Origin of the sequence: Burkholderia sp. BCC0097 (genome assembly GCF_902832985.1) — a bacterium.
Classification (GTDB): domain Bacteria; phylum Pseudomonadota; class Gammaproteobacteria; order Burkholderiales; family Burkholderiaceae; genus Burkholderia; species Burkholderia orbicola.
In genome coordinates this window covers 172061-224728 of sequence record NZ_CADFDM010000005.1, presented here as the reverse complement: position 1 = coordinate 224728, position 52668 = coordinate 172061, and the positions used below count along the sequence as shown (strand labels likewise).

General features: G+C 67.6%; 70 protein-coding genes (2 of these 70 only partly in view). 12 read left to right on the top strand and 58 right to left on the bottom strand.

What is annotated here, in order from left to right; all coding sequences use genetic code 11:
- From HWX07_RS18570 to HWX07_RS18560, 3 genes are all read right to left on the bottom strand, one after another.
- On the bottom strand, window positions 1–397 hold the 5' portion of the coding sequence (locus tag HWX07_RS18570; protein WP_175877268.1) for a hypothetical protein. Its footprint begins 179 nt before the window's first position; the window shows 397 of its 576 coding nt (coding positions 1–397); it begins with the start codon at window positions 395–397; its stop codon lies off the left edge, out of view.
- A 146-nt stretch (window positions 398–543) separates the two neighbouring features.
- Window positions 544–711 (bottom strand): hypothetical protein, encoded by a 168-nt coding sequence (locus HWX07_RS18565; protein WP_175877267.1) that lies wholly within the window; start codon window positions 709–711, stop codon window positions 544–546.
- A gap of 4 nt (window positions 712–715) precedes the next feature.
- The gene (locus HWX07_RS18560; RefSeq protein ID WP_175877266.1) at window positions 716–1177 is read right to left on the bottom strand and encodes a hypothetical protein; all 462 of its coding nucleotides are present in this window, start codon (window positions 1175–1177) and stop codon (window positions 716–718) included.
- A gap of 479 nt (window positions 1178–1656) precedes the next feature.
- On the opposite strand from HWX07_RS18560, the gene HWX07_RS18555 reads away from it, so the two are divergent.
- Window positions 1657–1887 (top strand): hypothetical protein, encoded by a 231-nt coding sequence (locus HWX07_RS18555; protein ID WP_175877265.1) that lies wholly within the window; start codon window positions 1657–1659, stop codon window positions 1885–1887.
- A 138-nt stretch (window positions 1888–2025) separates the two neighbouring features.
- Complete coding sequence (locus HWX07_RS18550; RefSeq protein ID WP_175877264.1) at window positions 2026–2328, top strand: hypothetical protein; 303 nt, start codon at window positions 2026–2028, stop codon at window positions 2326–2328.
- Between the two features lie 315 nt (window positions 2329–2643).
- Here HWX07_RS18550 and HWX07_RS18545 read toward each other — a convergent pair whose 3' ends face one another.
- Window positions 2644–2961, bottom strand: coding sequence for a hypothetical protein (locus HWX07_RS18545; RefSeq protein ID WP_175877263.1), 318 nt, complete (start codon window positions 2959–2961; stop codon window positions 2644–2646).
- Between the two features lie 60 nt (window positions 2962–3021).
- Window positions 3022–3696 carry an LPD29 domain-containing protein gene (locus HWX07_RS18540; protein ID WP_175877262.1) on the bottom strand — a complete coding sequence of 225 codons (675 nt, stop codon included), beginning with the start codon at window positions 3694–3696 and terminating at the stop codon, window positions 3022–3024.
- A 631-nt stretch (window positions 3697–4327) separates the two neighbouring features.
- On the opposite strand from HWX07_RS18540, the gene HWX07_RS18535 reads away from it, so the two are divergent.
- Entirely contained in the window at window positions 4328–4831 is a 504-nt protein-coding gene (locus HWX07_RS18535; protein ID WP_175877261.1) for a hypothetical protein, read from the top strand.
- A 69-nt stretch (window positions 4832–4900) separates the two neighbouring features.
- Here HWX07_RS18535 and HWX07_RS18530 read toward each other — a convergent pair whose 3' ends face one another.
- The gene (locus HWX07_RS18530; protein ID WP_069744955.1) at window positions 4901–5224 is read right to left on the bottom strand and encodes a type II toxin-antitoxin system RelE/ParE family toxin; all 324 of its coding nucleotides are present in this window, start codon (window positions 5222–5224) and stop codon (window positions 4901–4903) included.
- Window positions 5224–5499: a ribbon-helix-helix protein, CopG family gene (locus HWX07_RS18525; RefSeq protein ID WP_069744954.1), complete on the bottom strand. Its 276-nt coding sequence runs from the start codon at window positions 5497–5499 to the stop codon at window positions 5224–5226. The genes HWX07_RS18530 and HWX07_RS18525 overlap by 1 nt, the downstream gene beginning before the upstream one ends.
- 343 nt (window positions 5500–5842) lie before the next feature.
- Here HWX07_RS18525 and HWX07_RS18520 point away from each other — a divergent pair, with 343 nt between their 5' ends.
- Together HWX07_RS18520 and HWX07_RS18515 are read left to right on the top strand one after the other, a co-directional pair.
- Entirely contained in the window at window positions 5843–6154 is a 312-nt protein-coding gene (locus HWX07_RS18520; protein WP_105820694.1) for a hypothetical protein, read from the top strand.
- Between the two features lie 201 nt (window positions 6155–6355).
- Window positions 6356–8023, top strand: a complete 1668-nt coding sequence (locus HWX07_RS18515; RefSeq protein WP_175877260.1) for a hypothetical protein — start codon at window positions 6356–6358, stop codon at window positions 8021–8023.
- A gap of 55 nt (window positions 8024–8078) precedes the next feature.
- Here HWX07_RS18515 and HWX07_RS18510 read toward each other — a convergent pair whose 3' ends face one another.
- From HWX07_RS18510 to HWX07_RS18375, 28 genes are all read right to left on the bottom strand, one after another.
- Entirely contained in the window at window positions 8079–8861 is a 783-nt protein-coding gene (locus HWX07_RS18510; RefSeq protein WP_105840042.1) for an ankyrin repeat domain-containing protein, read from the bottom strand.
- A gap of 1159 nt (window positions 8862–10020) precedes the next feature.
- A complete protein-coding gene (locus tag HWX07_RS18505) occupies window positions 10021–10584 on the bottom strand; it encodes a hypothetical protein (RefSeq protein ID WP_175877259.1) in 564 nt (187 codons plus the stop codon).
- Window positions 10585–10681: 97 nt separating this feature from the next.
- Window positions 10682–11395, bottom strand: a complete 714-nt coding sequence (locus HWX07_RS18500) for a hypothetical protein (protein ID WP_175877258.1) — start codon at window positions 11393–11395, stop codon at window positions 10682–10684.
- Window positions 11396–11410: 15 nt separating this feature from the next.
- Window positions 11411–12664, bottom strand: coding sequence for a hypothetical protein (locus tag HWX07_RS18495; protein ID WP_175877257.1), 1254 nt, complete (start codon window positions 12662–12664; stop codon window positions 11411–11413).
- A gap of 128 nt (window positions 12665–12792) precedes the next feature.
- A complete protein-coding gene (locus tag HWX07_RS18490; protein ID WP_069744946.1) occupies window positions 12793–13146 on the bottom strand; it encodes a hypothetical protein in 354 nt (117 codons plus the stop codon).
- 5 nt (window positions 13147–13151) lie between these two features.
- The gene (locus HWX07_RS18485; protein WP_175877256.1) at window positions 13152–13640 is read right to left on the bottom strand and encodes a hypothetical protein; all 489 of its coding nucleotides are present in this window, start codon (window positions 13638–13640) and stop codon (window positions 13152–13154) included.
- Between the two features lie 272 nt (window positions 13641–13912).
- On the bottom strand, window positions 13913–14236 hold the full coding sequence (locus tag HWX07_RS18480) for a hypothetical protein (RefSeq protein ID WP_175877255.1): 324 nt from the start codon (window positions 14234–14236) through the stop codon (window positions 13913–13915).
- Window positions 14237–14247: 11 nt separating this feature from the next.
- The gene (locus HWX07_RS18475) at window positions 14248–15078 is read right to left on the bottom strand and encodes a hypothetical protein (RefSeq protein ID WP_069744943.1); all 831 of its coding nucleotides are present in this window, start codon (window positions 15076–15078) and stop codon (window positions 14248–14250) included.
- A 16-nt stretch (window positions 15079–15094) separates the two neighbouring features.
- Complete coding sequence (locus HWX07_RS18470) at window positions 15095–15334, bottom strand: hypothetical protein (RefSeq protein ID WP_069744942.1); 240 nt, start codon at window positions 15332–15334, stop codon at window positions 15095–15097.
- Between the two features lie 262 nt (window positions 15335–15596).
- Window positions 15597–16292, bottom strand: a complete 696-nt coding sequence (locus tag HWX07_RS18465) for a hypothetical protein (protein WP_069744941.1) — start codon at window positions 16290–16292, stop codon at window positions 15597–15599.
- Window positions 16293–16440: 148 nt separating this feature from the next.
- Window positions 16441–16998, bottom strand: a complete 558-nt coding sequence (locus HWX07_RS18460) for a hypothetical protein (RefSeq protein WP_175877254.1) — start codon at window positions 16996–16998, stop codon at window positions 16441–16443.
- Window positions 16999–17259: 261 nt separating this feature from the next.
- Complete coding sequence (locus HWX07_RS18455; RefSeq protein ID WP_175877253.1) at window positions 17260–17472, bottom strand: ankyrin repeat domain-containing protein; 213 nt, start codon at window positions 17470–17472, stop codon at window positions 17260–17262.
- The gene (locus tag HWX07_RS18450; RefSeq protein WP_175877252.1) at window positions 17469–17693 is read right to left on the bottom strand and encodes a hypothetical protein; all 225 of its coding nucleotides are present in this window, start codon (window positions 17691–17693) and stop codon (window positions 17469–17471) included. Before HWX07_RS18450 ends, HWX07_RS18455 begins: the two co-directional genes overlap by 4 nt.
- A gap of 141 nt (window positions 17694–17834) precedes the next feature.
- A complete protein-coding gene (locus HWX07_RS18445) occupies window positions 17835–18452 on the bottom strand; it encodes a hypothetical protein (RefSeq protein WP_175877251.1) in 618 nt (205 codons plus the stop codon).
- 116 nt (window positions 18453–18568) lie between these two features.
- Entirely contained in the window at window positions 18569–19573 is a 1005-nt protein-coding gene (locus tag HWX07_RS18440; RefSeq protein WP_175877250.1) for a hypothetical protein, read from the bottom strand.
- Window positions 19574–19700: 127 nt separating this feature from the next.
- Window positions 19701–20480, bottom strand: a complete 780-nt coding sequence (locus HWX07_RS18435; protein WP_175877249.1) for a DUF5710 domain-containing protein — start codon at window positions 20478–20480, stop codon at window positions 19701–19703.
- Window positions 20481–20587: 107 nt separating this feature from the next.
- Window positions 20588–21631, bottom strand: a complete 1044-nt coding sequence (locus HWX07_RS18430) for a hypothetical protein (protein WP_175877248.1) — start codon at window positions 21629–21631, stop codon at window positions 20588–20590.
- 8 nt (window positions 21632–21639) lie between these two features.
- Complete coding sequence (locus HWX07_RS18425) at window positions 21640–21987, bottom strand: hypothetical protein (RefSeq protein WP_175877247.1); 348 nt, start codon at window positions 21985–21987, stop codon at window positions 21640–21642.
- Between the two features lie 240 nt (window positions 21988–22227).
- Window positions 22228–22806 carry an ankyrin repeat domain-containing protein gene (locus tag HWX07_RS18420; RefSeq protein WP_175877246.1) on the bottom strand — a complete coding sequence of 193 codons (579 nt, stop codon included), beginning with the start codon at window positions 22804–22806 and terminating at the stop codon, window positions 22228–22230.
- A gap of 67 nt (window positions 22807–22873) precedes the next feature.
- Window positions 22874–23719 (bottom strand): N-6 DNA methylase, encoded by an 846-nt coding sequence (locus HWX07_RS18415; RefSeq protein WP_175877245.1) that lies wholly within the window; start codon window positions 23717–23719, stop codon window positions 22874–22876.
- A 45-nt stretch (window positions 23720–23764) separates the two neighbouring features.
- Window positions 23765–24136 (bottom strand): hypothetical protein, encoded by a 372-nt coding sequence (locus HWX07_RS18410; protein WP_175877244.1) that lies wholly within the window; start codon window positions 24134–24136, stop codon window positions 23765–23767.
- Window positions 24137–24249: 113 nt separating this feature from the next.
- Window positions 24250–24795 carry a hypothetical protein gene (locus HWX07_RS18405; RefSeq protein ID WP_175877243.1) on the bottom strand — a complete coding sequence of 182 codons (546 nt, stop codon included), beginning with the start codon at window positions 24793–24795 and terminating at the stop codon, window positions 24250–24252.
- A gap of 175 nt (window positions 24796–24970) precedes the next feature.
- Entirely contained in the window at window positions 24971–25531 is a 561-nt protein-coding gene (locus HWX07_RS18400; RefSeq protein ID WP_175877242.1) for a hypothetical protein, read from the bottom strand.
- 47 nt (window positions 25532–25578) lie between these two features.
- Window positions 25579–25983, bottom strand: coding sequence for an ankyrin repeat domain-containing protein (locus tag HWX07_RS18395; RefSeq protein ID WP_069744931.1), 405 nt, complete (start codon window positions 25981–25983; stop codon window positions 25579–25581).
- A 129-nt stretch (window positions 25984–26112) separates the two neighbouring features.
- A complete protein-coding gene (locus HWX07_RS18390) occupies window positions 26113–27249 on the bottom strand; it encodes a hypothetical protein (protein WP_175877241.1) in 1137 nt (378 codons plus the stop codon).
- Window positions 27250–27370: 121 nt separating this feature from the next.
- Window positions 27371–28342, bottom strand: a complete 972-nt coding sequence (locus tag HWX07_RS18385) for an ankyrin repeat domain-containing protein (protein WP_175877240.1) — start codon at window positions 28340–28342, stop codon at window positions 27371–27373.
- A gap of 81 nt (window positions 28343–28423) precedes the next feature.
- Window positions 28424–28714, bottom strand: coding sequence for a hypothetical protein (locus tag HWX07_RS18380; RefSeq protein ID WP_175877239.1), 291 nt, complete (start codon window positions 28712–28714; stop codon window positions 28424–28426).
- Between the two features lie 208 nt (window positions 28715–28922).
- On the bottom strand, window positions 28923–30404 hold the full coding sequence (locus tag HWX07_RS18375) for a hypothetical protein (RefSeq protein ID WP_175877238.1): 1482 nt from the start codon (window positions 30402–30404) through the stop codon (window positions 28923–28925).
- A 182-nt stretch (window positions 30405–30586) separates the two neighbouring features.
- On the opposite strand from HWX07_RS18375, the gene HWX07_RS18370 reads away from it, so the two are divergent.
- Window positions 30587–33079, top strand: coding sequence for an N-6 DNA methylase (locus HWX07_RS18370; RefSeq protein WP_175877237.1), 2493 nt, complete (start codon window positions 30587–30589; stop codon window positions 33077–33079).
- A 62-nt stretch (window positions 33080–33141) separates the two neighbouring features.
- Here the strand turns inward: HWX07_RS18370 and HWX07_RS18365 are convergent, their stop codons facing one another.
- Window positions 33142–33429 carry a hypothetical protein gene (locus HWX07_RS18365; protein ID WP_175877236.1) on the bottom strand — a complete coding sequence of 96 codons (288 nt, stop codon included), beginning with the start codon at window positions 33427–33429 and terminating at the stop codon, window positions 33142–33144.
- A 278-nt stretch (window positions 33430–33707) separates the two neighbouring features.
- Between HWX07_RS18365 and HWX07_RS18360 the strand changes: the two genes are divergently transcribed.
- The 4 genes from HWX07_RS18360 (at window position 33708) to HWX07_RS18345 (ending at window position 37092) form a co-directional block, all read left to right on the top strand.
- Window positions 33708–34529: an endonuclease NucS domain-containing protein gene (locus tag HWX07_RS18360; protein ID WP_175877235.1), complete on the top strand. Its 822-nt coding sequence runs from the start codon at window positions 33708–33710 to the stop codon at window positions 34527–34529.
- Complete coding sequence (locus tag HWX07_RS18355) at window positions 34526–35269, top strand: hypothetical protein (RefSeq protein ID WP_175877234.1); 744 nt, start codon at window positions 34526–34528, stop codon at window positions 35267–35269. The genes HWX07_RS18360 and HWX07_RS18355 overlap by 4 nt, the downstream gene beginning before the upstream one ends.
- Before the next feature lie 89 nt (window positions 35270–35358).
- Window positions 35359–35808 carry a translesion error-prone DNA polymerase V autoproteolytic subunit gene (gene umuD, locus HWX07_RS18350; protein WP_069744923.1) on the top strand — a complete coding sequence of 150 codons (450 nt, stop codon included), beginning with the start codon at window positions 35359–35361 and terminating at the stop codon, window positions 35806–35808.
- Between the two features lie 3 nt (window positions 35809–35811).
- Entirely contained in the window at window positions 35812–37092 is a 1281-nt protein-coding gene (locus HWX07_RS18345) for a Y-family DNA polymerase (RefSeq protein ID WP_175877233.1), read from the top strand.
- Window positions 37093–37145: 53 nt separating this feature from the next.
- Here HWX07_RS18345 and HWX07_RS18340 read toward each other — a convergent pair whose 3' ends face one another.
- From HWX07_RS18340 to HWX07_RS18325, 4 genes are all read right to left on the bottom strand, one after another.
- Window positions 37146–37859 (bottom strand): ankyrin repeat domain-containing protein, encoded by a 714-nt coding sequence (locus HWX07_RS18340; RefSeq protein ID WP_175877232.1) that lies wholly within the window; start codon window positions 37857–37859, stop codon window positions 37146–37148.
- Window positions 37860–38001: 142 nt separating this feature from the next.
- Window positions 38002–38337 carry a hypothetical protein gene (locus HWX07_RS18335; protein WP_069744918.1) on the bottom strand — a complete coding sequence of 112 codons (336 nt, stop codon included), beginning with the start codon at window positions 38335–38337 and terminating at the stop codon, window positions 38002–38004.
- Window positions 38338–38341: 4 nt separating this feature from the next.
- Entirely contained in the window at window positions 38342–38785 is a 444-nt protein-coding gene (locus HWX07_RS18330) for a hypothetical protein (protein WP_175877231.1), read from the bottom strand.
- 93 nt (window positions 38786–38878) lie between these two features.
- On the bottom strand, window positions 38879–39502 hold the full coding sequence (locus HWX07_RS18325; RefSeq protein ID WP_175877230.1) for a helix-turn-helix domain-containing protein: 624 nt from the start codon (window positions 39500–39502) through the stop codon (window positions 38879–38881).
- 195 nt (window positions 39503–39697) lie between these two features.
- On the opposite strand from HWX07_RS18325, the gene HWX07_RS18320 reads away from it, so the two are divergent.
- Window positions 39698–40078: a hypothetical protein gene (locus HWX07_RS18320; protein WP_175877229.1), complete on the top strand. Its 381-nt coding sequence runs from the start codon at window positions 39698–39700 to the stop codon at window positions 40076–40078.
- Window positions 40079–40146: 68 nt separating this feature from the next.
- Here HWX07_RS18320 and HWX07_RS18315 read toward each other — a convergent pair whose 3' ends face one another.
- Complete coding sequence (locus HWX07_RS18315; RefSeq protein WP_069744914.1) at window positions 40147–40401, bottom strand: hypothetical protein; 255 nt, start codon at window positions 40399–40401, stop codon at window positions 40147–40149.
- Between the two features lie 126 nt (window positions 40402–40527).
- On the opposite strand from HWX07_RS18315, the gene HWX07_RS18310 reads away from it, so the two are divergent.
- Entirely contained in the window at window positions 40528–40755 is a 228-nt protein-coding gene (locus tag HWX07_RS18310; RefSeq protein ID WP_175877228.1) for a hypothetical protein, read from the top strand.
- Window positions 40756–40833: 78 nt separating this feature from the next.
- Here HWX07_RS18310 and HWX07_RS18305 read toward each other — a convergent pair whose 3' ends face one another.
- The 17 genes from HWX07_RS18305 to HWX07_RS18225 form a co-directional block, all read right to left on the bottom strand.
- Complete coding sequence (locus tag HWX07_RS18305; RefSeq protein WP_244130011.1) at window positions 40834–41475, bottom strand: uracil-DNA glycosylase; 642 nt, start codon at window positions 41473–41475, stop codon at window positions 40834–40836.
- Between the two features lie 2 nt (window positions 41476–41477).
- Window positions 41478–42044, bottom strand: coding sequence for a helix-turn-helix transcriptional regulator (locus tag HWX07_RS18300; RefSeq protein WP_175877227.1), 567 nt, complete (start codon window positions 42042–42044; stop codon window positions 41478–41480).
- A 129-nt stretch (window positions 42045–42173) separates the two neighbouring features.
- Window positions 42174–42749, bottom strand: coding sequence for a hypothetical protein (locus HWX07_RS18295; protein ID WP_175877226.1), 576 nt, complete (start codon window positions 42747–42749; stop codon window positions 42174–42176).
- A 127-nt stretch (window positions 42750–42876) separates the two neighbouring features.
- Window positions 42877–43485, bottom strand: coding sequence for a helix-turn-helix domain-containing protein (locus tag HWX07_RS18290; protein ID WP_175877225.1), 609 nt, complete (start codon window positions 43483–43485; stop codon window positions 42877–42879).
- A gap of 81 nt (window positions 43486–43566) precedes the next feature.
- Window positions 43567–44010: a hypothetical protein gene (locus HWX07_RS18285; RefSeq protein ID WP_105840006.1), complete on the bottom strand. Its 444-nt coding sequence runs from the start codon at window positions 44008–44010 to the stop codon at window positions 43567–43569.
- Window positions 44011–44083: 73 nt separating this feature from the next.
- Window positions 44084–44767, bottom strand: coding sequence for a hypothetical protein (locus HWX07_RS18280; protein WP_175877224.1), 684 nt, complete (start codon window positions 44765–44767; stop codon window positions 44084–44086).
- 249 nt (window positions 44768–45016) lie between these two features.
- Window positions 45017–45475, bottom strand: coding sequence for a hypothetical protein (locus tag HWX07_RS18275; protein WP_175877223.1), 459 nt, complete (start codon window positions 45473–45475; stop codon window positions 45017–45019).
- Window positions 45476–45491: 16 nt separating this feature from the next.
- Window positions 45492–46097, bottom strand: a complete 606-nt coding sequence (locus tag HWX07_RS18270) for an antirestriction protein ArdA (protein ID WP_105840003.1) — start codon at window positions 46095–46097, stop codon at window positions 45492–45494.
- Between the two features lie 494 nt (window positions 46098–46591).
- A complete protein-coding gene (locus HWX07_RS18265) occupies window positions 46592–47020 on the bottom strand; it encodes a hypothetical protein (protein ID WP_146121784.1) in 429 nt (142 codons plus the stop codon).
- 71 nt (window positions 47021–47091) lie between these two features.
- On the bottom strand, window positions 47092–47730 hold the full coding sequence (locus tag HWX07_RS18260; protein WP_175877222.1) for a hypothetical protein: 639 nt from the start codon (window positions 47728–47730) through the stop codon (window positions 47092–47094).
- 404 nt (window positions 47731–48134) lie between these two features.
- Window positions 48135–48683 carry a hypothetical protein gene (locus HWX07_RS18255; RefSeq protein WP_175877221.1) on the bottom strand — a complete coding sequence of 183 codons (549 nt, stop codon included), beginning with the start codon at window positions 48681–48683 and terminating at the stop codon, window positions 48135–48137.
- Between the two features lie 3 nt (window positions 48684–48686).
- A complete protein-coding gene (locus tag HWX07_RS18250; protein WP_175877220.1) occupies window positions 48687–49040 on the bottom strand; it encodes a DUF2591 family protein in 354 nt (117 codons plus the stop codon).
- A gap of 65 nt (window positions 49041–49105) precedes the next feature.
- Window positions 49106–49660 (bottom strand): DUF6876 family protein, encoded by a 555-nt coding sequence (locus HWX07_RS18245; protein WP_244130010.1) that lies wholly within the window; start codon window positions 49658–49660, stop codon window positions 49106–49108.
- 374 nt (window positions 49661–50034) lie between these two features.
- Window positions 50035–50466, bottom strand: a complete 432-nt coding sequence (locus HWX07_RS18240) for a hypothetical protein (protein ID WP_105839997.1) — start codon at window positions 50464–50466, stop codon at window positions 50035–50037.
- Window positions 50467–50597: 131 nt separating this feature from the next.
- Window positions 50598–51389, bottom strand: a complete 792-nt coding sequence (locus HWX07_RS18235) for a hypothetical protein (protein ID WP_175877219.1) — start codon at window positions 51387–51389, stop codon at window positions 50598–50600.
- A 300-nt stretch (window positions 51390–51689) separates the two neighbouring features.
- Complete coding sequence (locus HWX07_RS18230) at window positions 51690–52331, bottom strand: hypothetical protein (RefSeq protein WP_175877218.1); 642 nt, start codon at window positions 52329–52331, stop codon at window positions 51690–51692.
- Window positions 52332–52425: 94 nt separating this feature from the next.
- Window positions 52426–52668, bottom strand: partial view of a DNA topoisomerase 3 gene (locus HWX07_RS18225; RefSeq protein ID WP_175877217.1) — the 3' portion only. The gene runs 1926 nt beyond the window's last position; 243 of the gene's 2169 nt are visible here — the last part of the coding sequence; its start codon lies beyond the right edge, outside the window — the gene reads right to left on this strand; its stop codon occupies window positions 52426–52428.

Genomic DNA, 52668 nt, shown 5'->3' with positions numbered 1-52668 from the left:
TGGAGTCGATGTTCGTGGTGACCGTCATGCTCGTCACCGTCGGATGACCGTCATCGTCCTTGCGCGCCCCGAAGCCGTACACGTCCGCATTCAGCTCCTTGGACCCATCGTAGGTACGCGTCAGCGGCGTGTGGCAGAGGGACGTCGCGCTCTGCGGGTCTCCCTGGCAGGCCGGCATGGCGTCGTCCAGAGGCACCCCAAGGGCAACCCCGTTCAACGTCTTGTGACCGTCGCTGTCGTGCCCGATCAGCGCTTCACGGACGGTGTGGTTGCTGTGGTCGCCGTTGACGGCGTGCTCGATGGTCCCGACCAGGAGCACAGCTACGAACACGAGCCCGAGGCCAATGAGGATGCCTTCCGTAACACTGACGACCGCTTTTGGAATGTAGATCTGCACGATGGGTCTCCCCCTGTATATGGCGTTGAAGTGGTCCTGCTCTGTCCCTAACCTAGCGGGTCTTGCACGCTGGTCAAGCCCCGCCGGGTGTTTTTTAGCTGTGCCATGGCACGGTCACGCCGAAGCGATCAGGGCCCGGGCCGTGGTCAGAGCCGTACCCTCGGTCGCCGCGCCTGCTCCTCCTGCACCAGGGCGGCCAGGGCCTCGCGCTCGGCGTGGATCTGGTCCGCCCGGTGCGCGTCGTGCTCCGCGAGGATTCCTGCGAAGCCCTGCTGCAGGTCGTCGTTGGCGAGGAGGTCGGCCGCGGTGGTCATCGGGTCAGGCCGCTTCGAGCACGGGTTGAGCGAAGGCCTGGGCCGCGCGTTCCGCAACGCCGTCCAGGCGCGCGAGGATCTGCGCCGCGAACTGGCCCACGGGGCTGGTGCGGCCGGAGCCGCGGAGGTAGTGGTACTCGAGCTGGTCCTCCTGGTGACCGTCGCCCTCGAACCGGAAGCGCTCGCCAAACATGAGCGTGAGCTGGAACAGAACCCAGGCCAGGCCGCTCTCGTCCGCCGGTGCCCGCGACACGCGGCCCTGGTCGTCCGTCTGGTAGGTGACGCCGTAGGTCTTCCCGCCGATCGTGAGGGTGGTCTCGATGCTCAGGCGCGTGGCGTTCAGGGTGAACACACCCCCGTCGTCGTACCCGTGGTCGCGCTCGTCAGCGGGGACGGCGATCGAACGGGCCCAGGCCAGTTTGGCACTGGACAGGATGGCTTGAAGCTCTTGCGGGTTGGTCGGCATGGTGGGTCTCCAGAGGGCTGGGCTTGGCGGTTCGCGTGCCCTATCCATTCAACCTAGCGGTTCGATCGGGGTGTGTAAAACGCACCTGTCATAAACTCGGGCCCGCCTGCCTGGTTCCCCGATGGTATTTCTTCATCGGGTACGGCGAGGCTATAGCATGGAGCCGTGCCAAGGCACGGGTTGAGGTCGGGCGGGTACGCGGGAGGAGAACCGGAGGATTCAGGCGGGAAAGGCGGTGCTGACGCCCAGGGTGCGGAACGCGAACGATGGCCCAGGCCCACGGCGCGCAGCGGGGTTCCCTGCCCTTGCCTCCGGCGGGTTTTGATGTTGGCGCCTGGTGCCGGCTTTTGCCCGTGAGGGTCTTGCCAAGCCCGTAAATGCTGCTAGGTCTTGAGGTAGGTGCTCGGTGGCTCCCCACCGACGTCATCGGACCCGCCCATCCGTCGCACCGTCCCGGGCTCACGCAATGGGAGGAGACCATGCTCAACGTTTTGTCCTCGCTCGACCACCTTCTGAACCTGGTGCTGCCCTTCGTGGCCGTGGCGCTGTTCGTCCTGTTCACCGTGCTGAACGTCGTGAAGCAACGCCGGGAGCGTGAGCGCCGCGAGGCGGCGATGCTGGCCGCCCTGGCGCAGGCCCGGTCGAACCCGGCGCAGAACGAGGCGCGCGGTTTCATGGGGATCCAGGCCCGCGTCAACGTCCCGTTCTGATCGCCGATCGAGCGATCGTCCAGCGGCCCACCCGGGCCGCTTTTCGCTGGTCACGCCGCCGTGTTGACTTGTCGCCAGGACCCGCTAGGTACAGGGAGACGGCCCCACGGGGGGCCACCCACTGGAGGAGATAAGCCCATGCTCGCATACGTCGGAATCGTTCTGGCGGTCATCGCCGGACTGTTCGTGCTGGTCACCGCGTTCGGCGTGTTCCTGAAACGCCTGAGCGACAAGCGCCAAGCACTCGAGGCCCGTGCCGCGCGTGCTGCGTTCGACGCAAAGACCGCCCGTGTCAACGCGGACGTCGAGGCGGCCAAGGCCACGAACGCCCAGGCCAAAGCTGCGGTGGCTGAGGCCCAGCAAGGCATGGCCCAGGCCCTTGCCGATCACGAGGTCGATGGCCGGCCGATCGTGATGGGCAAGTACGACCCGCGCCACTGAGCGGGAGGGATGCCACCATGTGCCGCAGAGCCCGCAAAACTGTTCTGATGGAGGTCGACGCCGCGATCCTGGACGAACTTGTTCGTGCAGGATTGGGGGAAGATCGTCTATCCGTCGTCTCCAACTCCCTGCAGTTCTCCATGCTCCTGATCCGATTCGCGGACAAAAACGGGTGCGTCCACGTGCAGGAGCATGACGCTAACGGTGAGCCCACGAGGATGATCCCGGTGCATGCCTTCGAGGTCTAATCTCGCCTTCTTGCCCTGAATCGACAAGCGGCCCACCCGGGCCGCTTCGTTTTGCTGCTGGTGTTGCTCACCCGTGGCACGGGCACGGGTCCCCCCGCTCGTTGTTGCAGCCCGAGCAGTTCTGCATGTCCACCAGCTCGTCGTAGCGGTTCCAGCCGTCGAGCCATTCGCGTTTCAGTTCGGGGACGTCCGCGAAAAACGCGGGCACGGGGATGTCCTCCCCGGTTTCGTGCGCGCGTGCTGCGTCTTGCGAGCCCAGGGCCTGGGCGTCGACCAGCGGGGACCAGGTCTCGTCCTCGCCGTCAGGGTTGCCGATGAGGGCGAGCTTCGCGAGGACGTACTCGCACCGTGCGTTGAGGTAAGGATTCGTGCTGGTGTAGGCCATGATGGGGATCTCCGGATCTGGTGGGTGGCGCCCCGAAACCGTAGCGTCGGGGCGTGGTGGTCACGCTTTCAGGGGCTTGCGCACGAACAGGCCGGCGGCCGTGGCGCTGCGCGGGTAGCCCTGGACGTCGGTGTGGTCGTGCAACGCGCTCTCGACGTCGGTGTGCAGGCTGTTGCCGGCGTCGGCGAAGTGGACACCGTAGAGGGCCACGGCCACCAGGGCCCCCTTCTTGAAGCTCTCCACGGTCAGCAGCTTGCGGGTCTCCGGGTCCAGGCGACCGACGTGGCGGTGGGCCAGGCGTTGCAGGACACTGGTCACCAGGCCGTCCGAAAAGCGGCGGCGCACGGTGATCCGATCGGCCGTGAGCTGCACCCGTTGCGGACCCTGCGCGGTCAGGCGGAAATGCTCCACCGGGGTCGTACCGCCCCACTGGCCCGGGGTCGACGATTGCAGCGGGAGGAGGAGCTTCTTGACCTGCTGCTCCGTCGGGCCGTCGGTCCACTCCACGTGAATCCGGGTCTGGTCGTCCGCCTGACGGGTCTTCACGAACACGGGCACGCCGGGGAACGCTTCGGCCATGACGTCGAGCACGAGCTGGGCCGTCTCGACCAAGGTCAACACCGTATTCAGCGCTTCCGGGGTGGTCTTGCTGTGAATGCTTGCTGTCTGAGGAGCCTGGGGTGCGGGGAACGCGCGGTTTGCGTTGGTCGTGCGGGTCTGTTGCGTCGTGGCCATGCTGTTTCTCCTTCGCTGGTTGTCTTGCCATCCGTTTCGCCTGGCGCCGAAAGAGACCGGGCGGGCCCCGGACCATGGGTGAGACCAAAGCCGCAGCCCGACCAACGGGAGGGACCGGGTGCCGGCGAAAGCGAAGCGCGCCCATGGGCCATGAGGGGAACGACGGGTCTAGGCGTCCGGGTAAGGCGAGACGGAAGGCAAACCGGCGAAGGGTTGGGTCACGACGCAACGGGGTAGACCCGCACGGCGCCACCGAGCGGCCTCTCCGGGAGGTGGTGCTCCCATCGCGTACGCGACGCGTGCGCGATCGGTCAGGGGCTGGGAAACGTCAGGTGCCCAGCGCCCAGGTTGGGGTTGGTGGTGGTGTCGGGGTCGCCCGCGGTGCGGACGAACCGTCCTCCGGCTTTTCCCCACTGTCCATCAGGCCACCGGCCAGCGCGTGCGACGCGCGCCCGTCCGGTGGTGCCGCCTGGGCACGCTTCTGCCGTGCGAAGGGGCGGCAGAACCTGTGCGTCAGAGGGGGAAAGCCGTGCCGATCGGGATGTGCCAGGGCACGGGTTGACTTCAGCCTCAAACCTGCTTGGTTGAGGGGCAACGGTCCCGGCCTGGGGCCACCTTCTGGAGGAGACCCATGGACTGGACCTTTCGCATGTACCTGGACGCCGGCCTGCTGCTCGTCGGCTGGGCGTTTTTCGTGAACCTGTTTGTGTTGAGCCGGTGCTACCCGGTCACCAAGATCGCCGGACCGGTCTCGCGCGTGATCGCCCTGGTGACCACGGGCTTTGCGCTGTTCGCACCGCCTGTCCCCGGGTCGGGGAGCGCGGTGATGATCACGGTGGTGGCCGTGTGGTGGGGGCTCTACGCGGGCGGTGTGTTGTACCGCCTCTTCACGTACGTCGCCATCGTGACGGGCCAGCCGCCCCGGGCGCTCGAACGCATGGTCGTGCAGGAGGAGTTCGAGCGCACGATGATCAGCCTTGGCCGGCAGGACCTGGTGACCGACACCGCGCTGAAAGTCGGCGGTTTGACGCCCGACGAGCGCAAGCAGGTCTTTCGGGCGGGGGCCAGCGCGATCAAGGCGATGCGCGCCGAGTGGGCGGAGAACTACGAGAAGCGGCGCCGGGAAGAGCGTTGATCGTGGCCCGGGCCACGCTGTACAGCGAAAGCGGGGCTTCGATGCCCCGCTTTTTCTTGGTCGTTCGCTTCAGCGGTCTTGCCGCGTATCCCACACCCGGAGAATCGCGATGCTGGTGGGGTTCGGCTCGTAGGGCGGGATGATCTCGTAGTGGATCTCGTACTCGCCGCCCAGGCAAATGTCCTTGTGGACCTCACGGGCCGGGGGCCCTTCCCATCCGTCCAGTTCTTCCCCGATGCGGTGGCGCAGTTGGATCCCAAGAGCTTTGGCCTCGGCGGTCAGCGCCTTCACGATCTCCCGCGCCTTCGGGGCCCCGTTGATCATCTTCTCGAACTCGAAAATGTTCTGCAGGTCCGACCCAGCTTTGCTGGTGAAAACGACCGGGACGGCCATCACTCACCCACCTTCGGCAGCGGCAGCTCGTGGTCCGTGCCCAGGCTGTCCGCCCAGCGTTCCATGGCATCCATGGAAATCAGGCGGCCGGCCGTCACGTCGTCCAGCCCCTCCTGGATCATCGCGCGCTCGCGCTCGGCCCGGGCCAGGTACGCCACCACCGCCTTGCGGACGATCCACTGCTTGGAGCGGTCCAGCTTCGTCGCCAGGTCGTCCATGCGGTCCACCAGATTCACCGGCAGTTGCGCCGTCACGGTTTTCAATGCTTCAGCCATCGCCCACCTCCGTCTCTTGCGTTTCAGTAGGTTCTATTGTATCGCAATAGCCTAGCTTTAGGTGGGATTTTTTGAGGGAAAATCGCCCGAAAACCCTTACCCCATAAGGCTTTCACGGGATCGCCCGAGGATCACCCCTCCCCTGCAAAACCTGGGTTTCACGGGGTCCCGCCGTCGCTTTGGCCCTGCACCCACCACCAGGGCCCGACCGTTCGGTGAGCCCTTACGGGAACCACGGTGAGCCTTTCCGGGATGTACCACGGGGCCCGATGATGCCGTAACATCGCCGGAGCGCGTCCCGCCGAGCGCCTGCGGGGTGCGACGACCTTGGCGACGAACGACCATGCGAAGCGAGAACGAGACCCAACGCCCCGATCCGGTCCTGCTGGACGACGGGGCTTACTACGTGACCTACCAGGCCGGCGCGGCCACCGGTTTCCTGCTGCGCCGCTGCGATGCCCCCGAGGGGTTCGAGTGCGTCGGTGGGTTCTCCCACGACCCGGCCCAGGGTTCCTGGTACGCGGCGATCACCACCACCTACGACGAAGAGCGGGACCGCGATCACCGAGTGGTGGGCGACGGGAGCCGCCTGGACGCGATCGGCGCGTTGTGGCGCCACCGGCACGAGGCCCTGACGAAGTACCCCGCGCGCTGACGGGTCGGGTCGACCCCGTCTCGCGGAACACCCCTCCTGGGCGGAGGGCACGAACCCCGCCTTCGGCCTCATCGGCGTCAGCACCGGGGTTGCCGCTCACGCCTCCGGCGTTGTCCTGGGTCTGCGATCCCCGATCGCCCCACGGGTCGAGGTAGACTTTCCGCTCCTCGCCACCCTCACGCCCTGATGGACCGCCCTCGCATGCCCACGACCACCACGACCGACCTCCGAGCCCTGCTCCGTGATTTCCGCCTCAACGATCGGCCGCCGTACGCGTGGGACGACGAGGACGCGGTCCTGATCCGGTCCATCGTCGCCGGGTTGCAGGCCCAGGCCGCTCGGGAGCGGGACCCCTCGCGCTACCAGGCCTGGCTGGTCGATGAGGTGGGCGTGCCCAAGACCGCTGCCACGGCGATCGCCGTCGAGCTGCACCCGCTGCTGGACGACGCGCACGCGCTGCTACGGTTGGTCCATGGCGCGATCGCCAACGGTTCGGACGGGAGCCTCGCTGCGATACGGGCGTTCCGGGAGAGCGCCGACGCCGACGACCTGGTGCATCGTCGTCGTGCGTACGTCGCGCTCGGCCCACGCTTCAACATCGGGCGCTGGGACGACACCGTGGCGTCCGTCCGCCACGTCGCCACGCGCCTGCGCGTCACCCTGCTCGCCCTGGTCGAGACGTATTGCGAGACCGGCTGGGCCGCCCACGACCTGCTGCCGCGTGCCACGGGCGATCAAGCAGCATCGCCCGGTGAACAGGCCCTGCGGGCCGCCCTCGAACGAACCGATGCGTCCGCGTTCGAGGTGGTCGACGCGTTCGACCGCCGGACCCAGGAGCTTGGCGTGGCCATACGGCTCACCCACCGGTTCGTGGTCGTGGAGGGCAAGGCCATGGTGTGGTTCTTCGCCGCGACGGACCGCCCCTGGACGTGCTCGATCACCGCAGGATCGCTGAACCCGGAGGACGTGCTGGACGTCGCCATGCCCTGCGCACCGGACGCCCACGACCACCAGCCGCGCCTCGTGGTGGCGTCCGTCACCCCGGAGCCCGCGCACCTCCTGGTCCGGGCCACCGAGTTCGACCTGGGCCGGCGGTTTTCGACGGTCCAGGGCGCGTTGTCCTACGGGCGGCTGGCCTGGACCCCACCCGGGACGGGCGACCCGACGGTGTTTCGACGGGCGAGCTTCCGGACGTACAGCGCCGCGCTCGTGCCGAGCGTCGCGCCCGACGATTCCGCCCGGGACTTCGCCAAGGCGTTGGGCGAGGCCCCGGACGTGCGGAACGCGATCAACGCGTTGCCCATCGTCGCCGATGGGTTCGTCGTGCAGGGGGAGCACCAAGGGGCACTGGACCACGTTCTCCTCGCCGACCTGCGCGTGGTGGGTGCCGTGTCTCCCTGGCAGGACGTCGAGCGCCTGTCGCCCGCGGAACGGTTTGAGCGCGTCAGCGATCGGGTGGTGCGTGCCGCCCAGGCCCTGGCCGATGCGATCGTCCGGGACTTCTTCGCGTTCGCCGACGTCAAGGACGAGGAGGACGGGCGCCGCCCGAGCGCGGCCGGCGTGGCGAGCCAGGTCCTCACGCACGCGGTCCGCGCCCTTGCCCATGCCCCGCAGATGGAGGGCGAGGCCCTGGCCCAGCTTCGCGCGCTGCAACCGGCCGCCGACACGTTGCGCGAGGCGTGGGCCCGCCTGGGTCGTTGGACGTTGAGCGAGGAGCTGAAACGCGCGATGACGGACGCGGAGGAGCCCCGCCTGAATCCCGAGGACGTCCACCGCCAGTTGCCCGACGCCCTGACGATTGGGTACGCGGATCAGGCCGCCGGCCTTGCGCCGGACGAAAGCCTTCGGGACACCCCACCCGGCGCCTGACGGCACCTTGAGCGGGAAAAGCGAGCCTGCGGCCGGGTGCGCGGGACCCGCGGGTTCACAACCTCCGGCGCGCGCTCGGTTCCGCTCCTGCGGGTGGGTCACCGGCCGCGCCGGCCAGCACCTCGCGCTCGTGCGCCAGCTCGACCAAGTGCATGGCCTCGCGCACCAGCTCCGCATGATCCTCTGCCGGATTTGCCCAGCCCGGGTGGTGCAACGCATGCGCGGGGTCCGCGCCCCGGTTCAGTAGGTAGCCGGTGGCGTTGACCTGGCCCGAGGTCGCCGCAACGAGGAGCGCGCTCTCGTCGTCGTCCGTGCGCGCGTTCAGGTCGGCGCCCCGCTTCACCAACCGCTCCACCAAAGGCATGACGTCCACGGTGGTGTTCTGGTACAGCGCACTGAGCAGCGGGGTCCACCCGTTGCCGTCCCGGGCGTTCACGTCCAGCCCTGCGTCGAGCAACGCCTCGACCGCCCCGATGGTGTCGTCCAGGTCCGCCTCCGCGGACCCGCAACGCACGTGCAGGAGCGTGCCGCCGTTGACGACCTGCTGCGGGTTCGCGCCCAGGCGCAGCAGAAGCTCGATGCGCCGCCGATCGTGGGCGTAGCGCAGGGCCACGTCCACGCTGGCCCCGGCCGCGATCATCGCCAACGCCGCGTCCAGGTTCCCCTCGGGCCCGATCGCAACACCGATCAGAGGCGTGTGGGCCTCCACGATCGCCCGGTTGAGGTCGACGCCAGCGACGCGCACCTCCCATGCCAAGCTGGTCATGGACCCGTCGCCCTTGGCGAGCAGGGTCAAGGGATGGTCGTGATCGAGGTCGTGCAGGGCGTCGTAGGTCATGGCGGGATCGGTGTGTTGGTCAGGTTGTGCCCTGGCACGGGTTACGCCAAGACGCCGTCCAACCTACCAGGCCCTGCCCGTTGCACAAGCCCGGGGGCCCGGATCGCCAACCGGCCCGCGGTCGTTTTTGCGCAAAGCCGGGCGATAAAGTGGGGCAACGCGGCGCGCGCCCGCTTTTCCGTTCCAACCTCCTGGCTTTGCGTTCAAACCCTGGATGGGCGTTGCGGTGTCCCGTGCTGCAGCTCCACCGTGCCCTTCGGGTGGCTTCGCCCTGTGTGTCCTTCGGACGCCTCCGGCCTGTGCCTGGGTAGGGTGGCCCTGTACGCGGTACGGGTACGGTTTTGCTTCCCCTGTACCCGGCAAGTCCCAGGGCTGCGCCCCGGGCCAAGCCGGGCAAGTCTCTCCCCTGCACGGACCACGCATCAGACCGGCACCGGGCTCAACAGCCTGTGACGATCGCGTGGCGCTCGCAGAGAAGACCTTGCACCGACTCGGCCCGAGCCCGTCCAGAGGACGAGGGGCACATACCGGGGTTGCGATAGAAACGCTCCGCAACTACGGACCCTTCAGGGCTCGTTTCGCCCCCGGTGCCGGGTGGGTCCACCGCCACAAGGGCGGCGTCTCTCCGTCGACGCTGTGCACCGTGGCCCGACCGTCGCCGGGCGCTTTCCCGCTCTCGCGTCAAACCCATTGCAGTGCCGAGCCGTCGGGGCAACACGAACCAGGCCAGGTTGAGCACGCCTGGTGCCTTCCGCGGGACGAAGCACTGCTGGGCCGGATCGCACGCATGGTGTGCGGATCAAGATGCGTTGTCCCCGGGGTCGCTGGTCCAATGATGGGCGAGGCCGGTACCGCTCGACAAGCCCGGGGTTGGTTACCCGGCGTCCTTGCACGATCTCCGACGGCTCGACGACGGACGGAGTACGAGAAACCGGATGGTGGGGAACGCAAGAACTTGACCTTCGCTCGGGACCCGCTAGGATGATTTCCGCGGGGCCGAAGTTTGGGTTGCTGTAGGTGCCTTCTACTCAATCCAGTTCCTCGATGTTTCCAGCATCGGGAGCCGCAACCCCAGTCTACGTCGTGCCCCCGCCAGGTCAAGTGGCGGGGGCGTTTTTCTTTCAGGGACCGTGAATCGCTGCGTTGGCGGCCCCTGAGATCAGCCGTGCAGCGACACCCGCACGTCGGTGCCCTGCCCGTCGTTCGGACGGTTCACCGTCAGCGTGGCACCGTTCGGCAGGACCCAGTGCCCCTCCTCATTCCAGCCATCCTCGGCCCTGTGCCCTGGCACGTAGGAGGTCGCGCCGAACGTGCGCGCGATCGAGCGCTCCGACGCCGGGTCACCGTAGGCTTGGTCGAGCCTGTATGCGACGGCCTGGACCGAGCCGTGCACGACCTCCACGGTCGTCACGCGTGCGCCCTGATTCGGCGTCGTGCCGTACACGTTGTAGAAGCCGTCCCCGGCGATCGCGTCGGTCCGGGGTGGCGTCACCCGGTCGAGCACCACGCAGGGCCTGAGCGCCGCGTACGGGTCCCCCGAGCAGGCGGGGCCGATGGCGGTGAGCGGGACGCCCAGCGTGATCGTCGGGGCGGTGACCACGCCCGCCGCGTGCGCACGCGGGGCCGTGGCCGCGGTGGCGATCAGGGCAGTGATCGCCACCAGGCTCGTGGCCAGGGTGCCGAACAGGAAAGCGTTGAAAAAGCGCGCGTGACGGTTGGGCATCGGGGTCTCCTCCTCCGGTTGGGTCGTGAGGCCAACATGACGGGTCGTGCGGGCCTGTCAACCCCAAGCCGTGCCGTGGCACGGGACCCGCCCAGCGTCACAACCGGCGACGGCCCCGCTCTGCGCCGCCGGTGCCCACCGCCTCGCCCAGCACCATACCTTGGTAGCGGACCAGCGCCTCGGTGAGCAGGTCGGTTCGTCGCCCGGTGCGTACGAGCAGCACCGGATGGTCCAGGTCCGCACCGGCTGCGTCCAAACGAGGCAGGACAACGTTGACCAGGAGTGCCACGCCCTGATCGTGCTCGTGCGCGTCCCCGTCAGGGATGCCAGCCACGACGGTTTCCCAGACCGAGAGCCCCATGTCGTTCGACACGCCGTTCAGCCGCTCTGTGGTGCAACGGGCGAGCACCAGGTCCAGCAGGTCCGCGCTGGCCAGCACGCCCTTGACCATCAGCAGCGGGTATGGTGACGCCCCCAGTTCCAGGCCCGCGGCCAGCACGCACGCGTTCCCTTCTTGGGCGCCCAAGGTGGCCAGGCGCGTGCCCAGCCTCGCCTGCGCTTCGAGGGACAACGCGCGCAGCTTGTCCAGGGGGACGTGCTGGGCGTACTGAACGGCGTGGGCCACCGCCAAGCGATGGTCGTGCTGGGCGTAACCGCGCACGGTTTCGAACGCGTTCTCGTCGTCCGCGGACATCTCGTGGGCGCCCTGCACGTCGTTCTGCAGCTTGCGCAACCGGTGCAGGGTTTCGGCCCGACGCGTCGCCCTGTCATACAACCCGTTGAAGGCGGTGAGCCAGTCGATTTTCATCATGGTAGGAGACTCCAGTTAGAGGCGACGCCGTGCGGTTTCCGCCTGGGTCTCGTCAGCGATGGTGGAATCCTCGATGAACTGGCGAAGTTCAGCGTTTTCCACGTGGATGCGCACCTCGGGGAACGCGTCGAAGCACGCCTGGACCAGCCCCTGGGGATCGTAATCGGTGTGGCGCGCAATGCCCTCGCGGGTAACGTCGGCCCCGCGGGCGATCAGCCGCTCCAGCTCGGCCTGACGCCCGGATTCCGGCATACGGAACAACAGGTGGACCCACAAGGGGACGAACTGCACCGGGGCGCTCAGGTCGGCCGGCAACCCGCTGTTGGGAAAACCGTGGTTGAGGTCATTCGGCGACGGGATCCACGGACCGTTCAGCATGTCCGCGGTGATGCGGCCCGGGACAGCCCGGCGCTTTGCTTCGTCGATCGCGGCCCGCATGTCCTGCGACACCGGACCGTAGCAATGCCCGAGTTCGAGCGCATACCGATCCGTCTGCCCCCCGCCGGCGGCCAAGATGGCCAGGTCCCGGCTGACGATCGAGCTGTGCTTGATCTTCAACCAATCCGGGAGCATGGACCAATGCCCATCCTCGATGTTGTCCACGTCCCCGCCCGCGGTGAGGAGCAAGTCCACGCTCGCCAGGACGGTGGGATCGCCGACCGCGTCCTGCGCAGCGTGCTTCACCTGGTGAAGCCCAGGTTCGGCCCCCTCGGCCAACAGGGCTTTCACCAGATCCGGATTCTCGTAGAGGTTGCGCAGCGCAAAGTTCAGCACCTGCTGCCGCATCAGAGGATCGGCCAACGACAAGGGGACGAAGTTCGTGCCCATATGAGGGTCGATGTACGTCCCATCGGCCAGTGCTCCGCCGTGCATGAAGCCTCCACGGCAACCACGGCCTCCGAAGACCACGGACATGGCCGCGCCTTCGACCAAGGCCTGGTTGCGCGTGGCCCCCGTGGCGCCGGCTGCCAGGTAGGCGTCGAGCATCGGGGCCCACTCCGCGAGGCTCGCGTCCGACAGGCAGAAGCGGTTGAAGGCCCCCTGCCAAGCAGGTCGGCCGCTGCGCAGGACGGTGTTGAGCTGTTCCGGCGTGCTGTTCGCGTTCAGACCGTCGAGGAAACGATCGTCCAGGTACGTGTCCATGGTGGACCACGTAGCGCCCAAGGCAATGGCGGCGTCGATCACGTCGTGGCGCTTCTCGCGCAGAGCTGCGTGGATGAACGGTTCGAGGTGGGCCTGCAGTTCGACTCCAGGCTTGATGTTGCGCATCCGCGCCGGCCGCGATGACCTGGGCCACCCAGTCGGTATTGCCCGCGTTGATCGCGGCTTCCAGGGCCCAGTCGTCGAGCGGGTAGCCGGGGGCGGTGCTGGTGGTGGTCGTCATGGTGTGGTCCGATTCAGAGGCGCCGGCGGCCCTTCGGTTGTTCGCGTTCCGAGGCGTGCGCGGCCTGGTCCACCGCGGCGCTCAGTTCCCGCCGCTCGTGGTCCAGCTTGGCTTCCGCCCAATCCTCAAGGAGGATGACCTCGCTGAAAAAGCCCAGCCGTCGGCGCATCCCGGCGTAGTGCGGGTCCGACGGTCGGTGCCCCCAGCGCGCGAACACCTGCTCCACCGTTCGAACGGGATCCCCCGCATGAACGACATTCCAACCGAACGCGTCGTCGTCCACGTGTCGCGCGGTCGCCCTCACGTCGTCCATCGCGTCCGGGCGGGTGAGCCAGTCGTCCGGATGGGTTTCACTGGGATGGGTCATGGCGATTACTCGGACAGGTCCACGTCGTCCTCGTCGGACACGTGGTGGCGGGACGGGTAGGCTTTGCGGTGGGCGGCGTTGGTCCGGGCTTCGGTCCAGTGCAGGAGGCCGGCGCTCGCGACGAAGAAGAACAGGACCAGTGCCACGCTGCAGGCCAGCGCGCCAAGGTTGAAGGCCAGACCGTGCAGGCCCATCGCCAGAAGGGCGTACTTCGTCCCGCAGACCAGCAAAAACATCGCGCATAGGGTGGTCGTCCAAGCGAACGCAAGCGACCGGATCCAACAATCGAACGACCCGTGGTCCTTGTCGAGCATCCACCGCTGAAACGGTGCGGTCAGCCAGAAGCCCAGGAACAGCGAGAGCCAGGCGGCCACGCCGATGACGTTGGACTCCGTCGCGGACCAGAGTTGGACGAACGGTGGCATGTTGGCCACCGACAGGACCAGCGTCGGGATCAGGGCCAGCCAGCGGAGGGGCAAGCGATTGTCGTTCATGCGGGAAAGGTCTCCGGAGGGTTGCGAGCCCCGCGATCGCGTTGCCCATGACTTCAACCTAGCGGGATTTTCAGCCCGGTCAATAGCCGTGCCAGGGCACGGGTTAAACTGGGGCTCTCGCCCCACTCCAACCCCTTCCTGACGGCCACCTTCCCCACGCACCGCTGCACCTGCCCCACGGCCCTGGGCCCCGCTTCCTGCCGCTTCGCGGTACCGGGGCGAGTGGGCCTTGTGCCCAGGTCTTGGTTGGCGCGGGGTCGGGCCTTCCCCCGTCAGGGCAACCGGCTGTCGTCGTGCGTGGCCGTGGCGTCGTCCCCCGTGGTGCCGTCCAGATCCTCCTGGTCGAGCGCCGAGCGTTCGGCGTCCTCCTCCATCGCCAGGCTCCAGTCGATCTCGACCATGCGCTGGTGCAGTACCGCCCGTAGGGTGGCCAGGTCCAGCACCACCTCGCGCCGGGCCACGGGCTCCGGGATCGCGCCCACCACGACCAAGGACCGGCTCCATCCCGTGGGGCCGATCATCGGCACCGGCGGGTCCTCCGGTTCGTCGACGGCGCGGCCGGTCACGCGGTTGAGCAGGTTGCGAAGGAACGCCATGCGCCCCCCCGTCAAAGGCGCCGACGGGCGCGGGTTTGATCGGCGGGTGCCGGTGCCGCCTCGTCGGCGACGGCGCGCAGTTCTGCGACCAGCACTTGGTGGCGGTAAAGGTCGAGGGCCTGGACAGCCTGCGAGGTAGCGACAGTGCTCACGATCCGCCATATCTGGTCGTCGACTCCGAGACCGACCGTCCCACTCGCCATCAGTTTGGCCCCGGCCGCGTGGAGCTTGGGGTAGACGACGGTCAGGAATCGTTCCATCGGGACCCAGGCCCGCATGAACTGCATCCAGTAGTCACAGGACCCGGTTTTCTTGTTCAAGCTGTCCGCGTCGTGCACGGACAGCAGAGCGTCCAGGCAGGTGTCGTCGCCCACCACCACCTCGGACCTCGCCAGGTGCCCAACGTGAGCACGGCCCAGTCGGCGGATCATGCGCGCCACCACGTCCTTGCGGCCGTAGCTCATCGCTGCATTCAGGACCTGCTCCCCCATCACCTCCTGGTCCGCGGCCCCGGAGACCATCAGGGCGTCGATGTCAGCCAGCGGGGCGTGCTGGAAAAAATGCGCGACCTCGCGCAGCCGAACGCCCGGGTCCGGCGAGACCTCGGCGTTGACGAGCAACGCGGTCATCAGACGGCTCGGCCCCTTGGTCTTGGACGGGCGCCCCACCCGTTCCGGATGGGCGTCCCCGATGCGCTGAACAGCCGCCACAAGACGGTCGTACGCGCTCGAAAGGGGATGGCCCTGGCCCCACTGCATGGTGCAGCGATCCATCGCCATGAAGTATTGCCACATCCTTGCGGCGTCGTCGTTCGAGGATTGAAGGGGTTTCATGATGGACATGGCTCTGCTCTCCGGTTCAGTGAACGACTGCGTTCAGGCCATGGACCAGGACAGGCTCGCCCCGGAGCTGCCGAAGGACGTCCGCGGTCTCGTCGTGCCCATGGGCCAGCGCGATCTGCACCGCGTCACGGCCCTGGTCGTTCCGTGCGAACACGTCCGCCCCGAACCAGGCGCACACGAGGACGCCCGTGCTTTCGCCAGCAGCGGCGTCGATGAACAATCGGGCGGTGGCATCAGCCGGGGTAACGGGTCGCATGGTGGGGTCCTGGGGTGGTGGTGGCGTTGCGTCGAACGCGCGTTGCCTATACTTCCAACCTACAAGGTCCACCAACTAAAGCAACGGTTTGGCGATCGACGAACGCAGAAACTTCGTGCTAGTCGACGAACGGTCGACCCTCGTGGACGAACGGTTGATCCGCCTGGTGGAGCCGTGCCTTGGCACGTCGAGAACCCGGGGCTCGCGCCCCACCGGCCCCTCCGGGCCATGGCCTGCGGATCGGGTGCTTCCCCTCCAGCGCTTACAGGCGACGGCGGGCTCGCGCTTCAGCGGGTGCTTGGGCTTCTGCGTCCGTTATCGCGCTGAGTTCCGCGGCGAGCACCTGCCGACGGTAAGTCGCCAGGGCCCGCCGCCCGGGCGTGTAATCCGACCCGATGTCCCACTGGTCGAGCGCGATCGCAGCGTCCTCCTCCTCGAACCGGACGTCCATCACGTCGGCACCCGCCGCGTGCAGCTTCGGCAGGATCACCGTGAGGAAGCGTTCCTGCGGGATGGCCTGGTCGTGGGCGATCCAGATTTCCCATGCGACGATCTGGCGTTCCTGGCCGACGTCGTCGGCGTGGTGCATCCGGGCGTTCAGGACGTCCCGACCGACGTGCGCGAGGAGCGCGTCGATGGCGTCGTTCTGCATCAGGACCTCGTTGCAGGTCAGAAGTCGCCACGGGTCCTTCTCCGCCCCCATGGCGCGCTGCATCACGTCCCAACGCTTCGCTTCCACGGCCAGGCCCATGATTCGGATGACGGTCGTAGAGCCGATCAACGGGATGATCCGTGCAACGTCCACGGTTTCCATCGCCACGATGGCCTCGACTCGCGCGATGAAGACGTTGGGGTCACGGCCAGCGATCCATTTCCGGATCGCCTCAACGTCGTCTTGCCGCGTCGCCTCCAGCATCTCCTTGATGCCTGGCCAAAGGTGGTCGGTGTAGCTAGTCATGGTGGGGTCCTGGGGTCATGGTGGCGTTGCGTCGATCGTGCGTTGCCTCTCCATTCAACTTAGCGGGCTGTACGGGTGCGTCAAGCGTTCTCGCCAAACAAAACCGCCACCCTGGGGTGACGGTCGTGCGTGCTGGGCGGTGGCCCGGTCAGTGGGTCTTGAGCGCGGTGCGGAGGAGCCGCTCCGGGTCCACGTGGTCGCGCCAGTTTTCCTTGGTGACGGTGGTGGTGCCGCGGCGCTCGATGCCCTTGAACGCGAGCACGCCCTTGCGGTTGAGGACGTTGTTGGCCGGCGTGATGTTCCAGAAGCGCACGAAGGCGGTGACGGCCTGGCTGCTCGCGGGGTCGCCGATCTTCTCGATCAGATCCGGGTGGGCGTGGATGAGCGCGGCGAACGGGATGCTGAACGACCTGCCGTGCGAGATCGGCGGGAGCGGGTCGACCTGGTGAAACCCGAGGGTGTGGCAGTGCTCGCCGGCGATGTGGCCCAGCCAGACGTCCTGGCGTTCGAGCAGGTGGCCCATCGCGTCCTCCCACTCGATGCCGGGCTGCGGCATGTAGACCCCGTACGTGACGTACAGGGGGCCGTTCTCGTCGGGCTTGGGTTCCACGTCCTTGATGCTGTCTTCGAACGTGTCCAGGGCGCTGTACTCGTGGGCATCGACGATGAACTGCTTGCCTTTCAGCGTGAAAAGGGCGTATTGCATGCGGTCTCCTCCGGTGGTGCGACCTCGGCGAGGTCGTCGGACCACCATGGCAGGTCAAGCGGGCTTGTCAAATGCCTACGGGGAGGATTCCAGGCTGTGCCGTGGCACGGGTCGAGGTGGTGCGGTAGGGCCAACAAGATGGGGAGCCTGTGGCTCCCCTGGCGGTAACCCCGTGCCTCCGGCCCCGTTGGCGTCAGCACGGTTTTGGGACCTGGCGCTCCGCGGCCAGGTGGGTGTTCACGCTCCTCCAGCCCTACCCCTTCATGCGGTGCGCGGGGCCCGCATGGCCAGGAGCCATTGCACCACCTGGGTGTGGCCGTTCTGCTCCGCGAGCTGTACCGCCGTCTGGTGGCGCCCGTCCGTGGCGTGGAGGTCCGCGCCGTATTCCAGCGCGAACCGGATGCCCAGGGCGTTGCCGGCCGCGGCGAAGCTCAGCAGGTCCAGGTTGAGGTCCTGGGGGGTGACGGTGCTCACGGTTGTGCTCGTTCAGTCGAGCTGTTGATGAGCTGGGCCAAAACGAGCCAGAGGACCAAGGCAACGACCAGGTCTACGATCGCGCCCTGGATGGGGAGGTACGCGACCACCACGACCGTGGTCACGGCGGTTAAGACGTTGATGGCGAAAGTCTTCTGGGTGAAGGGGCGCAGGGACGCTGCGGCCAGGATCCCCAAGATGATTCCGATAACTTCCAGCATGGATCTCTCCTCCCGGGTGGTCGGCGACCACCTGGCCGCCCCTCTCCTCTGAACTTAGCGGGTCTTGCACCCCTGTCAAGCGTCTACCCGAAAAGAAGCCCGTGCCAGGGCACGGGCTCGAAGCCATGTGTTGGTTCGGATTCAGTCCTCGTTGGTCCCGGTGGCCTTCCTCGCTTCTTCCAGCGTGGCGCCTGGGTGGGCGGCCATGTAGGCGTCCTGGGCCATCACCTGTTGCGCCACTTTCATAAGCTCCTCTTCGAAGAGTTTCCGCTCACGCTCCTTTTCCTCGGGGGACTTGGCCATCTCTGCCGCCCTCTGTTCGGCCTCGACGTTGGCCACGAAACGCTCCCTCGCCTTGGATGCGGCAAAGGGATTATGGAACGCACGGTAGAGGAACCACACCTTGTTCAGCGCCCACAACACCACCACGATGCTCAACAAGGCATTGCCGTGGAACAGTTGGGGTGCCCAAAGCAAGGAGACTCCAAGGGGCGCTGAGACCACGGTCCTAACGGCGATCAGCGCGACGGGCACGATCGTGCTGCCCATCGTCGAACTGATACCGACCAGGCCCATGACGGCCCAAAGCAGCACACTGTCGGCCAGCATGTAGAGCAAAACATGGTCGAACATCACTCGCGGCAGCCCACTGGATACGCTGAACCACGTCCCCAGAGCGATGATCGTGAACATGCAGATCGCGAATAACACGAATAACTTACGGGCCGTACGGATCGCCGGGATGTTCGAATGGCTCATGGTCTCCTCCAGTGGGTGGCCCCAGGGCCGGGACCTTCTCCTCTGAACTTAGCGGGTCTTGCACCCCTGTCAACCGCCTACCCGAAAAGAAGCCCGTGCCAGGGCACGGGCGTACCTTACAGAAGCCCCTTATCTTCCAGCTCGATCTCCCGTTCCGAACGCCTCTGCATCTCGGCCTTCTGCTCGGGTGAAAGCGTTGCCTGGTAGGCGCGGATCAGCTCTTCGTCCTCGCCACCATCGTAATCAAGGGCGTACCACTCGTCCTTGTCCTTGCCGTCCCGGGTGAGCGTCAGCCTGTCGATCATGATCCGTTGGGCCCGGTTCGGTCGGCGGATCGCCTTCAGCGCTGCCAGCGACGTAGCCTTGAACGGGCTGTGCTTGACGCCCGTGGAGACCCTCGCGTCCATGAGTTCGATGGCCGACTCGGGCTTCCGAGCAACGATCGACACGAAGCTAAACGTGGGGAGGATGGACCACGGGTGCAGTCGTCGCATGAACGAGACCGCGTACACGTTTTCGTCGGGATAGGGATGCTGGCCTTTGCGGCAAACCTGTTGCGTACGGTCATCCAGGGGATCGGAACCGTTGCCGGCAGCAGCGGCCTCTTCCTCCGTCACGCCCGGGTGGGCGTCCATGTATGCCGTGATTTCAGCCTTACGCTCCGCCTGCCAGTATTCCTTGGCCCTCTCGCCCATTTCGCGCAGACGCGCCTGACGCTCGATCTTCTCCTCGGGAGTCAAATCGCGATTGACGTCACGACGCTTAACGGACTTCGCCCCACCGGTCAGGGTCAACACGGCCGCCCCACTGATCGCTGCAAACAGGGTCACGATCATCAAGACGGCGAGCAAAAAGAGAAAAGCCAGATCAACGACGGTCAAATATGAGGTGATCACCACGAGAATCAGATTCCAGCCAATCCCCGGAAATGGAGGCGCCGACAGGAGCACGGCGAAGACGCCGATGAGGATAAGGTTGGTCACAACCTTCCAGATCTTGACGGGGGACTTAGAGCGAAGAATCCCGAAAATCTCCATCAGGTGGACCCAGAACATGACGATGGCCGCCAGATAAACGATACGAAGCTCGGCATGAAAAATGGCTTGCAAAGTGTGCAGCACGATGATCTCCTCCCGGGTGGTCGGCGACCACCTGGCCGCCCCTTTCCCCTGTACTTAGCGGGTCTAGCACCCCTGTCAAGCGCCTGGGCCAAAAATAAACCCGTGCCAGGGCACGGGCTACAGCCAATCAAGCGGGCACTTCGAACGGATCGTCGTCGAGCACGCTGCGGGGGCCCTGCCCCTCGTGCGCGTGTGCGTCGCGGATCGCCTGCTGCTCCGCGGTGATGTGCCGCGCACCCAGGCCCTCGGCGTGGCCCAGGATCGCTTCCCGGGTTTCATCCGGGAGTTCGATCTTGCCCAGCAGCCAGCGGGCGTCGAGCTGCCAGTCCTGCCGGTTGCTGCGTCGCGCGTAGTCGTTCATCGCCTCCTGGACGTGCGCGCGCACCTGGTCGCGGGTCCAGCCGTTGACCGCCATGAGGTGGGCCGTGGCCTCCGCCTCACGACCGCGCACCCGCGCCAGGCCGAAGTGCGTGACCTCGTGGCAGGCCGGGCACAGCGCGTCGGTCCGGACAAGCGTCTGCACGCCGTTCTCCTCGTTGTACGCCCAGCGCTCGTGGCATTCGACCGGCCACTTGGGGCCCTTGCAGGTGCAGATTTCGCACACCCAGCCGGCCGCGTCGAACGTCTGGCGCTTCAACGCCTTCCAGTGGTCCTCGCCCAGCTCCGACCGGAGGTTGGAGAACCATGCCGTGCGCGGCACCAGGTCGACGTACAGCGGCCACTTCGGACCCTTCCCGGGCACCTGCGGCGGCGGGACGTAGTTCGGGTCCGTCCACTCCGGGCGGGCCAGGAACGGTGCCGGGTCCACGTGGTCGGGCACGTACCACTTCTTCTCGGCCTGATTCCAGCGCGCCCCCAACGCCTTGGCTTCATCCTTCTGGGAAAACGGAACGTTGAGCAGCAGCACGGCGCACCTCCTGGATCGGTTCTGACGCGGTCCAGGCTAGTGGCTAAAGCGGGCCCGTCAAGTACGGGCCCGGGTGCTTCGTTGGATGTGCCGTGGCACGGCTTACGTTACAGGCGTTTTCGAGGCCCGGATACCGGCGGGACCTGCCGGGATTCCGCCTGGGCTTCCTCGACGGCGGCACGCAGCGCGATCTCCTCCATTTCCATCGGGGTGTAGGCGTTGGCTTTGTCGATCACGGCCTGCTTCGCGCGGTTGGCGGCCACCACCTGCACCCTCGCCCGGGCCTCCTTGAGCACCTTCTCCGTCAGCCCCCGGCGTTCGCCATCGTCGATGCTCGCAACGTATTCGGCCCCGGCGTCGACCAGACGGTTCAAGGCCTCGCCAAGACGCCTCGGTGGCACGTCGACCCCCAGGATCAACCCATGGCACAAAGTCGTCGCGTGGGTTCCATACCTGATCGCCAAGTTGAGCAAGTCCCTATCGGCCTGGCGTACCACCTGGTCGAACAGATTTTCGGGCAACGATCCCTGCCCACGGAGAACGTCAGACGGATCCAAGGGCAACGTGTCGATGGTTCGCCCAGGGCCGTCGAGCAACAGCATGGCCACCAGGTCGTAGCGCCGAAACGCCATCGCCATTTCAGCGTAGGGCTTTACGACCTTCTCCTTGGCCCAAAAGCCGTCGCTCTCCGATTTCTTGGCCACTTGCTCCTCCGCGAACAGCAACCCGATGGGCGTGTTGTCGTACCAGTCCCTCCCATCGACGTAGCCCAAACGCTCGCGCACCTCCTTGGTGGTGCCGTGCTTGAACAGCGCCTCCGCGGCGTCCAGGTCCAGCACGGCCCCGTTGTAGAGCTGCCGCAGGGCCGCGTAGGCGGCGTCGGGGATGGGCCGCACGGGTTCGCCCGGAGCCGGTTCGGCGACGATGGGTTCGGTAACCGTGGGCTCCGGAGCGCGCGCCGCCGGCGCCTGCTTCTGAACGGCGGCGGGTTCCTGAACAGTGGGACGCGCACTGCTGTGCAGCGGCCGGACGACCCTGCGGGTGATGGTGGTCAGCCCGCTCATGTCCAGCAGGCAGGCCAACCCCAGCACCGAGCAGGCGGTGCAGAACCCGGAGAGCGTGCTGACGGCGATGATGTAGATGGTTTCCATGCCGATCATCACATGAGCCCGCGGGCTTCCATGCGCTTGAGGCTGGCCGCGTGCTGCTCGGGCGTCACCTCGGCCAGGCGGTCGCCCAGCTTCACCGCGCACGTGCGGACGTAGTGCGCACGCGTCAGGATGATCGGCGAACCCAAACCCTCGTTCAGGATCGCATCAAACTCGGCCTCGGTCAGTGCCCGCTGCTCACCAGCCTGGCGGTCTCGAAGTGCGGCCAGCGCAATCTTGGCCGCGGTCTCGAAGAAGTTCGGTTCCGTGGTGGGGAGGCTCTTCAGCGCTTCGTCGATCTCCTCGGGTGTGAGCCCGTCGAGAAGGGGTAGCGGATTGGTCTGGGCATGGGTGGACATGGGGTCTCCGGGGCATGGGTTGGTGTGCAGCGCTGCCTGCGCCGTCTCATTCCTCAACCTAGCGGGATTCCACGGTGGGTCAAGCGAGCGGGCCGCCTTTCGGACGAACGGTCGACCCGTGCCAGGGCACGCCCAGAATGGGGTCCCGCCCGTGTGCGCTGAAACCCCCGGGGCCGGAGGCCCCTGGGCACGAACCCCGGCCTGCGGCCCCATCGGCGTCAGCACCGGGTTTTGATCCCATCAGGGCCGGTTGGCCGCCTGTTGTTTTTCACGCCGCGCACGGAGGATGTCGACCTGCCGGAGTGCGCATGCCCCAGCTTGGTCGCCCACGGCGACACATGCGGCCTGTACGTCGGCGCCGGCGCGCATCATCGCGCGCACGCCCAAGCCATGGTCCTCGCCGAGGGCAAAGGTCAGGCCCAACGTCGGATCAGCCCCACCGTCAAGCAGCAGCCGGATCACGCGCAGATCGTTCCGCCGGGTGGTCTCAACCATGTTGTCAACAAAGAGATGATCGAGAATGGAGCGGTTCGATTCATCCCATGCGTTCGCGTCAGCCCCCGCCTCGATCAACACCCGTACGGTGTCGACCGAGCGCTGCTGCACGGCAAAAAGAAGCGGCGTGTGCCCGTCGAGCGTTTTGGCATCGACCTCCGCCCCCAGCTCGATCAGCGCTTGCGCGGCTTCGGCATTTCCTGCCCAGGCGGCGTAGTGAAGCAACGTTTGCTCGTGTTCGCTCTCGTACTCGTTCGGGCTCACCCCAAACACGTTGACGAGCATTTTGAACATCGCCCCGTTGGCGTACGGCTTGTCGTTCATGCAGTTCTCCAGGTTTGATGTTTGTGCGTTGAACAGGGCGCCCATCGCGCCCCGTGGTTCGGATTGGTTAAGCCACCGTGCTCGTCGTCGCCTGACCTGCGTTCGCGGCCTTGCGGGCCGCCTCATCACGGACGTGCTCCACGCTGCGGGCCCCGTCCGGGCAAATCTGAACCGCCACCGTGTCGGCCTTCGCGTCGTGGTAGTGGCGGATCAGGTCCGAGCAATGCACACGCAGCCCGCCAAACGGTACGTTGTGCACGATGCTGGACAGCACGATCTGCACCACCGTGGCCTTCATCATGGCGGGGTCGATGTCGTTCGCGAACACGTACATGCGCGCCACGCCTTCCTTCCCGTGGGACGCGAACTCTTGACGCAGCTTTGCCAGCAGCAGCGCACCATTGCCGCACGCGGGGTCGCAAACGATCTGCCCTTCGTTCGGGTTGAACGGGCGGGAGGCCTCCCCGGTCGTTGCGCCCTGGCCGCTCTGGGCCGCGAACCGCGCGAGCCCGTCCGCCAGTCCTTCCGGCGTCAGGTGTTGACCCATCGCCTTGGCCTGCTTCGGTTCGATCGCGGTCCCGTAGACGTCCCCCATCACGTCGGTGAACGGTGCCGAGGTCTTCACCAGCTCCAAGTACATCGCGCCAAGGGCCAACTGCTCCGCCCATGCCTTCGGGTGGTCGCGGTACTCCTCCAGCGCGATCAGATGATCCTTGTTGAACCATGCCGAGCCCGCGGTCAGCGCGTACGTCATCGGGGCCGTGACCGACAACACGTTGAACTGCAACTGGATGATGTCGTCGAGAATCGCCTTCGCTCCCGAGCGGATCGGGTTGGTCTGCGCGAAGCGCTCCACACGGTCGGTGAACGCCTTCATCGTGGTGGTCGTGCTCGTGCTGGTTTTCTGGGCCATACGGTTCTCCTGGTGGGTTTCGGGTGAGGTGGTCAGGGGCTGGGGTTACAGGACGCCGGAGATTTCCAGCTCGGCGAACTCGATGCAGTCGGAGCTGAAAGTGGCCTTGTAGGCCCACGTGGTCGCGCTGGCGCGCAGCACCATGTCGAACGTGATGCGGCAACGGGAGCCGGCGCCGATGTGCTTCGCGACGGTCTTGAAGCGGCCGGCCATCAGCTTGCGGGGCGGAGCGCCCGAGTCGCCCAGACCGCGGAACAGGTCGTCGACCAAGCGATTGACGATCGGCAGGTTGTCCTCGGCCGCTTGATCCAGACCGACGTTCGAGACCGTCCACGACAGCGAGGTGCCCGTGTCCCAGCTCAGGTCCTTGCTGGCCGTGCGGGTGGCGTTGATCCGTTCGATGGGGGTGTAGCGCATGGTGGTGTCCTCGTGGTTTGGTTTCGACCGGTCCAGTGTCCTGGCCCGGGTCTCCCCGGGTGAGTCGCGGACCGCTCGTCGAAAACGCGGCACGCGACTCAACGGGATCGCCCCTACCCCGCGCGGCCGGACAGCGCCGCCACCACCGCGTGGTGGCCACGGCGTTCTGCCAGGTCGCGAGCGGTCTTGCCGCACGCCGTGCGCGCCCGCGGATTCACCCCCGCTTTGAGCAGCGGACGGACGAACTTCGCCAGGCCGTGCATGGCCACCACGTGCAACGGGGTGAGGTCCTTGAACCCGACGAACGCCCCGCCCTGATCGTCCTGGTGGTAACGCACGCGGTGAAGGTGCTCCACCGCCAACGGGGAGGACAGGGTCTCGCGGACCTCGACAATCTCGCCCGAGGCGATGTCGACCAGCAGCGCCATCCCCAGCAGGTCGACGGTGTGGGCCTTGCGCACCAGGTCGAGCGCAAGCACGGCCCCGCGCTGGTTGGCGGTCTGCACCGCGAGCAGGTACGCCGCCGCGTAGTAGTCGTACGGGACCCCGTGCGGCGGCATGGGGATCGACACGGAACGGGCGGCCGACGCTTGGACGGCGATCGGGTCGAGCGGACGGCGCGCGTACGGCGTGCCGAGGATGCGGTGGTGCGTGGCCATGGGATCTCCCGGTGATGGCGGTTTGGGGGTGAGCGAGGTGGGACGGTGGGTTGCCCCCGACGAACCGGGGCGATTTCTCCGGTGGGACCCGGACGTGTCGCGTGGGAGAGCGCCGTGGCGCTGGGTGCTGCGGGTGGAGCTGGGTGATGCGGTGCTGCGGGTGGTGGTGCCGGACTTACCAGCGGCGGCGGACCGGGCCGCGCAGCTTTTCGAACTGCTCGAGGTCCTTCACGCGGAAGCGCATGTGGCCCGCCACCATCGTGGGGGTGATGCGGCGCTGCCCGATGTGCAGCAGCAGGCCCGACGGGTTCTTGTAGCCCACCAGCTCCGACGCTTCGGACAGGCTGAACGTCTCGCTGTACAGCTTCTTCAGGGCCAGCACCTTGGCACGGTCGTAGTAGTTGTTGCGCCCGCGCTGAATCGCCGGGATCTCGGCGCGCTGCATCAGGTCCGCCACCGCCTGCGGCGTGGCGTAGCCGAACAGCTCCATCACCTCCGCCGTGCCCATGGTCGACGCCTGTTCCACCGAGGCCACGGAAGCCACCGGGGCCACAGGCGTGGGTGCCACCACTTGCGCCACCGGAGCGGGAACCGCCGGCTGTACGACCGCCTGAGCGGCTTGGGCCGCCGTGGTGATCGCCGCCGGGATCACGTTCAGCGTGAAATCGGTCAGCGTGGCGAGCAGCGGCATGAGGTTCGGCAGCTCGGCGGACGTGCATTGGATCTGGGTGGTCATGCTCTTCTCCTTGGGGTGAAAAACGGGTGGTTGGGACGATTCAGGGTTCAGCGGCTCAGCAGCGCGTGCGCCGCCGTGCCCGGTTTGGTCAGGTCGATGGGCGTCACCAGCTCGGTGCCGCGGTTGTGGTCCGCCGCGGCGGTGCGGTCCGCCCCGTAGACCATGAGCACCGCCACCGCTTCCGGCTGGTTGGCCATGGCCGCGCAGTGCAACGCCGTCACGCCGGTTTGCGGGTCGGTGAAGGTCGGGGATGCCCCGTTGGCGAGCAGCAAGTACATCGCTTCGAGCCGGCCGCCGGCGCTGGCCCACATCAGCGGGGTCAGCGCTTCGCCGGCGTTGTTCGTCAACGTGCCGTTGATGTCCGCCCCGTCGTCGAGGTGCGCGCGGATCGCGTCGAGGTCGCCGAAAAACGCCGCGCAGCAGAGGGACGCGTTGGCGATGCTGGTGGTCATGGGGTTGCTCCGTGGGTGTGTGGTGTCGATGGGTTCAGTATCGCGGGGGGGTCCGCCCTGGTTGAGTCGTGAGCCCAAGGTCGCCCCGGGGTGTCGCGACTCACGCCCAGGGCTGGCCTGCCCGCTGGGCTACAAACGGGCGCGCACCCGTGCCGGTTCGGGCGCTGCAGCCCCGTTGGCCTCGGCGAGCGCTGCGTCTGCCACCACGGCCAGCTCCTCAACTTCCAGCGCGATGAAGCGGCGACGCACCCCGAGGTACGCCTGACGCCCGGCCTGCGTCACCCATCCGGAGGGCCGGTTGAACCACGCCATCCACCCGCCGGTGTTGTCGTCGAACTGCTCCCGGAGAATCTGGAGCGACGCCTTGCCCTGCTCACCGGTGCCGATGAAGCGGTCGATCGCCACCTCATCGCCCTTGACGATCGCCGTGAGGCACGCAGTCGTCCACGGGGGACCGCTGTAAGGCGTCACCCCTTCGTGCGGATCTGCACCGGCGGCCAGCAGCAGGTCCAACGTCTTGGCGCGCGCCGCGTTCGGACGGATGCGATCCACCACGTCCACCAGCACCTCGGGATCCACCTCCGCGCCCGCGGCCAGCAGGATCGGCACGAACCGGTGAATCGTCACGTGCTTGTGGCTGGCCAGCGTGTCCCCCAACCTCGTCAGCGCAGCGGTGGCGATCGGGGTGCGCACCCATTCCTCTTTGATGCGAGCCAGCAGATGCTCCACCAGGTCGACATACGGCAACTTCCAGCGGAAGAACCCCAAGACCATGGCGCAGGTCATTTCAAGCGCTTGCAGCTCGGCGGCGCCCGCCAACGTGTCCAGCAGCGTGTCGACCATCTCGACGCTGGGCTCCTTCCCCATGCGCAGCAGCGCGCGGTACGGCCGCTTGTTGATCGCCTGCTCGTTCAGAACCATCGGATCCAGCCCCGCCTCGAACAGCGCCGTCACCAGACCGATGTCTTCGCGCAGCATGGCTTCCTCCAACGCCGTCAGGGTGAACGCCGCCGGCGTGCCGTCCACCACGTCCCGGAACGGCTTGTTCAGGTCGACCCCGCCGCGCCCGAGGAGCTGAAGCGCCGCCAGGTTCCTGGTGCGCACCGCGTGGTGGACCAACGGCACGCCGTGGTGACGGTAGGTCCCCGGCTTGGCCTTGGGGTTGGCCAGCAGGTCGGTGACGAGCTGGCAAAACGACGCGCGTTCGTCCGGGTCCGACGGGATCTCAGCGGGGATCGTGATGAGGTCCAGATGGCAAAAGGGCATGGTGGGTCCTTGGTGATTTGAAACCGGGGAAGTGTTGCGGCCCGAGCGGGTCGGCTTGAGTCGTCGGGAGGGGGCGCCCAGCGCGTGGCGTGACTCAGGCGCTGGGCGATGCGGCGAGGGGTTAGGCGTCGGCCATCGGTGCGAGCTGGTAGTTCAGGCTCTCCAACACGTGGCGCAACTCCGCGCTGATCGCTGCAAACTCCTCGTCAGTGATCGGCGAGAGCGTCGGGTTGAGCTTCTGTGCCTTATGGTCCCAGAGGATCCGTGCGGTCGAACCGTGGCCGTTCAGCAGCGCAACGAGCAGCGGCGTCATGCCGCTCTCGGTCGTTACGTCCGGGCTCGCCCCCATCTCGAGGCACTGGTTCACCAACGCGTCGCTCCCCATCGCCGCTGCGTTGTGGAGCATGGTGAAGCCGCGACCAACGGTCTCGTAGGGCGACTGACGCAGGCACGGCGCCTGCACCGTCGTGACGTGCGCCAATACTTGCTCGATGGCGTGGTTTCCGGTCAACTGGGCAACGCTCAACGCGCTTTCCTGCATCACGCCACCGATCACGTCCGGATCGGCGCCGGCGGCCAGCAGGGCATGCACGGCGTCGAGCGAATCTGCCGCCGTCGCGATCATCAGGGCGCTCATGCCCGTGTTTTCGACGGCGTTCACGTTCGCCCCCGCCGCGACCAACGCCTTGATGATCCGCGGGTCGCCGGTGTGGTGAAGCGGCACCGTGCCCGTGGTGGTCCGAGCGTCCGCGTCAAAACCGGCGTTCAACAGCACCTCGACGCTCGCGAGGTCGTCGAAGTACGCCGCCACGTGCAACGCGGAGAGGCCCCCGACGGGCCCGCTCCCGGTGTAGCACGCCATCTTCAGCTTGTTCAGGTGCGGCAGGTCCAGCGCAGCGGCCACGGCCTTCGCGTCGCGGTTGCGCAACGCCGTCGCCAGCGCAAAGGGGCCAGCGCCCGCATCGATCGGGGCGTCCACCTGCCACGTTTCCCCAAACGCGCCCAGCGATTGGTTGTAGCGATTGCGGATCGCCTTGCCCTGCTTCTTGGCATGACCGGCGGCCTTGCGGGGGTTCTTCGATTTCTTGCTCATGGTGTCAACTCCGTATAAATGAAAGACAGGACTACTGATGGACAAGCGGTCTGTTCGGGTGTGGGTGGGTGTCGGTCCTCCTTACGCGTCGTTGTCGTCGGGGAGGACCTGCCGGACCACGAAGCGGCCCGAGCCGTCCCGGAGGATGCGCAGCAGGAGCGACCACCAGAGGGCTTCGGCGTAGTTCGCGCTGGCGATCGGGAGGTTGCGGTCGACCTGCTGGCCGCACTGCTCGAACGTGGCGTGCGGCACGAGCACTTGCGCCACCCACGCCGGAACGCGGGTACAGGACTGCTCGATCAGGGGTTTGACGTCCACCATCGGGACGGGGCGATCGCTCGGGAAAGCGGAGGACGTGGTCTGCAGGGTCATGCTGGTCACCGTGGTTGTGTTCGACGGAGACCAGTGTCGGTGGGCGGGTCGGCCAGGCTGAGTTACGCCCGCGTCCTGGTTTGGACGCCGCGCAACTCACATGGTGAGGATGGGGTCAGCGGTCGCGGGGCGGAAAACCCCGGGGAACCCGCGCTGGGGGCTGGGGTGCGGATCGGTGGTCGGCCCCAGGGTGCGGAGCCGCCGGACGTCAGGCCTTGCGCCGACGGGAAAGCCGCTGGTCGCCGCTCAAACGCCCCGGGCGGGCGCGCTCGGCGGTGACGGTGGGCACGTTGTCCTCGTGCGCGAGGTACTCCGCTTCCGGGTCGTCGCGGTCGTACTCCAGCTCCTCGTCGGGCCGCGCCGGCGTCTCCACCGGCAGGAACGCGTAGCCGTTGCGGTCCAGGTAGTCGCTGTGCAGCGTGCGCAGCCAGCGACGCACGCCGGCCTCGATCCCGAACGCCTGGGCCCATCGGACGATCGCGCGGTGCCGCTCGCGCAGCGCCGTAAAGACCGGGTCTTCCAGGCGGCTGCGCAGGTCGCCCCGCTCGCCTTTGGCGAAGGTGGTGGCCAGAGCCAGCGCGATCACGTCGCTCACGCTGAGCGCGCACCCCTCGCCCGCCGGGTCGGTGCTGCCGACGCCCATCAGGTGCAAAAAGCCGTCCGCGCCCAGCTCGCTGAGCTGCTGCGCCTGGTGGCTGGTGTTCGCGTTCAGGAGGGTGACCTGCTCCGCCGGCGAGAGGTCGGGGTTGAGCAACGGACGCCGGTTCAGGCGCAGGTTCGCGGCGCGCGCCGGGCCGTCGAACGCCGACGGTGCCGCGTCGGGCGATGGGGTAAAGCCAGGTTTGGGGAACATCGAGCGCCCGCCCGCCGCATCGCCAGCCGTACCATCACCGCCCGGCTCGGCCGAACGGTTCAGCAACACCTTGAGGCTCTGGCGCGTCGCCTCGATGCGCGCCTTGCCTTCCAACGCCGACGTTGGGGTGGCCCGGGGCGCTGCCTTTGCTCCGCCCAGCACCGGCGCGTCCGAACGGACGAACGCCACGCCAGTGTCCAGGTGGTCCGCGACCGCGTGGCCCTCCTGGCCGCTGCCGTCGTGGTAGCGCAGGACAGGGACCCAGAGCGCCGCGGTCGAGGTGTCGCCGCACATCATCGCCCAGAGCGGTACGGGCGTCACGGTGTCGTCCGCGCACGGGCCCACCGACCAGTACAGCTCCGCGAACCCCACGTCGATCGCCTTGAAAGGCTTGCCGTCGTGGTCGGTGCCCAGCACCGTCTCGTGGCCCGGGAACAGCCCGAAGGTGCCGCGGATCTTGTCCTCGGACGGGACGTTCGCCCCGTTCTCCCATCGGGTCCAGGCGTTGCCCGTGGTGCCGCCCTGCTGCTCGCGCTGCGCCTCGTTGAGCTTGTCCATCTGCCGGCCCGAGATCACCCACACCTTGCCCGGGGCGTCGTCCACGTCGCGCCCGTCGCCGGTGAGGTGCTTCAACGACAGCAGCAGGTGCGCGCGAAAACGCGGCTCCCGTAGCCGGGGCGTCAGGTCCTCCGACCGGTTGAGCACCCGCTCCACCGTCGAGCGCATCGTGCGCGCCCAGGCTTTGCCCCGGACGGTTTTCCAGTCGTCCGCGCGCTCCTCCGATCGCTTCGTTTTGGTCGTTGTGTTCGCCTTCCCTGCTGCCTTGCCCGTCGCCATCCCGCCCCCGGTCTGCTGGTCGTGTTGTTCCAGGGATTGTAGCCCGACGGGCGGACGCCCTTGCGGGACGCGGGGCCCAGGGCGGTGAGTCGCGAAGCGGTCCAGGCCCCGTGCGGGGAGCGACTCAGCTCCGGAGGTGTGGGAGAAAAAAGTAGAGGTCCACCCACTTCGGAGCGGACCTCGTGAAGACCTCCAACAACGTCGGTCGTGATCTCGACCAGTTTTACACCAACCCCCAACTCGCTCAACGCCTTTTCGACGAGCTGATCGCCGAGCACCTCGGGGACCGCTGGTCCGGCGACGTGCGCTGGCTCGAGCCGTCGTGCGGCACCGGCGCGTTCCTGTCGCTGCTCCCGCCGGACGCCCTCGGGGTCGACCTCGACCCGAAGTGCCCGGGGGCCGTCCAGGCGGATTTCCTGAGCTGGACGCCACCGGCCGGTGACGATCGCCCGCTGGTGGTGGTCGGCAACCCGCCGTTCAAGCACGACGTCGCGTTCTTCAACCGCTGCGCCGAGCTGGGCGCCGAACGCATCGCGTTCATCGTCCCGCGCTCGTGGCAAAAGCCGTCGGTCCAGAACCAGCTCGACCGCGCGTTCCACCTCGCCCACGAGGAGGTGCTGCCGCTCGACGCCTTCATCTTCGAGGGCCAGCCCGCCGAAGTGCCCACGGTCTTCCAGGTGTGGGAACGCCGCGAGGAGCAGCGCCCGCTGACCGTGCTGCCCACCAAGCACGCGGATTTCGCGTTCGTGCCGTACGCCCAGCGCCACACCGCGGACTTCGCGATCCAGCGCGTTGGCGTGCACGCCGGCCGGGTGAAGGACCTCGACGCCGAGCACCTCGGTCAGGGGTCCCACCGCTTCGTGCGCGTGATCGACCGCACCCGGGTCGCCGAGGTCCGCGCCGTCTTCGAAGCCATCGACTGGGCCCCGATCAAGGCCTGCGTCGCCGGGAACCCCAGCATCGCGAACGGTGAAATGGTGCAGGCCTACGAGACGGACGTGGTCGATCGCCTGCTCATCGCCTCCGACTGGTTTGCGGGCCTCGCCGAACCGGTGGCCACGCTGGTGGTTGCTCCGATGGACGCCGCCGTCGCCCCCATGACCATCCCGGCGGTGTACGAGCGCATCGCCGACCTGGTCCGCCTGTCGGGGATGGACGCCCAAGGACGCATGGTCGGCGGGGTCGTCTACACCCCGTTCGAGCTGGCCCGCACCATGATCGACCTCGCGCGTCTGCAGCCCCACGAAACGGTGCTGGAACCGTCGTGCGGTCGCGGCTCGCTGGTCTTCGCCATGGTCGACCATTGGCTGGCCCGTGGCCTCTCCCACGAGGAGGTCGCGCGCTACTGCGAGGAAAAGCTGTTCGTCAGCGATCTGGACGGTCAGGCGGTGCAGGACCTCGTGGACCTCTACCGCGCCTACTTCGCCAGCCATGGGGTGACGTCGGAGCTGAACGCCCGCGTCGGGGATGCCCTGTTCGCCGGCTGGTCGGACCGCACGTTCGACGCGACGATCGCGAATCCGCCTTACGTGGGATTGGGCAAGCTGCCGGCGGACTACGCCGCCCGTGTGCGCGCGTCGTTCAGCACGTGCGCCAAGGGGACGGCCGACCTGTATCAAGCGTTCTTCGAGCTGGCGCAACGCCAGTCCACGCGCTCGGTGATCATCGCCCCGAACGCGTGGATGCGGACCACGGCCGGGACCGCGTTGCGGGTCCTGCTGCGCCCGCGCGTGCGGTCGGTGATCGACTTCGAGCACCGCCGCGTCTTCCTCGGTCCGCAGGGGGCCAGCGTCCTCACCGCCATTGTGGTGAGCGGCCCGGCCACCCAGGCGCCCGTGCTGTTCCGCACGGACATGCCGCACGAGAGCACCACCCCGTGGACGGTCGCGTTCCGCCAGAGCGAGGAGGCCATGGGCCCGGCGGCATGGGCGCTCGATCCGGCGATGCCGGGCGATGCGGTGGACCCGGAGGCCACCACGCTGGGCGACCTCGCCGAGGTGCTGGTGGGGGTCAACACCAACGCCAACGAAGCGTACGCGGTCGAGAACTGGACGGTCGACGGGGACGCGGTGCAGGCGTCGAACGTCCACGGTCGCCCGGTGCGCCTGCCGCTGGCCGCCGCCCCGCTGTTCCTGAAGCTCACCAAGGTGAAGACGCTCGCCGACGCGCAGCGGGCCGACCGCCTGCTCTGCCCGTACGACGCGTCGCTCAACGTGCTCCCGGAGCCGGCGATGGAGCCCGAGGTGCTGAACTGGTTCCGTGACCATTGGGACCGTCTGCACGCCCGCGACGGTGGGGACCTGCGCGGCTACGGGGCGTGGTATGCCTATGGGCGCAAGCAAGGGCTCTACACGTTCGACCCGAACGAGCGCCTGCTGCTGGTGCCGTGCATGGCGAAGGGCCCCATGGCCCCGCTGGACGTGACGCCGGAGGATCTGGGCGGGCGCTTCCTCTGGGCGTCGGGCTACGTCGTGCGCGCGAAGAACCCGGCGGACCACCAGCGCGTGAAGGCCCTGCTCGAATCCCCGGACACGTGGCGCTTCCTGCGCCGCCGTGGCAAGCAGTGGACCGGGGGCTTCCGCTCGTTCACGCCCAACCAGCTCCGCCTGGTGCCGGAGGTCGTGACGCCGCGCGTGGTGGCGCCGGTGGCCACCGCCCAGCCGGCGACGGTGTAGGTCGAACAGAAGGGTGGAACGTGGAGGGGTGCCGTGGCACCCCTTTTGTCATGCGACGATGGTCATTCGCTGTGCGGGCGGATCACCACCACCTCCGGGCCCGCTCGACGTGCCAGGACCTTCTGCTGGCTGACCGGCACGTTCGCGGGAAGCCAAAGCACGTCGTCGGCCACGCGGCCGTTGTACTCCAGCTCGTGCATGTGGCCCGTGGTCCGGTCGTAGATGTTGAAGAAGAGCGTGGCGCCGCGCACCTGATGCTGGCTCGGATCGAACCCGAGCACGAACAAGGTGTCCCGGAACGCTTTAGCCAGGTCCTGGTCGCTGATCGTGCCTTTGAGGGTTAGTTTCACGGATCGCTCTCCTGTAATGGTGATCCAATGACCCTACGGGCTCCACCAGGTCTGTCAAGCCGTGCCCCGTGAAGGCCTCGGAGCCGGAGGCTCCTGCGCACGAACCCCGCCTGCGGCCTCCACGGCGTCAGCACTGGTTTTCCCGCCCGGGCCTCCGGCCCCGGGTGCCCGCCGGATAGCAACACTTTTCCGCTGGTGCCCGCGCGAGGCGTCGTGGTTCAATCGTTGCCTGCCTGGCCCCGACGCCCGGCGACACGACCAACGCGAGGACCCGAGCCGTGAGCACCACCCCCACCACCCCACGCCCGCCGATCTGGCAACTCATCCGCGACGCGGTCCAGCCGCTCGGTCGCGAGACCAGCAACGCAGAGATCAAGCAGCTCCTGCTGCGCGACTGGCCCGAGCTGAACCAGGCGACCATCAACGCCCAGATCGCCATTTGCACGGTGAACCGTGCCGGTCGGGTGAGCTACCCGGAGAACAAGAAGGCCCGCCTGGCCAACGGCCGGTATGACTTCCTGTTCGCCACCGACCGGGGCAAGGTGGTGTGGTACGACCCGGACAAGCACGGCCTGTGGGCGATCGAAGACACCCCGGACGGTCTGAAGGTCCGACGCGTGGACGACACCAACGACGGTGTGGCCACCTCGCTGGACCTCGACGCCGCCGAGCCGGTGGACGATGGGTTCGGGGGCGGTGCGTTCGCCCTGGAAAGCCACCTGCGCGACTACCTGGCGCGCAACCCGCCCAGCACCACCGCGCACGGCCCGCTGACGCTGTTCGTCGACGCCGACGGACGGGACGGCGTGGAGTACCAGACCGATTGCGGGCCCGCGGACCTGGTGTTCCTGGACCGCGACGGCAACTTCGTCGTGTTCGAGCTGAAACTGGGCCGGGGCCCGGACGCGGCGCTCGGTCAGGTGCAGCGCTACATGGGCTGGATCGAGCACCACGTGGCCAAGGGCAAGACCGTGTCCGGGGTCATCGTGGCGAACTCGATCTCCGACAAGCTCAAATACGCCGGCAAGGTCGCCCCGCGCGTGCAGCTCATGGAATACCGCCTGAGCGTCGACCTGTCGCCGGTGGCGTTGACGGCATGACCACGGTCGACACGCACCGCTGGGACGACCGCCTGCAGTTCGAGGACGTCCAGTCGGCGCTCAACCGCCCCCGGGTCCGCGCGTTCCTGAACGACGTGGTGCACCCGGCCCTCGCGGCGATCGACGCCGACATCGAGCGCTGGGCCACCACCCAGGAGGGCGGCTGGATGTTCGCCGTCGCCGACGGGGAAGCCCTGTTGCAGGCGACCATCCAGGCGTTCTGCCTCTCCATCCAGTCCCTGTGGGAACGCCAGCTCCGCAACTGGATCAGCGCGTGCATCGTGCCCGGGCCCCAGAGCGTGCGCCAACGCCGGACGGCGCGCGGTGGGACCCTCCCCGAGCTGAGCGATCTGCTGCTCGAACTCCGGGGCATCCCCCTCACCGCCTTCCCCAGCTACGCGGACCTCGACCTCCTCCAACAGGTCGGCAACGCGTGCCGCCACGGGGACGGCCGGTCCGCCATCGCCCTGTTCCGCAGCCACCAGGGGCTGTGGCCCAACTGGACGTCGGACCCGTTCCCCTGGCCCGACGACAACCCGCCCGTCGGGCCACCGCCCCCGCCGTCGTTCGAGCAGGCCGTGCTCCCTCGAGAGCTGCTCGACCGGTTCGCCGCCGCGATCGTCGGGTTCTGGGAGGACGTCGAGTACATCCGCCTGAACAGCATCGGGCGCAAGGACGAACGGATCCTCGCCACCCTGGACGACCTGCGCCGCGCCCGGCAAGCCAGGGTCGTGCCCTAAACGATTCCCGCAATCTCCCGCCCTGTGCCTGGGCCTGCCTGCTAAACTGGGAACTGTATATCCATACAGTATTTTGGCAGACCAGCAGAATGAACCACCCCGTCCCCCTCGCCGAGGACCCGGCCGCTCTTTTCATCGTCGAAGCGCTTTCGCGCGTGCCGGCGGGCTTCCCGAGCCCCGCCCAGGACCACGCCCAGCGCCGCATCGACCTGAACGACGTCCTGGTGCTCAACCCCCTCTCGACCTTCCTGTTCAACGTCGAGGGCGACAGCATGAGCGGGGCCGGGATCTGGGCCGGCGACAAGCTGGTGGTGGACCGGTCCATCGAACCGAAGCACGGCCTGGTCGTGCTCGCCTGCGTGGACGGGGAGTTCACGGTCAAACGCCTGTACCGCCGGGCCGGGGTGGTCAAGCTCGTGGCCGCCAACCCGGCGTACCCGCCGATCGTGTTCTCCGACGCCCAGGAAATGACCGTTTGGGGCGTGGTGACCTGGAACCTGCGCCAGGTGCTCGCCACCAAGGTGCGAACCTGGGCCTGAGCCATGCCGACCTTCGCCCTCGTCGACGGGAACAACTTCTACTGCTCGTGCGAGCGGGTGTTCCGGCCCGCGCTGAACGGCCGCCCGCTCATCGTCCTGTCGAACAACGACGGGTGTGCCGTGGCACGGTCCCAGGAGGCGAAGGACCTGGGGGTCAAGATGGGCGTGCCCTTCTTCCAGATCCGCCACCTGGTGCAGGAGGCCGGCCTGGTGGCCCTGTCGTCCAACTACGCGCTGTACGCCGACATGTCCGCCCGGATGATGGCCATCCTCGGCCAGTTCAGCCCGGTACAGGAGGTCTACTCGATCGACGAGTGCTTCGTGGACCTCTCCGGGATGCAGGGCGTCGCCGGGAGCCTGACGGTCTACGGCCAGATGATGCGCGAGCGCGTCCTGCGGTGGATCGGGATTCCGACCTGCGTGGGCATCGCCCCGTCGAAAACCCTGGCCAAGATGGCCAACCACGTGGCGAAGAAGAACGTCGGGCGCCCATGGGGCGGGGTGTGCGACCTCACCGCCCTGCCGGAGCGCGATCGCGACGAGCTGCTGGGCCGGGTCGAGGTCGGTGAGGTCTGGGGCGTGGGCCGCCGGTTGCGCGAGCGCCTGGCGGCCGACGGGATCGCCACCGCGCTGGACCTCAAACGCACCAGCCCGTCGTTCATCCGGTCCACCGTCTCGGTGGTGCTCGAACGCACGGTGCACGAGCTGAACGGGATCGCGTGCTACGGGTTCGAGGCCGAGGCCCAGCCCCAGAAGCAGATCATCTGCTCGCGCTCGTTCGGGCACCCGGTGCTGCTGCAGGAGGATCTGTCGATCGCCGTGCGCGACTTCGCCGCCACCGCGGCCGAGCGCCTGCGACGCCAGGGGTTGAAGGCGGGCCAGGTCCACGTGTTCATCCAGACCTCGCCGTTTCGCAAGCAGGACAAGCAGTACAGCGCCGCGGTGGTGGTGCCCCTGGCCGTGCCGGTCGCCGACACGCTGCGCCTGGTGGAGGCCGCGCTCGCCGGGCTGGCCAAGCTCTACAAGCCCGGGTTCCGGTACGCCAAGGCGGGGGTGATGCTGCTGGACCTGACGGACCGCGCGGTGGAGCAAGCCGATCTGTTCACCGGGCCCGCCCCACGACGCGAGCGCCTGATGGCCGCGCTGGACGCCGTGAACGACCGATTCGGGCGCGGGACCCTGCGCGTGGGGAACGTCGAGGGCCACCAGGCCTGGCACATGAGCCAAAGCTCGAAGACCCCGAACTACACGACCGAGTGGGAGGGGTTACCCACCGCGCGATGAAAAACCCCACCTGGGCGATGGGGCTGCTGGCTGTCGCCGGTGGTCGCGAGCGATCAGTCTTCTTGTTCCCCATCGAGGCGCGCTCTGGCCTCACGCAGGATGTAGGGGATCTTGCTGTACGGCAGATCCGCCGCAAGGTCGAACGGCGTGAAGAACTTGGGATCGTCGCGCACCCACTGGCCCAAATCCGCCCCCTCGTTCAACAGGTGGACCACGACGTCCGTGTGCCCGTTGGAGACGGCGAGAAGGAACGGGGTCCAGTCCTGGGCGTCTTGCCGTTTCACAAGGGCCGGGTCCATCTTGACGATGCGTTCCACCTCCCCCAGCGCGCCCCGCTCCGCGGCGAGGGTCAACGCGCGGTAACGGAAATCCGGATCTGCGGAAATCTGCCCGTCGATCGTTTTGTTCAGCAGCTCCACCACGTCCGCGTGCCCCTCACGAGCCGCAAGATCGACCGGCAAGGCGTTCACGCTGCTGTCGTCGTATTTCCTGACCGTACCGACCTCGGCCAGCGCGTCAGCGCCGTGGGCGATCAGTTCTTCGACGATGCCCCGATGGCCCACCGACGCCGCGACGTGCAGGGCTTGCTGCCCGTCGCTTTCCGCGAAGGTCACGACGCCGGGGTAGCGCTCGCACGCGGCGCGCACACCGTCCAGGTCCTCGGACCGGATCGCGGCCAGCAGGTCCTTGTAGTTCTGGATTTCCTCCGTGGGCAACGTCGATGCGTTGTTGGCTGCGTCTTCGGTGGTGCTGGTCTCGGTGCTCATCGGGTCTGGTCCTCGTGCTTGTTCTGTGGTCCTGCTGCTGCGCGCAATAGTGTACGACGGTTCGATGAACCGTCGTCGCGAAGCCCAGAAAGTGCCGCGGCGCACGCCCCGTTAGGTGCCCAAGCCGTGCCAGGGCCCAGCCTCAAAGCCTCGCCCGTTGCCGCGCAACTTGGGCCTGACCCGTGCTCGCCTGAGCGTCCTCGGCGGCCCGGGTGAGCATCGCCTCGTCCGCCACCTGGTCCAGGATGCCGCGCTCCTGCTGGGCCCGCAGGACGCCGGCCTTCTCGCCCGCGAGGTCGAGCAGCGCCGGCGTGATGCGCAGCGTGCCGCCCATCACCATGCTGCTGTAGACCGTCTGGACCTCCGGCCCGAACGCCCCGCGCCGGATCGTCCAGATCAGGTCGTCCACGAGCTGCGGCCGGACGCCGGGGTTCTCGGCGATCACGGCCTCGCGTGGGTCGAGGGCGAGCGCGGTCATGGGGTCACCGGCGGCCGAAGCTGACCTGCGAGCGCGCCAGCCAGCCCACCCGCCGTGGGCCGAACTCGGTGACGTTCGAGGGGACCGCGTTGCGGTTGAGCTTGTCCGGGGCCGATGCCTTCCCGGGGCCCTTGCGGTACGCGTCGTTCGCCTCGATGCCGACTTCCAGGGCCTCGCCCAGCAGGTGGCAATGCGCGAGGAACCCGACCACGTGGCTGAGCAGCATCACCGCGAAGAAGTCCAGGATGGTCGACTCCGCCTGCTCCACCGGGGCGGCCGGGGTTTGCGGTGCAGCCCGGGCCGGCGTGGGGTCCTCCACCGCTGCGTTGAGCATGCCCGGCGGGAGGTAGGACGGCTTGCCGAAGGTGACCAACCGTGACACGGGTTGGTTCAGCAAGCCGCGGGTGGGGTGCAGCACGAAATCCTGGGGGGTGGTCGGGTCGCTCAAGGTCTCCTCCGTTGGCGATCGTTGGTGTCCTACTTCCAACGTAGCAGGCCCCCAGGGGAACGCAAGCCGTGCCTGGGCACGGCTTCGCCTGGATCAGATCGCCCCCGCCCCATACCCCGGCCGACGGGGCGCGCGGTCCCGATCGTCCAGGATGGGCCAGTTCCGCATGACGTCGGGGAGGACGAAGCGCCCGGGGGACGTCGGAGCCGGTTTGGCGGGCGCCGGGGGCGCGGAATCCTTCGCGGCATGTTGCGCACGGGTCTTCGGGACGGCATTGCTCGCTGCCACGTTCCCGCGTTGCGGCGCTTGACGCTCCTTCGGCAGACCGCGCGATGCGGCGTAGGTATGGACAGCCGCCCGACTGAAGTAAATGTCGGGGCCACGATGGGGCTTCACCGCGGGCAGACCATCGTTTTTCACGGCTTCGCGGACCTGGGCGGTCGAAACGCCGAGGTGCTTGGCGCACTCGCGGAGCGTCATCCGGTCGTTGAGAAGCGCGTTGAACGTTCCGCCCTTCTTCAGTTCGAGGATGTCCTCCTCGTGATACCACCATCCCTTGCCGCGTCGCCAAACCGCGCCACTGTCACGCGCCCGCGGCAGCCGTCCCTCCGCAGCAAGCCGCGTCACCAGCCCAGCATCGCACCCCAGCAGAGCGGCTGCTTCGATCGTGGTCAGCAGCTTCTTCGTGGCCTGCTCCGGCGGTTTTTCCCTGGTCATCGTGATGGTTCCTCCTGGTTGGTGTTGATCGGGCGCGGGACCTGCGATCGCCGTGCACGTCCAGATCTAGCAGCTTCCGGGTCCCCGTCAACCTAACAAGACGGACCCTGGCACGGCTTGACTTGACACCGGACCGTACCCCCTTAAGCTGTGAGTAACGCACCCGCAGGTGCCCACAACAGGGGGAGGTCCATCGTGTTTTTCTTTTTCTGGTTGCCGCCGATCAAGGTGTTGCCGCGCGAGGAGCGGGTCCGGCGTTTGAAAATCCTCGGTTCCGTCCTGGCCATCGCGGCGGTGTGCGTGGGCGGGGTGGTGGCGCTGAACTCGCTCCTGCCGAAGCCGGCCCCGGCCCCCGTGCCGGTCGTCGTACCGTTTGTGCCTGCACCGACGCCACCGCAGGTGGTACCCCAAGCTCAGCTCGACGCCGAGCGCGCGAAGATCCTCACCGGTGCCGATCAGATGGCCACCGAGGTCGAACGCAAGGCCCCGGGGACCATCCAGGCGCAGCAGGCCCGCAGCCTGGCCGACTTCATCGCCTCGCACTGCGGGAAGCCCGGCGGGTGCCTCAAAAAGTAAGCCGCGATCGCCCCACGCAAAAACGCCCGGTCACATGCCGGGCGTTTTGCTGGGTGGGTGCGGTTCCGTCAGGACCCGTCGCGGTCCGGCGGGATCGACGCCGGGGTGATGCACTGCCGGCGCGAGACCATGTGCCCGTTCACCTCCTGGTTGATCTGCCGGCAATGGGCCAGCGGGGGCTGACCGTTGCGCGAGCGCACTTTGGGGACGTACAGCTCGGGACTGATGTTCGTGGTGTTGATCGGCTGCTCCGCCCAGCTCGACGTGCTGGCCGCCAGGCCCAGCGCGAGCAGCGCAGCAGGGAGAAAACGAGCGTTGAGCATGGGTGGCCTCCGGTCGGTTGTGATCCTGCTGTACGGTAGCCGATCCGCACGCTGAAGACCAGGGCATTGACAGACCTGAACGGCCTGCCATGGTGAAGGTGCGACCCACTGCCGGCGAAGGCCCTCATGACACCCACACTCTTCTCGTTCCGTCCGCTCTTCACGTTCCGTGCCGTGCAAACCACGCTGGGTGGCGGAATCCTCGGTTCGGCCATCGGCGGAACGTTCGGGCACCTCATCCCGTCGATGAACCCGTCGATCGACGATGCGCGGTTCTACGGGATGGTGGCCGGGATGCTCATCATCGTGGCCATGACGGTGACGGTCAAACTCCAACGCTTCATCGTCGAGTGAGCCGTGCCGTGGCACCCCTTCAACACCCGGGCGCCAGCGCCCGCCTCCACCCCGGTGCTCCCGCCCAGGTGGCGGTGATCAGGGTGTGGCGCTCACCTCGTCCTGCGCCAGGCCCGCGGCCTTCCACTGCGCCGGGATCGCTTTCCACTGGTCGGGGTTGAACCGGTAGACCTGCCGGCCCGGGTGCGCCGACGTGCAGATCCGCAGGTCCGGCCGGAGCGTCTGCAGCAGGGGCAGTGCCCGCCTGGCCTGGCCCCCGACCAGCACCACGGTGTGGATCGCCGGGAGCAACGGGAGCAGGTTGCGCAGCTCTTCGATCCCCCGCCGCACCTCCGCCGCCGTGAACTTGATCGACCGGTCCCACCAGGGGATCACGTTCCAGAGCACCGCGCGCTTGCGGGGGATGCCCGCCTCCTGCATGAACCGGAACACGGCCTCGGCCGTGGGGTCGTCGTTGTTACGGGAAATGAAGCCGGAGCCCTGCTTCTTGCCCGTGGGCGAGGTCATGGGCCCGGGCTTTTCGAGCAGGAACAGCATGTCCGCGTGCACGCCCCCGTCCATCGGGTCGAAGTCCTGGAACTCCCACGTCGGGTGCTGCGCCCGCAGGGCCTGGACGTACCGCGCCAGCGGGGCAACGTGGGGCTCCGCGAGCATCGCGCGACGCAGGGCCACGCTCTCGGGATCGCGCAGCGTGCGCGGGGCGTCGTCGAGCAGGGCCACCGTCAGATGCCCTCGGTGTCGCCGTTGACGCCGTTCGTCCCGTTTTGCGCAGCCAAGTCGAGGATCGACGGCAACGGTTTGAACTTCTCCGCATCGTTCTGTTCGGTGCGGAACGGCTCGTCGACCGCGTATCGAAACGACGGGAGGAGGTTGAACCAAACGTTGTTCTGCAAGTACGGCTCGTGGAGCGCGGTGGGCAGGAACGGTGTGGTGCTGTCCTGGAAGCGCCCACCGGGTGTGTCCCAATACTCCTTGGCCCAGGTCATCAACCCGTCCTTGCCGGCGTCCGCCAACACCACCGACCAGCCGCAGTTGCGCAGGAACCGTTCGTAAGCGTCCGCGATCATCAGCACCGGGCCAGGTGGTTGCATGATGCCGCGGCATACCCGCAGCAAGGTGTCGAAATCGAGCCGTGCCTTGCCGGTCTCGATGGCTTCCCAGGCGCTGGCCGGCTTGCCGTAAAAGTCGCCAAACTGCGCCCGGTGGAAGCCGCGCTGCACCCGCAGTTCGCGCAGCAGAACCGTGCAGATGGTGTAGTAGGTGGTGATTTTGGTCTCGTCGATGATCATAGCGCTAGATGGCGGTGGAACGGATGCGCACGATTCTACGGGGATCCAGTGAACATCCCCAGCCCACCACGCCGGGGTACAAAAAACGGCCGCTTACGCGACCGTTTGCCCGTGGAGCACCAGGTGGGCTTACTCGGCGTCGTCGCCGGGGCCCTGCTCGTCCCGCGGGACGAAAATGACCTGCCGCTTCACCCAGCCCTTGTCGAGGAACTCGTCCAGCCACGGACGGTCCGGGCTGAGCAGCTCGCCCCGGCCGGTCGAGCGCCGCCACCAGTCGTAGTTGAGCTTCACCAGCGTGTCGAACGACTTGAGCACCTTGCGTTTGCCGTTCTTGTCGATCGCCACGATGTCGTCGTTCGGCGCGATCTCGAGCGTCATCGCCCCGTTCTTGTAGAAGCCCCTGATCGTGATCTCGCCCGACGCCCCGTCGATGTTGAACGGCACGCCCCGGCGGTTCATCTCCTTGATGAGGGCCGGCATGAAGCGCATGAACCCCTTGTTCTCGTCGTGCGTCGGGGCCAGGGGCTTGCTCAGGTCCACGTCCTCGACCTCGGGGAGCGCTGCCACCTGGGCCTTGCCGCCCTTCGCCGTCCCGGTCTTGCCGAACGTGTCCGGGGTGAACTCCAGCGCCGGCTCCGAACGGTCGGCCGGGTCGTTGAAACGGTCCTCGTCGAGGGCCTCGGGGTTGCTGCCGAACTGCTCCATGGGTCTCTTCCTCCTGTCGGTGTTGAAGGCCCTGCGGGTGCCGGGCCGGTCGGATCAAGCTCTCGTACTTCGGTGCTGATGGCAAGTTTCCACAGCCGATGAAGCCGTGCCCTGGCACGGCCTCACGTCAAACGGTAGCGGCGGATCGGCGGACCTGCATCGGGTGCTCGCGGCGGTAGGCGTCCAGCTCCGCCACCTCGAACAGCCGCCGCCCCCGCGGGTCGATGTACGGATGCAGGCGCCCCCCGCGCACAAGCTGGGACAGCCGCTGACGCGTTACGCCCAGGTGCCCGGCCGCACGGGCAGCGATGATGTAGCCCTCGCGGTGCAGCCGGGCGTCCACGTCGTCGAGGTCACGCGGGTGGAAGTACCGCGCCCGCCGGACCAGCAGCGCCGGTTTCAGCTCGCCCCGGCGCACCAGCGTTCGGACGGTGGCCTGGGAGAGGCCCAGGCGTTCCGCCGCTTCGCGCTCGTCGAGCAGCGTTCCGCTCTCGATGGTGTCGAGCTTGTCCTTGATCGTCTGCAGCCCGGCCCGGTCGACGTAGAGGTAACCGCGCGAGCTGCGGACCCGGCGAACGCCGTACCGCCGGCAAAGCCGGTCCACGGCGTAGAGGCTGCACCCCAGGAACGTCGCGGCCTCGCTGCGCACGAGCATGCCCTGCAACGCGTCGTCCCGGGTCGCCGATGTGCCCTCCGGGGTGGGCTGGGTGGTGCTGGCGAGCGGTCCGATGGTCATGGTCGTAGGGTCTCCCGTGGCGAGTGGCAAAGGCACCGCTCTCGCGGTGCAGGACCCAGTCAAGCAGGTTTTGCAGGCGAGTCAAGTCGCCGAGAAGGCGCTCTGCCCTTCCAGCCGGCGCAGCAGCCGCTTGCTCCGGCGCAGCATGTCCAGCTCGCGCAGGTGCGCGGCCCAGGCCGGGTACTCGTTGAACGTGGTGATGTTGGCCAGCGTCGCCGACGGTTGCGGCGCCACCGGGTCGACCGGTTCCCCGGTGGTCGAGCGCAGGACGTGGATGAACGGCTGGAACGTAACCGGCGAGCCGTTCAAGCTGTGCCAATGCACGTCGTTGTGGCCGCCCAGGCCGAACGGGGCGAGGACCCGCTGCACCTGCTCCACGGTCGGGCCGTCGCTCCACGTGACGTGGATCCCGCACCGCCCGGTGGGGGTCGGCGACGCGTCGATGGTGTGGCGGGGAAAGGTCTCGCGCAGCGCGCGGCGTACGAGCCGCAGGGTGGCGTCCAGATTGATGAGGCGGGTTTTCATGGGGATCTCGCGAGGGGGTGCGAGATCCCAACGTAGCGGGTTTTGCGGGTGCGTCAAGTCGATGGGGCGACGATCACCACTGGATCAGCAAGACCACGTGGCGAATCCGGATGAGATCGTTGTTCGGGCCGCTGTATTCCACCGTGATGCCGCGCCCGGCCAGCTTGGTCAGGCAGGCGTCGAGTTCCTGTCGGTTGGCCATTGCGTGGCCAACGCCCCACCCCACCAGGAGGTTGTTGGCGGCGTTCAACCAGCTCTGCCAGGGCACCGGTGGCGGGTTCATGTGCGCCGCGGTCAGCACGGCCGCCTCGTCGGGGTCGAGTTTCTGCAACGCCGCGTCGAACGTGCCGAACACGTTGAGGATCTGCCCGATGGCCGTGTAGATGTCCTCGCCGTGCGCCGCCAACCCGAAACCGAGGAGCACGTTCATCAACAACAGGCCCCACCGGATCTTGCGCACGTTGCCCATCACGTGCCGCCCGTTCTGCCCGCGGAACGGGTTGTTGACCACCAGCGTGCGCACCTGGTCCCGGTCCAGTTCGATCCGGCCGTGCCGGGACACGTAGGGGCTGGACCTGACCTTGCGCCGAATCTCGTCGGTCAGCCGGCGCGCTGTGCCCTCGTCCGTGAGGTCGTGGAGTTGCCCCAGGTGGATCAGCAGCTCAATGAACGTCTCCGCGTCCTGCCCGTTGTTGTCGACGCGCGGGGCAATGTCCCATTCGAGAGGGCCCCATTCTTGTTCGTACGATCGATTCATCCTGCGCGCTCCGTCGTGGTGTGGTGGTGGGAGTGTGCCAGCGGTCCAGGCCCGCGGGCAAGCTGGTCACGCGGTCGGCGGTCAAGGGGTGATCCCATCACCCCGGGAAAACCGGCCGGAGGCCTGGTCCACCTCCCTCCGGGCCCTGCGCCTTCGGCGTGGGGTCCCGCTGGATGCCCGGGCGTCGAGGGGTGCCCTGGCACTGCCCCGACGATCCAAAACGCATCGCCCCAGGGCGATGCCAGCCCGTCAGGGCTGAGCGGCGTCCCACCGCTCACGCGGCCCGTACAGCCGGAGGATCTCCGCCGCGTCGCCCGGGGCCGCGAGGTCAAAGCAGATCCGGTCCGACTCGCCCTCGACGAGCCGGACCCACGGGTCTACGATGTACCGGCCGTCCACGATCGCGAAATCGTGGCCGCCGGCGATCTGCGCGATCCGTGACGCCGGGTTGTCCTCCTCGTAGAAGCCGAACACCCGGGCCCGCCCGGGGAGCGCTGCCTCGATGTAGCGCGCGTAGTTCGTGCAGACCGTCGCGGACGTGCCGTCCGGGAACACGCTCAGCAGGTCCGGGCACGTGCTGGCCTCGGCCAGCATCGCCCGCCCCTCGTCGAGCGTGTAGCGGGTGCCCTGCGGGTCTTCGAACTGGACGCCGAAACAAGCGTCGGAGCCGAACAGCTCCTCCGCCCGTTGTTCGTTGAAGGTGGCCATGGGTCGGGGGTCCGGGTTAGAGGTTGTTCGCGTTCGTACAGGTGTAGGTGCCGTCGAACTCAAACTCCACCATGTCCCCACCGCACCGGCAGTCACGGGCGAACGCTTCGTAATCCACGTACGTCCGCAACGGGCTTTTTTCCGGGATGTCGCAGAGGTAGCACTCGTCGAAAAGCTCGGTGGCCGCGTCCAACAGCGTGCCCTCCGACAGGCAAACGTCGTCGTACTTGTCGAGGGCCGACGCGAGGTCGTACCCGTTGTTGGTCACCAGAAAGAACAGGGCCGCCTTCTCGCGATCGTCGAGGTCGACCACGGATTCAAACCACGTTTCCAGCGATGCCGGCGTGATGTTCAGGGCGTTGAAAAGCTCCGTGTCCGCGCTGTTGAGGTCCACCGCCTGCAGCTCCACCTCCTCGATGCGCTGGCCCCAGCGGTCGGTCAGACGTGCCATGCGTTCCGTGAACTCTTCAAGGTCCGAAAACCAGAAGCCCGGTTCGTCGGCGTAGGGTTGCGCGAAGTAGTCGCCGGTGGTGGTCATACCTGCAGTCGTTGGAGCCTGGGGTGCGAGGAACTGCGCGGTTTCGTTGTTGCCGTTCGTGCTGGTCGGTTGGTTCGTGGTCATGGCTTGCTCTCCGTTCGGTTGGGTTTGCCTGCTGCCGTCATCGCCTGGACGGGGAACAGGACCGAACGACCACAAGGGCCAGGGGGCTCACCGGATGCCGCACGCTTCGACGACGCCAGGAGGAGAAGACCGGGAGAGGAAGCGCGACGCGAACCCCTTGCCCTGAACGGTGGTCGAATCGGTCCTACACGTCGGTTTAAGGCGACACGGAGCAGCACCAACGAACGGGAACGGGACCACGCACCAACACGCCTCGACCAGCACGGCCGTGGCGAATCACGCCGCGGTGGGTTGCTGCCTCACGGTGTACGGGGTTGCCCGGCCGTGGGCCGCAGGCCTGCCAGGCGGGGTTACCTGCCGTTTCGCCTCCGGCGAGGTGTTGCCCGAAGGGTGCCAGGGCACGCCCCAAAGGAAACGCCCACCGCGAAGGTGGGCGCTGGACAGGCGGCGCATCCGCGCACGGGGACCCTCCCCCGTGCCGGCCTGGATCAGGATCAGGCCGCCTGGCGCTTTGCCTCGCGCAGGACCAGCGCGAAGTCACGGACCAGGTCGTCCATGCGGATGTGCATCGTTTTGAGCAGCGGGCCGTCGTTGGCCATGCGCCCCTGGATGTGGAAGTTGTCCGGCGACACCATGATGCCGGCGTCCATGGCCACGGTTTTCGTGCGGCGCTCGTTGAATCCGCCGATCGTATTGGGCACGTGGTCGAGCCAGACCGTACGGGCGTCCATCAACTTCACCCAGTCGAAGTGCAGGTCTCGGGCCTGCGCCGCCGTTTTCAGGATGTACAGCGCTTCGTCGACGGTGAGGGTGAACTCCCCCGTGATCGGGACGGCGGCGGCCGGGTGATCGCGGTACGTGGGCTGCTGGTAGGTCTTGCTGCTCGGGCTGTTGCGCGTCGTGACGTGGGTGAAGCGGTCCATGGTCATGCTCCAGGTGATGAGGTTGCGAGGTTGGGCTGGCCCGGAAACCGTAGCGTCCGGGCCCGGGGTGATCAGTCGTCGTGGCGGGGGTGACGGTCGGCGTCGAGCAGCACGTAGTCCTGGCCGTAGAAGCGGAAGGCGAACACCTCGCCCCGCTCCACCAGGGTCTGGCCGATCGCGGCGGCGTCGAAGCAAGCGCGGATCTCCTCGGGCACGTGGTCGCGGTACGTGCGCTCGAACACCTGCGCGCCGAACTCGGCCAGCGTCCCGGTGAAGAGCTTCACGCGGCGGTAATCGACGGCGAGGAACGCCGGCCAGAGCGCCACGCCCAGGCGGCGCAAACCGACGAACTGCGCTTTCTGCTCGCGGGACAGGGCACGGTCCGACAGGTCCCGAAACCAGACGTCCAGGGACTGCGTCGTGATGCCCGCGGCGTTGAACAGGGTCTCGTCTTCGCCCCGCCCGCCCACGAAATACAGGTCGTAGGCCGCGCCGGCCCGGGCCAGGCTGCGGTATTCCAGAACCGAGGAGAAATAGAACTCTTTGGCGTCGGTCTCACCCATCGGCACTGCGATCAGGGTGGAACCGACCGGCTCCTCCGCCGGCATGGCGTAAGGGTGTTGCCCGTGGCTGCTGCTCGGGTGAGCCTGGGGTGCGAGGAACCGCGCGGGTTGGCTGGTCGTGGTGGTGATCGAGGTCGTCGTGGTCATGGCTTTCTCCGTCGTGGTGGTTGCTTCCCGTCTTCGCCTGACGGGCTTGCAGGACCGACGGGCCACGGGTCCAGGGACGATGGGAAGCCGCACGCGTCGCGCAGCGAGGAACGGGTGAGCATCGGGCGCCAGCACCCCCTTGACCCAGCAGTGGCCCCCAAGGTCCTAGCCGTCGAGCAAGGCGAACGGGCAGCTCCCCACGACGGGGATGGGCCACGACGACCTGGGGTCGATCGCCACCGGGCGCGCACGTGCGCCCTGCCTGGCCCTTCTGCCCTTCCGGTTCCCGTCGAGGGTGACGGGAGCCGGCCACCCATCGCTCGAGGCGCAGCCGAGCGATCACGACGCCGGCGCCCCCAGTGGAGCGCCGAACCGACCGCCGGGGCCACCGCCCCGGCCCGCGGTCATGGCCGGGACTGCTTGATGATGTCGCGGCACACGCTGCCGCCCATGTCCTCGAACTGCTGCTCGGTCAGGTGCCCTTGGAGCACGTCCACCAGCAGCGCGTAGAGCTGCGCGTAGGCGGCCAACGGTTCGTCCGGTTCCTCCACGGCGTCGCCGTTCGCGTCCACCACCAGGGCCGTCTCGCCCGGGAGCGCCCCGCCCGCGATGTCGAGGCGGTGACCGCGTGCCGTGACGGCGCTCAGGATCGTGTTGATCTCGGTGCGCAGGTCGCGCGAGCCGTCCAGCGACAGGCCCAGGCTCCGGGCGTCCCCGCCCCGCTTCATCGCTTCGCGTTTGAGCTGGAGGATGGTGGCCTCGGCGCGCGCCAGCTCCTCGGGCATGCCCTTGTAATCCCCGTCGACGATGCTGTTCTCCATCGCCGTCCACTCGTCGCACTGCGGGCAGAGGTGGGACATGCCCTGGTTGGTGTGGCGCGTGCGCCGGCCGCAGATGCCGCACGTGAACACGCCACCGATCATCCCGCGCCGTTGAAAGGTCGATTTCGCCATGGCTCAGGCCTCCACAAGGTTGGCCGGGACGTCGACCGTTTCGCCCAACTTGCTGCGCACCAGGCAGCGCAGCCCAGCGACCAGCGGGGTCGGGCCCAGGGCGCGGTAACCGTGGCGCAGGATCGGCGCGTCGTCGAGGTTGACGATGCGGTTGGCCTCCCAGCGCTTGGCGTCGTTGGCGTACACCCGCTTGCCGTTGCGGAAGTAGCCGACGCCGTGCGTTTCGAGGATCGGGCCGCCCAGCGCCCAGTCGCTGGAAAATGGTCCGGTGGTGAACGGTGCGTTGATGGCCTTGGCCACCGCCCAGTCGAGGGCCGGGCCGATCAGATCGCCCGTGCTGATGGTGATGAGGTTCATGGTGTTCCTGGTGTCGTGTCGGGTGGGGAGCCCCGGAAACCGTAGCGTCCGGGGCGTGGGTCGGCTTAATACTCGTTGGTGACCATCAAAATCCAGCAGGGGCCGCGCGAGGTCTCGCCCCAGACCGCGTACAACTTGATCCCCTTCGGCAGCGGGAACGTGTGGGCGGTGTAGTGCTGGGTGTAGAGCGTCGTGCCGTTGCCGTCGGTGATCAGCAGATCAGCGGTACCGTCCTCCTTCGGGTGAAGCTCAACGGTCATGAAACCGTCGTCGTAGTTCTGCCCCGGCACCTTCTGGGTGACCCAGGCCATGGCGTCCGTAACGAGCCAGGCGCACTCTGCGTTTTCAATCAGGAACTGCACGCCGTCGGTGTACACCGCGTTGCGGAACATCGCGCCGAGGGAGAAATAGTTCTCCGTGCCGGTGTAGTGGCCCAGGCCGTTGATGATGTCTTGCGCGTCCATGGTCTTGCTCTCCTTCGTGGTGGTATTGGTGGTGCTATCTGCTCGGTGGTGAGCCTCGGGGGTGCGGGGGAACGCCGCGGTGTGGCTTTTGGTGGTGCGTTCGACGCCGTGGACCATTTCCCTGCCCTCCCCGTTGGGTTTCGTTTCACTGCTCACTGGAGCCGCCTCGTCGTGAGGAGAGCGAGACCCGCCCCGGGGGGCCAGGCCGTTGCCGGATGCCGCATGCGCGGACCGAAGGGACGGGAACGGGAGAGGACAACGAGCGCAGCGGTGCCTTGCCCCCATCCGGGGCGTGGTTGAGCTACACGTCGAGGAAGTGGGCGGGCCACCCAGCGGTGAATCGAAAACGGGGATGCGGGAAGCACGGCGTCACGGTTGAACGCACCACCCCGCGGCCGGCGCCGCGGTGCCCTGGACGTGTGGGGTCAGGGGTCGAGCTGCGCTGCAGGTGCGCAGCCCGTCGTCGGGGATCGCGGGTGGTCGCGAGCGCCGTACAGCAAAACGCCCACCGGGTGGTGGGCGTTCGATCGTCATTCGAGGCGGACCGTGGGTTTGAACTTCCGGGCCAGCATCAGCCCCGCGAACGGCTTACGGGCGAGCCATGCGAAGACCGCCGCAAGGATCCAGAGGATCGGGAGCCCGCCGGCGGCCACGGCCATCCAGAGGGCGCTCACCACGCTGATGCCCAGCATGAGCTTCAACGCGCCGGTGTCGTTGCGGACCGAACCGTCCGGGAACCGGGCGCCGATCACCACCGGGCACCCACGGATCCGCACGGTGCCCAGCTCGACCTCCTCACCCAGGCTGTCCTCGATGAACGTGCCGAGGTACGCGCTGTAGCTCAGGTTGGCGATCTCGCGGTCGCCGATCCTGGCGACGGACACGGTCGTCGCACCGCGCCCGTTCTGCACGCCCTGTCCGAGGGAATGCAGCGTGCCGCGGTAAATCTTGGTGATGCTCATCGGGTCTCCTCCAGGTGGTTGCCGGCGTGCGGCGATCAGCCCAACCTAGCAGGCGTTGCACCGTTGGCAAGCGGTCGAGCCTGCTTTTTTAGCCGTGCCAAGGCACGGCCCCATGCACGCGTTGGGACGGATCAGTGATCGGCGCAGGATTGCCGAAGGTTCCACACCCCATCCCAGCCCGGCGAGTATTTCATGCCGAAGTTCAGGTTCGGATTGGACGGGCGACGATCCGTGTCCGGACGAACCTTGAAGCCCAGCAGGAGCGCGGCGATGATCCCCTCGCCGTTGGTGACGTAGCTTTGCCCCAAGCCCGTGCGCTCGTGGAAATACTCGACCATGTGCTTCATGCCGTAGCTGCCCACGGGCTTGCCGTTGGACGGGTCCGCGTGCAGTTCCAGGAACTGCAGGCACGCCCGAATCCCGGAGAGCGCGTCCCGCAGCTCGTCCGGGTGGCCCTTGTAGGTCGGGTAGTCGTCGGACGGTCCGCCGAAGGTCTCGCCGCTGCTCATGCCGTTGGCGCAGATCGACGGGTACGCCCGAAGGATCGGTCGGATCGCGTTCACCAGATCCTGCTCCGGCAGGTCGTGCAACGTGGCGAGCTGGACCTTGCGCTGGTTCTTCTTGGCCTGGGCCCCCGTCGCCACGTGGACGATGGGCCCATCGGTAAAGGACGACACCGCCGTGGGGAGGTCCTTGAACGCCGGATTCGCCCGGATGGTCGCCCAGAGGGCCTGCGCGACCCGCGGATCCGCGCCAAACTGGATGTGGCGCGCGTCGAAGCGTTTCTGGCAGTACCGAGCGAAGGCGTGCGTCAGCTTGCGGGTCGGGGTCGCCGATCGCAGGTCCATGACCAGGCTGTTTTCAAACATAAAGTCCTTCGCTGCGGCGTTGAGCCCGGCGTGCGATTGGGTCGGCGTGGTCATGGGTCCTCGTGACGGGTTGGTAAGGGATCGCACGGCGAACCGTGCCTCCGACCAACCTAATGGCCTTTGGGCCGCCGTCAACCCCGGTCGGTGGGGCCGTGCCCTGGCACGCACGCAAACCCGGGAAAAGTCCGCCCAACCCCGGTCCCTCCGGGCCAGGGCCTTCGGCAAAAAGTTGCGCCAACCCCGCAAGATGTTGCGCAGACTCCGCAACTTTTTGCGCGAAACCGGCAACTTTTTGCGGTACGACGAAGCGCCCACCAAGGTGAGCGCTTCACGGTGGCCGCACGGGCCGCCGGCTCAGTGCATCGTGATGCCGCCCGTGCCGGCCGCCCGGCGTTCGGCGATCGCCTCGGCGATGGGGCTGCACTCGAAGCCGGCACGGACCACCTGCTCCACCTCCGCCAGGTCTTCGGTCGTGTCCCATGCCCGGCCCATGACGAGCAGCGCCATCTTCTCGATCTCGGGCAGCTCCACCAACGCAGCGCCGTAGCGCTCGTTGATCCGCGCACCGTCCAGGTTCGCCGACCGCAGAAACGCGTTGATGCCCGGCTCGCCGATCTCGTGCAGGTGGACGCAAAGCGCGCTGATCTCCAGCAGCGAGAAGGTCTCGCCCACCGGCGTGTTCATGCGCAGGCCCCGCTCCTCGCGCTCGCTGATCACGACCAGGATCCTGGCCATGGTCAACAGGTCGGCCGCCGTCGACTCCTCGCGGACCTGCTGCTGCGCCTCGGCACCCTGGACCCCGATGACGGAAAACCGATCCTCCATCGGTACGCCCATCATCACCAGGCACCCCAGGGGCACCGGGTCCGAGCAGGCCACCATCAGGCGGGTGACGTCGTAGGCGTCGAGCTTGGCGCCCAGAAGGTCGGCCACGATCCGTTCGCGCTCGGGCGACGGGTGGTCAACGGGGGACGGCTGAACATCGGGCTGCGGCATGGTGGTACCTCCTGGATGGGAACGGGTGAATGGCCATGAAAAAAGCCCGCCCGGTGGTCGCCAGGCAGGCTTCGTGAACGTCGGGCGACCGGCCTTACTTCGGCCAGACGCTGTGCTTGCACTCCGGGTAGTTGTTGCACCCGTGGAAGGTCTGCCCGGCCTTCGGACCGTTCTTCACCGTCCGGGGGACCAAGTAGCCCTTCTTGCACTTCGGGCACTTCTTCGCGCCGTCCGGGGCCGGCCGCGGGGTGGACGATCCGGTGTACGGCTTGCGCGCCGGCATCGCGTCGGGCGGGATGGTCGGCAGGGTCGAGACGCGCGCCGCGGCCACCAGCTC

Coding starts and splice junctions, on each gene's coding strand:
- HWX07_RS18565 (WP_175877267.1), bottom strand. CDS start 711: ATGACCACCGCGGCCGACCTCCTCGCCAACGACGACCTGCAGCAGGGC.
- HWX07_RS18560 (WP_175877266.1), bottom strand. CDS start 1,177: ATGCCGACCAACCCGCAAGAGCTTCAAGCCATCCTGTCCAGTGCCAAA.
- HWX07_RS18555 (WP_175877265.1), top strand. CDS start 1,657: ATGCTCAACGTTTTGTCCTCGCTCGACCACCTTCTGAACCTGGTGCTG.
- HWX07_RS18550 (WP_175877264.1), top strand. CDS start 2,026: ATGCTCGCATACGTCGGAATCGTTCTGGCGGTCATCGCCGGACTGTTC.
- HWX07_RS18545 (WP_175877263.1), bottom strand. CDS start 2,961: ATGGCCTACACCAGCACGAATCCTTACCTCAACGCACGGTGCGAGTAC.
- HWX07_RS18540 (WP_175877262.1), bottom strand. CDS start 3,696: ATGGCCACGACGCAACAGACCCGCACGACCAACGCAAACCGCGCGTTC.
- HWX07_RS18535 (WP_175877261.1), top strand. CDS start 4,328: ATGGACTGGACCTTTCGCATGTACCTGGACGCCGGCCTGCTGCTCGTC.
- HWX07_RS18530 (WP_069744955.1), bottom strand. CDS start 5,224: ATGGCCGTCCCGGTCGTTTTCACCAGCAAAGCTGGGTCGGACCTGCAG.
- HWX07_RS18525 (WP_069744954.1), bottom strand. CDS start 5,499: ATGGCTGAAGCATTGAAAACCGTGACGGCGCAACTGCCGGTGAATCTG.
- HWX07_RS18520 (WP_105820694.1), top strand. CDS start 5,843: ATGCGAAGCGAGAACGAGACCCAACGCCCCGATCCGGTCCTGCTGGAC.
- HWX07_RS18515 (WP_175877260.1), top strand. CDS start 6,356: ATGCCCACGACCACCACGACCGACCTCCGAGCCCTGCTCCGTGATTTC.
- HWX07_RS18510 (WP_105840042.1), bottom strand. CDS start 8,861: ATGACCTACGACGCCCTGCACGACCTCGATCACGACCATCCCTTGACC.
- HWX07_RS18505 (WP_175877259.1), bottom strand. CDS start 10,584: ATGCCCAACCGTCACGCGCGCTTTTTCAACGCTTTCCTGTTCGGCACC.
- HWX07_RS18500 (WP_175877258.1), bottom strand. CDS start 11,395: ATGATGAAAATCGACTGGCTCACCGCCTTCAACGGGTTGTATGACAGG.
- HWX07_RS18495 (WP_175877257.1), bottom strand. CDS start 12,664: ATGCGCAACATCAAGCCTGGAGTCGAACTGCAGGCCCACCTCGAACCG.
- HWX07_RS18490 (WP_069744946.1), bottom strand. CDS start 13,146: ATGACCCATCCCAGTGAAACCCATCCGGACGACTGGCTCACCCGCCCG.
- HWX07_RS18485 (WP_175877256.1), bottom strand. CDS start 13,640: ATGAACGACAATCGCTTGCCCCTCCGCTGGCTGGCCCTGATCCCGACG.
- HWX07_RS18480 (WP_175877255.1), bottom strand. CDS start 14,236: ATGGCGTTCCTTCGCAACCTGCTCAACCGCGTGACCGGCCGCGCCGTC.
- HWX07_RS18475 (WP_069744943.1), bottom strand. CDS start 15,078: ATGTCCATCATGAAACCCCTTCAATCCTCGAACGACGACGCCGCAAGG.
- HWX07_RS18470 (WP_069744942.1), bottom strand. CDS start 15,334: ATGCGACCCGTTACCCCGGCTGATGCCACCGCCCGATTGTTCATCGAC.
- HWX07_RS18465 (WP_069744941.1), bottom strand. CDS start 16,292: ATGACTAGCTACACCGACCACCTTTGGCCAGGCATCAAGGAGATGCTG.
- HWX07_RS18460 (WP_175877254.1), bottom strand. CDS start 16,998: ATGCAATACGCCCTTTTCACGCTGAAAGGCAAGCAGTTCATCGTCGAT.
- HWX07_RS18450 (WP_175877252.1), bottom strand. CDS start 17,693: ATGCTGGAAGTTATCGGAATCATCTTGGGGATCCTGGCCGCAGCGTCC.
- HWX07_RS18445 (WP_175877251.1), bottom strand. CDS start 18,452: ATGAGCCATTCGAACATCCCGGCGATCCGTACGGCCCGTAAGTTATTC.
- HWX07_RS18430 (WP_175877248.1), bottom strand. CDS start 21,631: ATGGAAACCATCTACATCATCGCCGTCAGCACGCTCTCCGGGTTCTGC.
- HWX07_RS18425 (WP_175877247.1), bottom strand. CDS start 21,987: ATGTCCACCCATGCCCAGACCAATCCGCTACCCCTTCTCGACGGGCTC.
- HWX07_RS18420 (WP_175877246.1), bottom strand. CDS start 22,806: ATGAACGACAAGCCGTACGCCAACGGGGCGATGTTCAAAATGCTCGTC.
- HWX07_RS18415 (WP_175877245.1), bottom strand. CDS start 23,719: ATGGCCCAGAAAACCAGCACGAGCACGACCACCACGATGAAGGCGTTC.
- HWX07_RS18410 (WP_175877244.1), bottom strand. CDS start 24,136: ATGCGCTACACCCCCATCGAACGGATCAACGCCACCCGCACGGCCAGC.
- HWX07_RS18405 (WP_175877243.1), bottom strand. CDS start 24,795: ATGGCCACGCACCACCGCATCCTCGGCACGCCGTACGCGCGCCGTCCG.
- HWX07_RS18400 (WP_175877242.1), bottom strand. CDS start 25,531: ATGACCACCCAGATCCAATGCACGTCCGCCGAGCTGCCGAACCTCATG.
- HWX07_RS18395 (WP_069744931.1), bottom strand. CDS start 25,983: ATGACCACCAGCATCGCCAACGCGTCCCTCTGCTGCGCGGCGTTTTTC.
- HWX07_RS18390 (WP_175877241.1), bottom strand. CDS start 27,249: ATGCCCTTTTGCCATCTGGACCTCATCACGATCCCCGCTGAGATCCCG.
- HWX07_RS18385 (WP_175877240.1), bottom strand. CDS start 28,342: ATGAGCAAGAAATCGAAGAACCCCCGCAAGGCCGCCGGTCATGCCAAG.
- HWX07_RS18380 (WP_175877239.1), bottom strand. CDS start 28,714: ATGACCCTGCAGACCACGTCCTCCGCTTTCCCGAGCGATCGCCCCGTC.
- HWX07_RS18375 (WP_175877238.1), bottom strand. CDS start 30,404: ATGGCGACGGGCAAGGCAGCAGGGAAGGCGAACACAACGACCAAAACG.
- HWX07_RS18355 (WP_175877234.1), top strand. CDS start 34,526: ATGACCACGGTCGACACGCACCGCTGGGACGACCGCCTGCAGTTCGAG.
- umuD (WP_069744923.1), top strand. CDS start 35,359: ATGAACCACCCCGTCCCCCTCGCCGAGGACCCGGCCGCTCTTTTCATC.
- HWX07_RS18345 (WP_175877233.1), top strand. CDS start 35,812: ATGCCGACCTTCGCCCTCGTCGACGGGAACAACTTCTACTGCTCGTGC.
- HWX07_RS18340 (WP_175877232.1), bottom strand. CDS start 37,859: ATGAGCACCGAGACCAGCACCACCGAAGACGCAGCCAACAACGCATCG.
- HWX07_RS18335 (WP_069744918.1), bottom strand. CDS start 38,337: ATGACCGCGCTCGCCCTCGACCCACGCGAGGCCGTGATCGCCGAGAAC.
- HWX07_RS18325 (WP_175877230.1), bottom strand. CDS start 39,502: ATGACCAGGGAAAAACCGCCGGAGCAGGCCACGAAGAAGCTGCTGACC.
- HWX07_RS18315 (WP_069744914.1), bottom strand. CDS start 40,401: ATGCTCAACGCTCGTTTTCTCCCTGCTGCGCTGCTCGCGCTGGGCCTG.
- HWX07_RS18310 (WP_175877228.1), top strand. CDS start 40,528: ATGACACCCACACTCTTCTCGTTCCGTCCGCTCTTCACGTTCCGTGCC.
- HWX07_RS18300 (WP_175877227.1), bottom strand. CDS start 42,044: ATGATCATCGACGAGACCAAAATCACCACCTACTACACCATCTGCACG.
- HWX07_RS18295 (WP_175877226.1), bottom strand. CDS start 42,749: ATGGAGCAGTTCGGCAGCAACCCCGAGGCCCTCGACGAGGACCGTTTC.
- HWX07_RS18290 (WP_175877225.1), bottom strand. CDS start 43,485: ATGACCATCGGACCGCTCGCCAGCACCACCCAGCCCACCCCGGAGGGC.
- HWX07_RS18285 (WP_105840006.1), bottom strand. CDS start 44,010: ATGAAAACCCGCCTCATCAATCTGGACGCCACCCTGCGGCTCGTACGC.
- HWX07_RS18280 (WP_175877224.1), bottom strand. CDS start 44,767: ATGAATCGATCGTACGAACAAGAATGGGGCCCTCTCGAATGGGACATT.
- HWX07_RS18275 (WP_175877223.1), bottom strand. CDS start 45,475: ATGGCCACCTTCAACGAACAACGGGCGGAGGAGCTGTTCGGCTCCGAC.
- HWX07_RS18270 (WP_105840003.1), bottom strand. CDS start 46,097: ATGACCACGAACCAACCGACCAGCACGAACGGCAACAACGAAACCGCG.
- HWX07_RS18265 (WP_146121784.1), bottom strand. CDS start 47,020: ATGGACCGCTTCACCCACGTCACGACGCGCAACAGCCCGAGCAGCAAG.
- HWX07_RS18260 (WP_175877222.1), bottom strand. CDS start 47,730: ATGACCACGACGACCTCGATCACCACCACGACCAGCCAACCCGCGCGG.
- HWX07_RS18255 (WP_175877221.1), bottom strand. CDS start 48,683: ATGGCGAAATCGACCTTTCAACGGCGCGGGATGATCGGTGGCGTGTTC.
- HWX07_RS18250 (WP_175877220.1), bottom strand. CDS start 49,040: ATGAACCTCATCACCATCAGCACGGGCGATCTGATCGGCCCGGCCCTC.
- HWX07_RS18240 (WP_105839997.1), bottom strand. CDS start 50,466: ATGAGCATCACCAAGATTTACCGCGGCACGCTGCATTCCCTCGGACAG.
- HWX07_RS18235 (WP_175877219.1), bottom strand. CDS start 51,389: ATGACCACGCCGACCCAATCGCACGCCGGGCTCAACGCCGCAGCGAAG.
- HWX07_RS18230 (WP_175877218.1), bottom strand. CDS start 52,331: ATGCCGCAGCCCGATGTTCAGCCGTCCCCCGTTGACCACCCGTCGCCC.